This is a genomic window from Clostridium sp. CMCC3677 (assembly GCF_023845585.1).
In the GTDB taxonomy this organism is placed as follows: domain Bacteria; phylum Bacillota; class Clostridia; order Clostridiales; family Clostridiaceae; genus Clostridium; species Clostridium aquiflavi.
The window spans coordinates 1-57,671 of sequence record NZ_JAMQHS010000013.1 but is presented as its reverse complement, the minus strand read 5'-3'; the positions used below and the strand labels follow the sequence as shown (position 1 = coordinate 57,671).

Below are 57,671 nucleotides of genomic sequence, written 5' to 3'. Positions count from 1 at the left end.
GAAGTAACTAAAAATCCAAAAAGAGTAGTAGTATTTGATTATGGTGTACTAGATTCTTTAGATGCATTAGGAATTAATGTGGTAGGAGTACCTAAAGATGGAATACCTTCTTATTTAGACAAATATAGTTCTGATCAGTATATAAGTGTTGGTGGAATAAAAGAGCCAAATTTTGAAAAAGTACATGAAGCAAAGCCTGATTTAATTATAATATCAGGTAGACAAGAAGAAAGTTATGATGAATTTAGTAAGATAGCTCCAACAATATACTTAGGAATAGAAAATGAAAGTTATATGGAGTCATTTACTAACAATATGAATACTTTAGGTCAAATATTTGATAAAGAAGGTGAAATTAATAAAAAACTTCAAGGAATAAATTCTAAAATTGCAGAATTAAATAAAAAGACAAGTGAAAGTCAAAAGAATGGATTAATAATATTAGCTAATGATGGAAGCTTTAGTGTATATGGTAAAGAATCAAGGTTTGGAATAATTCATCAAAACTTTGGTGTTGCGCCAGTAGATAGTGATATTGAATCATCTACTCATGGACAAAAGGCTTCGTTTGAATATCTTGTTGAAAAGAATCCAGATTATCTTTTCGTAGTAGATAGAAGTGCAGTAACTGGAGGACAAATATCTGCTAAAGCCCTTTTAGATAATGAATTAGTAAAAAGTACGAATGCATACAAAAATAATAATATAGTATATTTAGATGCTAATGTATGGTATATAGCAACTGGTGGAATAAATACAACATTAACAATGATAGAAGAAATTGAACAAGCATTTAAGTAAATATTTATATAATTTTCAATGTAAATTAAAAATCATGTGTAGAATAATGTCTACATATGATTTTTTTCTTTTAATAAGATAATAGAATAGGCATAGTTATAAAGAACTTTTTTGTTATCAAAAAATGTAGAGAATAATTTAAATCATAATTTTAGTATTCCACAAGGAAATTTTAAATATAACTGGAAAGTTAAATTCCAGTTATATTTAAAATCAAATACTTAATTTACATAAATTATTTGATATTTTTAATTGATTTGATAGATTTTGTGTTTATTCAAAAGTTTTTATTAAATCAACTAAACTTTGCTTTATATCATCAATTTTATTAAAATCAATTGTATTAATATATATCTTTTCTAAATCATCATGATAAGATTTAGCTTTTGCAAGATATAGGGTAGCTTTTGAAATTGCTTCTTTATATTTTGATTGAATAACAGATAAGTTATTAGCATATTTTTCATCAGTACCTGGAGTTATTAGTTCTGTATACATATCTATTACAAAATCATTTTCTTTAGTTGGAAAATATTCATGTGGAGCAGTTGAATCAAAGATGCATACGTCTAATTCTCTCATTATAACCATATCTAGGCTATCTGGATCAAATCCACAATGATATACTTCAGCATCAATTCCTCTTAACTTACATTCTTTTACTAATTTTTTTAATAGTGTAGATTTTCCAGACCCAGGTCTTCCTTTTACAAAATATCTATTAGAAACGTTCTCAGTTAAGTTTTCAACAAAATTAACGGGGCCTTTAGGTGTAGATCCACCTAAAAATCTATCTTTTATTACAGCAGTTTTGTTGAATTTAGTATTTCCTATAAGTTTTTTTATAACATCTGCTGTTAGTTCATTTGCTTTTTTAAAATCCATATTTTCAATGTATATTTTTTCCCAATCATCATGTATTACAAGGGCTTTTTCAAATAGTTTATAAGCATTATTATAACAAGATGAAATATGCTTTTTAATTTTTAGTATATCTTTTGTATGTTCTTTTAATTTATTAGTATCCCAAGCAACGCCTAAGTTAACATACTCTTCAATAGCACCAGGAGCAGTAGGTTCTATAACATGAGGAGCAGTTCCATCAACTATTGCTACTTTAATTTTTGGTATTATTACTCCATCAAGAGAATCATTATCAGAAGAACAGTGAATGAATTCTATATCATAACCTTTATTGCACCATTCATCTCCAATAGATTTTATAAGTGTAGATTTTCCACAACCAGGTCCACCTTTTAGAATATATATTTTATCTAAGTTATCTAAATTAGATGAAAATAAGTTACAAAACCCTTTTGAAGTATTAGCAGAAGCAAAATAATTTAAAATTTTTCCAGCCAAGTTCATCAACTCCTAAATAAAAATAATTTTAACACTAAATATTATATGACTAGAATTTTTATATGTGTAAATTTGATAAAATATACATTAATTAAGTATTAAGATTTTTGTATGTAATTTAAAACAGAATTAAATTTTTGAATTTAATAAAAGTATAAAAAAACATATAAAGCACATACTATTCTTGTAACAAATTATAGGGAGTGAAGAATATGAATAAAAATCCAAGTATAAAATGTTCAGTTGCATCATGCAAATATCATAATGAGTCACAAAATTATTGTACGTTAGATCAAATTAATGTAGGTACACATGAATCACATCCAAAACAAGTAGAATGTACAGATTGTGAATCTTTTCAACTAAGATAATTTAGTTTATAATTAACCCAAGTAATGAAAGAGATTTAAAGAAAATTTTTCTTTAAATCTCTTTTTCTATTATAATTAAATTTAGTACGGTGATTTTAAAATTTAATTTAAATAAAGTCTATGTTTTAGCTGAGTATTAAAGGGATAAGTAAAGCTGGACTGAACAATTGAACTTAAGAATATGGAGGAAACTTTATGGAATATAATTGGGAGAGGTCGTTACCTTTTTTTTATATAGATTTGGATATAGCCAATAAGCTTTTTAAGAAAACTTTATTAAATGAAGAGGTAGAGAGTATAGATCCTATTAACGAAGGGTGTAGAAGCAGTAATTATGTATTAGAAACTAACAATAGGAATAAATATGTACTTAAAATATTTCCTGAGTGTGATTGCTATTATGAAAGGGAAAATAATTTATTAAATCTACTTAAAAATGATACTTTAGTACAAAGAGTTTATTTAATATCTAGTAGTAATATTATAAAAAATAAGATTTTTGGTATTTATGAATATATAGAGGGGGTTAATTTAGGTAAGGCAATTAGAGGTGGATCTAAAATTGATAAAAATTTAATAGAAGAATTAGCTATGACATTAGCAAAGATACATAAATTTAAATATAAAGAATGTGGAAAACTAGATAAAAACTTAAATATAATCCACAAGTTATCCCCGCTATATACATGGTATGAAGAAAATATGGGGATAAATTTTAAAAATAGATTAGGTGATAATATAGTTAAGAAAATAAATTATATAGTAAATTATAATAAAGAAATGCTATTAGAATTAGATAAAAAGATATCTTTAATTCATGGCGATTTTCAAGGAACTAATATACTTGTAAAAGATAATAAAATATCTGCAATAATAGATTGGGAATTTTCTATGGCAGGAAATCCATTGATAGATATAGGTGAATTATTTAGATATGAGGAGTATTTTGATAATGATTTAATTAAAATATTTGAAAAACAGTATAATAAATATTCAGATGATAAATTAATTGATGAATGGTATAAAATATCCAAGCTAGTTGATTTAATTAGTTTAATTAAATTAATTAATACTAAAGATGATATGCCTAATAAACATAAAGAAATAAAGAAACTTATAATAAATACATTAGAACTGTTTTAATAGAGTGTTGATATTATAGTATAAAGCTTGTGGACGAAATGTAAAAAGGAAACTCGACTTCTGATAGTCGCTGAGTAAGTTCGAGGAGCGAAATATAAAATTCCGACTCTCACTTAAGAATACTAAAAATAAAAAATCATAATAAAGATGTTTTTTAGGAATACTAACTTTATTAAAGATTCTTAGTAGAACCATACGTATAGGAGAGAATAATAAAATGGAAGAGAAAAAGATATTTTTAGAGATAGAGAATCATTTACTTAATGATGAAAAACCATCTTTATTTTTAAATGAAGCATTGCATAAAGGTAGTTTTGATAAATATCCACTATCAATGATTAAAGATTTAAAAGAAGTACCTCAAAATCCAAAGTATCATCCAGAAGGGAATGTATTTATACATACAATGATGGTAGTTGATGAAGGTGCTAAAAGACGTGAAATAAGTAATGATAACAGAATATTTATGTGGGCTTTATTATTACATGATATAGGAAAAAAGCCTACTACTAAAATGAGAAAAGGAAGATTGACTTCATATGATCATGATAAAGTTGGAGCAGAAATGGCAGAAGAATTTTTAAATTATTTTAATGAGAGTCAGGAATTTATAACATATGTTAGAAAATTAATAAGATGGCATATGCAGAGTTTATTTGTTATTAAAAATACCAAATTTCAAGATGTTGAAGGTATTCTAAAAGATGTCAGTGTAGATGATATAGCATTAGTATCATTATGCGATAGATTAGGTAGAGGTGGATTAGATAATTCATTAAGAGAACAAACCTTAAACGATATAGAATTTTTTAAGAAGACATTGAATAGCAAGAAATAAAATTTAACATTTAAAATTATTTTTAATAATATGAATTAGAGTAATTATTAAGGAGTATATAGATGTTTAGAATGTTTCCATTTAAATTTGGGGGAACTATAAATATAGGAAATTTGGGAAATATGATAGGATCTTTTTTTGATGATATAGACTTATCAGGTTTAATAAATGAATTAGATCAAGAATATGAAGAAGAATATTCTCAAGAATCAGAAGATTTACAAAATGAAGATGTAGCTGAATTTATAAAATTAGAAGAATATAATGATATGTATATATTGACTATTGAGTTGAATGGAGTAGATTTAAGACAAACCAGTATACAATATAATCCCGGAAAGTTATCAATAAATTTAAATAAGATGGAAAAAGTATCACAACATATAGGGATGCTTTCATCAAATTATATGGTAAAGAAAAATTATAGAAAAGAATTTGATAAGATAGAATCTATAGACGAAAGTAAAATTATGAAAATATTAGAAAATGGAGTACTTAAAATATCTATGCCTAAAAAATATGCATTAAATGAAGACTCTAAAATAATAGATGTTAAAAACTATATAGAAAATTAAAATTAGGGAAGATTAAATCTTCCCTAATTTTATAAAAGTTCTAAATATTATTTTCTTTTATTAGCTACTTCAACATTAACTTTTTTTCTATTTATTTTACCGCCGATACATTTCTCTAATACTTTAGAAGAAACATCTTCATCTATAGTCACAAATGAGAAATTATCCATAAGATCTATTTTACCAATAGCAGCAGGTCTTACTCTACTTTGATCTTTTATGTAGTTTATTAAGATTTTTGGAGTTAAGCCATCTTTCTTTCCAACAGAGAAGAATAAACGTACATCATTTTTTGAAGCACTAGGTGCATCTAATGTATCAGTATTATATTCAAAACTGCTTTCATTTTCGAATTTTATTTTCATTAAAGATGCTATTATAGAAATTGGATCATAAGCTTCATTTAATTCTATAGCACTTGGAACAAATGTGCTAAAATCACCACTATCAATAGTTTCTTTAATTTCATTAACTATATTAGTGAATTTTCTACTATGTATTTCATTAGCTGTTGGAACTGATTTTTCTGTTATTGTACTTTTAGTTACTCTTTGAATTTGTTTAAGCATACCTAATTCTTTTGGAGTTACTAAAGAATATGCAGTACCAGTTCTATTTGCTCTACCAGTTCTTCCTATTCTATGAACATATGATTCTACATCTTGTGGTAAATCATAATTTATTACATGTGTAATACCGTCAACGTCAATACCTCTAGCAGCTACATCAGTTGCGATTAATAAGTTTAATGAACCATCTTTAAATTTCTTTAAAGTAGTTAATCTATGAACTTGAGACATATCTCCATGCATACCCTCAACTACATATCCTTTACCTTGAAGTTCTTCAACTAATTCGTCAACACCTCTCTTAGTTCGACAGAATATTATAGCAGAAGAAGGATTATCTAAATCTAATAATCTACAAAGTGCTTCAAGTCTATGTTTATTGTTAATCATAAAATAGTTTTGTTCTATTTTAGATACTGTAAGTGAACTTCTCTTTATTGCTACGTGCTTAGCATCTGCTTTCATGTAATTCTTAGCTAATTTTGCTATTGGAGCAGGCATAGTAGCAGAGAATAATAAAGTTTGTCTTTCAGCAGGAGTATTACTTATTATAGTTTCAATATCTTCGATGAATCCCATATTAAGCATTTCGTCAGCTTCATCTAATACTAGGAAATCTACTGTATTTAATTTAAGTATTTTTCTGTTTATAAGGTCTAACACTCTTCCAGGAGTTCCAACAACAATATCAATGTTATCTCTTCTTAAGGCTTTGATTTGTCTATCGATAGACTCTCCACCATAAACAGGTAATACATTTGCTTTTTCATATTTTGAAAGCTTTTTAAGTTCATCATTTACTTGTACAGCAAGCTCTCTTGTAGGAGCTAAAATAAGTGCTTTAATTCCGTTCGTGTCATTTAATCTGCTAAGTATAGGACAACCATACGCAGCAGTTTTTCCTGTACCAGTTTGTGCTTGACCAATTAAGTCAAAACCTTCTAGTGTTACAGGTATACTTTCTTCTTGTATTTGAGAAGGGGTATTAAATCCTAAATCCTCTATTGCTTTTACAATTGTGTCTTTAAGACCTAAAGAATAAAATTTGTTATCGTTCATTAAATATCCTCGTTTCTTTTATCTAAAATTGGTTACTTTATATTACTTAATTTACATAAGTCAAATAAAATAAGTTTAACAGAGTAGTTTATATAATGTCAAATCTAAAAAATTTACAAATTTTGAAATTTATAAATCTTGAAATTGCTAATTATCTTTATATTTACTACATACTATTGATCTAACTTTATTTGGAAGTTCATCTTGTTCTTCCTTTGTTAAATCTTTTGTATAAATTGGTGCATGTACTACAAGCTCTACATTTGCAGGCTTTATTCTATTAGTTTGCTCTAATAATTTGTAAGTTCCATTAATAGTAAGAGGAACTATAACGCATTTTGATTTTAAAGCTAATTTAAAACTACCAGCTTTAAAGTCACCAATTTCTTTTCCTTTACTTCTAGTACCTTCTGGAAATATAACCATAGAATAGCCAGTTTTAAGTATGCTAATTCCTTGAACTATTGCTTCAGCAGACTTCCTTAAGTTTTTTCTATCCATGAAAACGCAATTTATGTATTTCATCCATGTACTAATAAATGGAACAGTTTCTAATTCTTTTTTTGCGATAAAGCCTTTTGGGACATCAATAGAACTCAGTAATAATGGAATATCAAAATTACTTTGATGATTAGATACAAATAATATAGTCTCATCTTTAGGTATATTTTCTAATCCTACCACATTAATTCTTGCACCACAAGCTTTCATTACAAATCTTGCCCACTTAGAAGTAACTTTATGAATAAATTCTTTTTTTTCTTCTAAATTCCCCTTATTTTCTAAGGATTTAATTTTAAATTTATTCATAGATACAAATAATAAACTAAAAATTATGGCTATAGAAAATGTTATTGTTCTTATCATGTTTACACATCCTTAATTTTAATTACTACATAAATATAGTATATTATAAAAATGCATTATTTAAAAGATAGCAGCAAATACTTAAAGGATAAGCACACAAATTTAATTCTAGCCCTAAAATAATAATTTTAAAACCAATAATAAGATATATTTAAAATTATTTTAATATAAAATTAAAGGAAAATAATATAAAAAAGGATATAATTATTATAGTAGATAAAATATTGTTAATTATTTAAAAAAATTACGATAAATAAAATGAAGATAAATAAAGCAGAGGAGGATCAAATGGATACAGATGCACTAGAGAAAAACAATGATCTTATAGGCCTTAGTGATAAAGAAGTAACTGAAAGAATTGCTGAAGGAAAAGTTAATTATATTCCGAAAGCTCCATCAAGAACATTATGGCAAATAATTAGAGCTAATTTATTCACTAGTTTTAATACTATAAATTTAATATTAGCAATAGTAGTTATAATAGCTGGATCACCTAAAAATTCAATATTTGCAGGAGTTATATTAGTTAATACTTTAATTGGTATAGCACAAGAACTTAGAGCTAAAAAAACATTAGAAAAATTATCTGTTATAAATGAAGCTTATGCTAATGTTCTAAGAAATGGAGAGGTAAAAAAAATACCTTTAGAAAAAATTGTTTTAGATGATATATTGTATTTGGATACAGGAGCGCAAATACTAGCAGATTGTGAAGTTATTTCATCAGTAGAACTAGAGGTTGACGAATCTATGTTAACTGGAGAATCTGATTCTATTATAAAATATAGTGATGATAAATTATTTTCTGGAAGCTTTGTTGTAGCTGGAGAAGCGTATGCTAAAGTAACTAATGTTGGAAAAGAAACATATGCATCTAGACTTGCAGAAGAGGCTAAGAAATTTAAATTAATAAATTCAGAATTACAAAATGCTATAAATAAAATATTTAGAGTAATAATATGGATAATAATTCCGTTATCAATTTTACTTACAGTAACTCAACTTATGATAAACAATGTAACATGGCAACAAGCATCAATTGGAACTGTAGCTGGAATTATAGGTATGATTCCAGAAGGATTGGTTCTTTTAACAAGTGCTACATTCATAGTTGCAATAGTTAAACTAGCCAAATATGATACACTAGTTCAAGAATTATGTTCAACAGAAGTTTTAGCAAGAGTTGATGTATTATGTTTAGATAAAACAGGAACATTAACAGAAGGAAATTTAAAATTAGTTGACATAAAAAATATTAGTGATATTAAATCAGGAGAAATAGATACAGTATTAGCAGCACTTACATACAATTTACCTAGTAATAATGCAACTCAAAAAGCCATCTTAGAAATATATAAAGATTTTAATAATGATTTAAAATGCACAAATAAGATAGTATTTTCCTCTAAAAGAAAGTGGGGCGGTGCTACCTTTGAAAATTTAGGTACGTGGGTAATAGGAGCACCAGAAATTATATTAAATAAAGAATATAGTAGCATTAAATCATTAGTAGATGAAGAAGCAGCAAAAGGAAGAAGAGTATTACTTTTAGCTAAGGTTAAAAACAATAAACTTAATTATAAATTAAGTGGAGAGATTGAAGCTGTAGCTTTAATATTAATAGAAGACATAATCAGAGAACAAGCACCGGCTGTATTAGATTATTTTAATAAACAAGATGTAGAAGTAAAAATAATATCAGGTGATAATCCACTGACAGTTTCAACTGTTGCTAAAAAAGCAGGAGTAAATGGATGGGAAAATTCAATAGATGCTAGAAATCTTCCGGAAAATGAAGAAAAATTTAATGAAATGATTAAAAATAACACTGTTTTTGGAAGAGTAACGCCTCATCAAAAGAAGAGAATAGTTAAATCACTTCAAAATTCAGGTCATACAGTTGCTATGACTGGTGATGGAGTAAATGATGTACTTGCGTTAAAAGAATCAGATTGTGGAATAGCTATGGCAAATGGATCAGATGCAACTAAAGCAGTGGCACAGTTAGTATTGTTAAAATCAGATTTTTCAGCGTTACCTAAGGTTGTTGAAGAAGGAAGAAAACAAATAAATAATTTAGAAAGAGTTGCTGAACTATTTTTATCAAAAACAGTATACTCTATAATATTAGCTTTAGTTTTTTCATTGTTATTTTTACCATTTCCAGTTTTACCAATACAAATGTCATTAGTGGGAAGTTGTGCAATTGGTATTCCAGCATTTTTCTTGGCGTTACTTCCTAACGAAGGTGGAGTAAAGAAAGGGTTTTTACATAGAATTTTAACTGTGAGTATTCCCAATGGTATATTCTTAGCATTGTTTACAACATTAACATTTATAAGTTCATTTTATATAGGAGCTTCCATAGAGTACAGTAGAACTTTAGCATTACTTATGTTTTCAGGTGTTAGTATGATTATTTTACTTAAAGTATCAAGACCTTTAACAACATTTAAATTTTGTTTAGTAGTTTTGATGTTTGGAATAGTTATACTTGCGTTTATTACTCCAATAGGAAGAATTATTTTCACATTAGAAAAATTAAAATTAAGACATTGGATAATATCTTTAGTAGTAATAATATTATCAGCTCCATTAATTACTAAAATAGTAGACTTAGTAAGGAAGAAAGTTAATAAGGTATTTAAATTCGAATATTAGTTATTGGGAAGTGAGAGATTAATGTTTAAAAATGATTATATGAAAGAGATGGAAAATAGCTTAGATTTAATAAAAGAAGAAGTAAATAAAAATTTAATAAATGAGGAAATAACAAAGGCTAAAATTGCAGTAAATAATCAGCTTAGAAATTTAGTAGGATTAGATATTAATGCTATTGATACTTTATCATTTAATAGTGTTAGGGAAATAATTAGTAAAGATGCTTCTTATAATTTAGGAAAATATATTGCACTGGGAGAATTATTACAATTACAAGGAAAGATTTGCTTAAAAGACAACGATGAATCAATGATGTTAAATTATTATTTAAAATCACTACAAGCTTTTTATGAAATATATGATGAAGAAGAGATTAATAGTGATAAGTATATTAAAGATATAGAATGTTTAATAAATGAATTAAGAGAATATGATGTTCCATTAGAAAGTGATATGCAAATTTTTAAGTTTTACGAATTAATGAATAAGTTAGATAAAGCAGAAGATATGTTGTTTTATATTATAGATAAAAGTAATAATGATAAAAATAATATAGAAATGGGATTAGAATTCTATAATAAATTAAAACAAAAGCCAGAAGAAGAATTAATTAAAGGAAACTTACCATTAGAAGAAGTAGAAGATAGCTATTTAGAACTTAGTAAAAAACTTAAGTAAGCATGTTGAATATTTTAATATAAAGCTCACTGAGCTAAGGAATTTAATTTAAGAATACTAAAATAAAGCTTAGTCTAATTAATGCGTGTTCCCAATGAAACATTGTACTGTGTGAAAGTTCATGTTACCAAATATAAAATTTGGACATTTACTTTTGACAAGCAATTAATTCAAATTTTAAAAGGAAACTCGATTTTGCTGAGTAAGTTCGAAAATCCAAATGTAAAATTTGGTTTCTCACTTAAGGATTCTAAAAAGTAAATTCCAATGTCAGATTAGCCTTTATATTAAAATAGCAACATTAATATAAAGTAATGTTTTTAGTAATTTAACTTGGTTGGAATGTTAAAATGAGTATAGTGAAATTACAATGCTATTTTACATAGTGTATATATCAATATTTTAATTGCTTTAGTGAAGAGATATTGTATAAATAGCATTACTTGACAATGGATAATAACTATAATAAAATTTAATATATAATTTCATAATTCAAGTCCTCATAGTTAAATGGATAGAACAGTCCCCTCCTAAGGGACAGATGTAGGTTCGATTCCTACTGGGGATACCATAATTATATGGAGAAAGGCTTAACTGTAATGGTTAAGCCTTTTTTATTTTTTAGGAAATTATATGGACTAAAAATCTGTGGATAACTTATAGAATACTGTATTTTAGATGTGCAGAATATAAGTGTAAGCATGAGCTTATATTATATGGAGCAAAAGAAAAATGTTCTATTAGATTTTATGGTGATAGAAAGAATATTACAGTCTGAAAAAATTTAAATCATGAAGGTTTCCAGATTGAAAGAGTTGATGATAAGAAGGTAATCAAGGTAAATGCTGAAGGCAGAGATTATTATATAAAAGAAAATGAAAATAATTTAAAAATTATAAAAGTATCAATTAATAAGCTTTTAAAGGAATTGTCTGAAGAAAACATAAAGATTGATGATGTTGCAGACTTTGAGAAGTTGGTAAAGCTTGATACACACCTTAAAAAATAGGATATGAAGTATAGAAACTTTCTGAGATATAAGTAATGGCTAAATGTAAAGGATGTCTTAGATGTAAAAGAAAGATGCCTTTAGAAGTTAAATGGCAATGTGAAGAATGTAAGAGAAGTAGATACAAATATTTAAAGACATTACCTAGTATTAAAAGAGATAGAGTTCAAGGTGTTTATAACAATCCACAGTGGTCTAGAATAAGGTTTGAAGCAAAAGGTTTATGTGAAATTTGTAAAGCACAGGGACGACTTAGAGCAGGTAATGAAGTACATCATATAGTTAAAGTTGCTAATGTAGATGGCTCTACTCATTATGATTTAGATAATTTGATTTATGTTTGTCCTAGATGTCATAGAAAAGTTAAAGGAATGAATATAGCAGAAATTTTAAGGATATTAGAAAATAATACCAATTATGATATAATACCTTATATAGGAGGTTGATATTATGGGAAAAATGAGAGAATATTTTGGGCGAGGTTTTATAGGTGCAATAGATGATTCACTAAAAATAACAATAGTTAATGATGAATATTATGAAGGTGGTATGTTAAAAAAACTCGTATGTCAAGGAAGTGAAGACGACTATAACAAGATTAAAGAATATAGACATAGAATAGTAAAACTAAAAATAACTGGTGCTAAAACAATGAGAAGAAAAGAAGAATTTAATTTTGAAGAATATATAAATATAGATAAAATAGTACCTGAAATTAATAATATGAATAGCAAGATAAGATTTTCGATACAAATATTGAATAAGTGATTTGATATAAATAGGGGGAAGATATATTTTTTTAGTCCCCATTTCATAGAATATAAGGCAGGGAATAAATTATAAAAAGTCCTGAAATGAGATTTTATATAAATTGTTAGGCTATAGAGTGCCATCATATTAAAAGTATGAATGATAACTGTTGAAAATTGAATAGCTTCGTAAAAAATTAAGGTTATACAAGAGATGTTTATGAACTAGTGAAAAGTGGAGTACTAAGGGAATTTAGTTTTGAATTTAAACCAAAGTCAAAAGAGACTTTTAGAAAAGATGGTATCGAAGAAAGGTCACTAGTTGATTTTGATATTCATGAAATTTCTATAGTTAGAGTTGGAGCATATAATGAAACACAGACTTATGCTAGGGCATTTTGATGAAATATATATTAATAATGAGAAAAATATATACAAATATAATAAAAATAAAATGATATTGTTACATAAAAATATAGATTGATTATAATTGTAATTTTATGTATAATAACATAAAAAAGGAAAGTATTCATGTTGAAAAAGGAAAAGAAAATATTAATTTATAAAGATCAATTATACAGAAATAAATTATGCATTGCAAAAGGAAATTTTTATTATATTAATACATTTAAGAATTTTTATATAAATCAGATTAAAGATTTAATAAAAAATAGAAATATGTTAGAAGCAGCTAATAGGTTAGAAATTTTATATGTTGAAAAATTTTTTAATGTTTCAATTAACAATTATTATAATAATGAGGAAATTGATGAATATATAAAAAACTTAGATAAGAAGAAAAAACAATTAATAAAGAGTCAACTAATAAATGAAAAAATATTTTTACAAAGTAGATTAGGAGTATTAGGAGGAACAGAATCTACAACAATAATGGGGATTATTTCTAGCATTTTATTAACAATAGCTATGACTATATGTACTTTAGTATTAACTAATGAAATTAATAATATAGGTAATTCAAATATATTAAAAATAGCATATATAATTGGAGATGTAATTATATTTTATTTTGGAATAAAGAAAATAGTTAATTTACTTAATATGTCTGTTCAAAATGAAAAGTTTGAAATTATATGTGTTATGGCAATAGAGAGTATATTAAACAAAATTAATAATTATTAATGAGATTAGAATGTATATCTAGTCTTTTTTTATACCAAATTTTAAATGAAGAAGGAAACAAAAGATGAATAAATTAAAAAAACTACAAGAAAAAAGAGCTGTTATTATAACAGAAATGGAAGAAGCAAATGAAAATAGAGCATTTGATGTATTTGAAACAAAAGAACTTGGATTACAGAAAATAGATAAAGAGATCAATGCTCAAAAAAGAATGCTAGAAATTAAGAAGAACAAAAATATTAATACAGATCATATTGAAGGTGAGGAAAATGAAGTTGATGAGATAAGAAATGCAATTGAAAATAATGATGAATTGGATTTAAGAGAACTAGAAGTAATAATAATGACTATTGGTTAATCAACATAAGGGAATACATCATCAGGAAATATAAAAAAGACAACATATGCTGAGTACAACACTGTTAAAGTTGAAACTAATAAATATGGTACTTTGATTACATTTAAACAGAATTATTTTAATATAACTTACATATATAATTTGGATAATCGTAATAAGTGGCTGAAAATAAAAGGGGTAAAAATAGAATAATGACATTTGAAATACAAGGTTTTGATAAGCTCATAAATAAATTAAATAATATTTCTAATATTTCAGCTAAAGAAGCTATTGAAGATGTGGCAAAAGATGTTGAAACTATAATAGTAAATAAATCAAAGACATTTTCAGATACTGAATATTTATATATAGATAAATGTGATGTAAGGGATTATGGATCAAGCTATTTCGTTGATATTGAACTTAAGAACGATACTGTAGATTTTGAATTATGGAAAGGGTTATGGTATCACAATTGGGGGTATAAACATTGGAAAAGTGGAGAGATGATAACTCCACATGTTATGTGGTTTGATAGCATTACTAAATCAATAGCCAGTGAAATAAAAGTGAAAAATATTGAAAATATATTATATAATAAATATAGAATACTCAAAATTTATTAAGTAGGTACTATTATAAGGGGGAGAATCATGAATAAGTATATGGTTTTTATAGATACCAACATATACGATGCAGCTAATTATAATTTTAATAATGGTGCATTTTCAAAGCTAAAAAAGTTAGTGGATAGTGGAAATGTAGTTTTGCTTATTAATTCAGTTATTGAAATAGAAGTAAAAAATCATATTAAATCTCGTATTTACGATGCGGTTAATATTGTAAATAAAGATTTGAATGACAGAATATTTGTTCCATTTCGTCATGAAGATGAGTATAAAACAAAAGTTGAGCTTTTGGATAAAAAGTTTATGACAAAATTACTTGAAGATAGATTTTATGAATTTCTTTCTATGTGTAAAGCCATACATATCACTTTAAATAATATTAATGTTGAAAAGATAATGAGTGATTATTCTGAAAAAAAATATCCATTTGAAAATTCTAAACCAGAAGAATTTAAAGATGCAATAGCAATTCAATCTCTTATTTTATATAAGAAAAACATGGATGATGAATGTAGGCTATGTGTAGTTTCAAATGATAAGGGATTTAGAAAGAGTATAAATGTAGAAGATGTTGGCTTGTTTGATGATTTGGGAAGTTTTATTGATATGATTACTACACTTGATGATAAAACAAAATGTTTAAAAGAATTTATTGAAGAAGGATATATTTATGATGAGATTATAGATGAAGCGAATATTGCTGTGGAAAGGATTAATTATAGTACTGAGCAGTATGTAGATGATTTAGAAATTGGAGATACAAAAATTAACAATTATGAAATAAGTTATGTTGATATAATTGATATGAATAGTGCAAAAGTAATTGTTGATGTTGATGCGGAGATTGAAATAATATGTAGTTTTGTAGATGAGGAGCAATCATGTTATGATAAAGAAGAAAGGCAATATTTATGGAAAAAAGAGATTGAAACAAAAGAAATTCATAATATAAATTTTGAATTAACCATAGAATTACATATTAGTAAATTTTCTGATAATATATGTTTAGAAGAAGGTAAAGAAATAAAGTATGATGGAGATGAAGTAAGTGTTAGGGGTTATTCTGATGTTACTAATTCTATCTTATTAGATGAATATACACTTGCTTCATCAGAAATAATTTCTTCATCTGATCAATTTTGTAATGACTATGAAGATGAGGATGAAGAGAATGAAATAGACTATGCTTATAGTACTTGCCCAGATTGCGGGTGCCCAATTGGAATAAATAATGATGGAGGTAATGGTTTTTGCATAAATTGTGCTCCTAATCATTAAATATCTTACATAAAAATGTTTTAAATAGGTGATTTGTTGATTAATAAAATATTAATACAAGCATTTGATGAATTAAAATTGCCTGCTTTTTATATATCAAAAGATAATTTTAAAGAATCCTGTGTAGTATTTAACTATATAGAAACACCATCATCATTTGCAGATAATGAAGAAGATACAACATCATATGATATTATATTGAATTTGTATGATAAATAAAATATGAAAAAACAAGTAAAAAGATAATAAAAAAATTTAATGAATATTGATTTAAGAAAGTTGCCATACAGTCAGTACTTGATTGTAATGACGGCTTTTTTAATATGCCAATAAAACTAAATATTAAATTAGAAAGTAGGGAAGAATCATGGCAAAGAGAGCAGAAAGATGTAGATTACTGTATTTAGCAAAAAGAACTTCTAGTGGTGGATTAATTACATATGCAAAGTCAGTAGCAGTTGTAGGTTTAGAAGATATTTCATTAACAAATAATTATGCTGAAGGTTCAGCATTTTCAGATAATGTGCAGGATATTAATATAAAAAAGCCTTCATATAGAAAGGAAGTTAGTAATACAACAACTACAGATTCAATATCATTTGATTCTGTAAAAATAGTAATGAAGATTATATCATGACCTTTGATATGAGGAATATCAAAGTATTTAAAGAATTAACATTAAAAGTGATTGTCTAGTGGTATAATTAGGGAAAAAGAAATTGCACTTAATGGATGGTGATGTTATGAGAGATAAGGTCGTTAAAGTTAGATATTCTAATGATAAGAATTGTTGTTATGAAATAGTAGATAGGGAAGATGGAACTTTTCAGGTTTGGATACAAAAGAAGATAGTTAATGAAACAGATGATGAATGTTTTTATTATTGTGATATAAAAGACTATGCACATATAACTGACAGCATTAGTAAAGCAATTGAAATTGGTGATGAAATGTTAAGAAATATTATATAATATATAGTGAATGATTAAAAGTAATCTTAATTCAGGAGATTATTAGGAAAAAAATAAAAAATGTACAAGCCATTATGTTTTTATTAGATTTATTTTAAAAGAAGGCTCTGTTTTAAATTTGTGTTGATATATGCAATAGGTGAAGTGGCATTGTAATTGGACTTTGAGAATCCTTAATGAGTATTGTCACATTTACTGCTTGTCTCAATTTTATATTGGGAGCAAGCTAAAATGGGACTATATCATTTTAGCATTCCTAAGTTCAATTACTCAGTCCACTTTGCTTATGCATATATCAACACGCTACTAAAACAAAAGAAAAGAATGCCCCATCTAATCGCAAAAGATAAGCATTCTTTTCTTTAACCGTTAAAAATCTAATAGCCCTAAAACTAAAAAACGTTCTAGGAGAGTGCCATGTTACCAGCATGGCACTTTTTTATATATTTATTATATCACAATTCAAATAAACATAAAATATGACTAAAAAGCTTCATGTAAAGTACTTATCTTAACGTATTATTAGACTATACTCATTTTGCCATTGCTAAGTCAAATTACTCGGCTTACTTCAACTTATGTACATACAAATACTATATTAAAGCATATAAACACATGTTATTGAAATCTTTTTGTTCATTATAGGGGGAATTATGTATTAAATTTTGTGCAGTTTAACGAAATCAAGGAAATATTAAATTTTATAATGCATTTTTTAGTAAATTCAATTAAAATATATATATGTAAACTAAATTCATGTTATACAAATTAAGTAATTAGTAAAAACACACAAGTCACAACAAAAGAAAGGAAGTATATTGCATGGAGATTTTTGCTGAACAATTTATTCCTTCAGACAAATCACATAAAAGTAGCCAAGTCATGAAAAAGATTTCAATAGTATTATTTATACTATCTTTATTTATATTTTTTTTATCATTAATGATAGCGGTATCATTGATAGTATTATCTGTATTCTTATTTTTAAGTAGTATGTGTATATATGTTGATTATGAGTATGAATTTTTTGATGGAACTTTAACTATAACTAAAATATTTAATATGAGTAAAAGAAAAATTGTTTTAAAAATGGACAAGAGTTCTATAAAGAATTTATATGCTTTAGAATCTAAGAAAGATAATAATTCAAAAATAAAAAAGTTCTATACTACTAATATTGAAGGTCTTAAAAAATATAATTTTGAATTAAATAATGGTGAAATAGTTCAACTAGCTTTAAATACCGAGATAGAAAAGTTGGTTAATATTTTTCTTAAAAATAATATGTAAGATCATCTGTAAAAAAAGTTACATCATTTTTAATGGTGTGACTTTTTTATTCTTTATAAAATTACATCGCCTTAAAAATTAATGAATATGTTGATTTTTTAAGCATGTGTTTTTTATATTAATCCAATATATTACTTTTAATAATATTATGATATAATGTTGAGTAAAATATAATTATTAAATCAATTAGGAGAGTGATTTTTTTTGGACCCTAGTTATACGTGGGAGATAGTAACTTTAATAATATTACTTATGCTGTCAGCATTTTTTTCAATGTCAGAAACAGCATTAATGTCTATAAATAAGATTAGACTAAGACATATGGTGGAAGAAGGCGTACCAGGAGCAAAATTAGTAGAAAAACTTACAGAAGATCCAAATAAATTATTAGGAGCTATATTAATAGGTAATAACATAGCTAATATTGCAGCATCAGGACTTGCTACTGTGCTTGCAACTAATATATTTGGTTCAGGTGGAGTAGGAATAGCTACAGGAATTATGACTGTATTAGTATTAATTTTTGGTGAAATAACGCCTAAATCTATTGCAAAGCAAAGATCAGATTCTGTTGCTTTAAAAGTTGGTAAACCTATAAAGTTAATAGTTACTATATTTAAACCTTTTGTATATATATTTACAGCTATATCATCATTTTTTATAAAAATTTTAGGTGCAGATCCTAAAGCTACTGAACCATTTATTACTGAAGAAGAATTAAAAACAATGGTAGGTGTAAGTGAAGAAGAAGGCGTATTAGAAAATGTTGAAAAAGAAATGATATTTAATGTATTTGATTTCGCTGATCTTCAAGTAAAGGATGTAATGGTTCAAAGAGTTGATGTTACTGCTTTAGATTCAGAATCAACTTATGATGATGTATTAAAGATTATAAAAGAAGAACAATTTTCTAGAATACCGATTTATAATCAAACTATAGATGATGTTATTGGTATATTAAATGTGAAGGATTTATTAATGCTTGAAAATCCTAGAGAAAACTTTAAAATGACGAAATATATAAGAGAACCTTTCTATACGTTTGAATTTAAAAAGATTGTAGAATTATTTAAGGAAATGAAAAAAGAAAGAAATCATATTGCTGTTGTGTTAGATGAATATGGTGGTACTGTTGGAATAATTACTATAGAAGATTTGGTAGAAGAAATTGTTGGTGATATAGAAGATGAATATGATGAAGCTAATACAAGTATTGAAGTCATTAAAGAAAATGAATATATAGTAGATGGTAGTGTGAGACTTCATGATATTGGTGATTTAATAGGTACTGATATGGAATCAGATGAATTTGATTCTATTGGAGGTCTTATAATTGGAGAGCTTGGAAGAATGCCTGAAGAAAAAGAAGAAATTGAGTGCGATAATATGAAATTTATCGTAGAAAATATAGATAAAAATAGAATTAAAAAAGTTAGAATATTTACAGATAACGAATAATCATAAAAGACTGCTGGCAAAAATAATCAGCAGTCTTTTTTTAAAGTAGATTATGTTTTAACAGAGTATTGCATATATCAATACATATTTAAAACAGAGATATAATCAAAAATTAATATATTGATTTTTATGGAGGGAAAAGATATGAATTTTTTAGATATTGCTAAAGAAGAAGCAAAGATAGCAATGTCCAAAGGTGAAATTCCAATAGGTGCAGTTATAGTAAAGGATAACATAGTTATATCAAAGGCTCATAATTTAAAAGAAACATTAAATGATGTAACAGCTCATGCAGAGATATTAGCAATAAGAAAGGCATCAAAAATTTTAAATGACTGGAGATTAAAAGGAACGGAAATGTATGTTACTTTAGAACCATGCTCTATGTGTGCTAGTGCTATAATTCAAAGCAGAATATCAAAATTACATATAGGGACATTTAATAAGGACATGGGAGCTTGTGGTTCTGTAATAAACCTTATAGATAGTAGAAAGTTAGATTCGTTTGTTAATGTTAATTGGTTATATGATGAAGAATGTTCAAAATTACTTATGGAATTCTTTCAGTTAAAAAGGAAACTTAATAAAAATAAATTATTATAGTATATGTTATAATAAAAATTACTCACAATATACATTAAAAATAGTAGTAAAAAATTTATAGTTTGGAGGATATTAATGCAATTTATTCAAATGTTTGATAACAAAATTTTGGAGTTTATACGTATTAACTTACATAGTCCGATGATGGATAAGATTGTTCCTATAATAACTTCTTTAGGAAATATGGGATTAGTATGGATAATTATAGGATTAGCATTTATATCTAATAATAAGTATAGAAAATATGGTTTTATAATGTTATGTACATTATGTATTGGTGTATTAATTGGTGATGGAATCATAAAACCACTAGTTGGAAGAATAAGACCTTTTAATTTTGTTGAAAATATAGAATTACTTATAAAGGCACCTAGTAGTTTTTCATTCCCATCTGGACATACTATGTCTTCATTTGCAGCAGCAACTATTATTTATAAAGCTAATAAAAGAATGGGAATTGGTGCATTTTTATTAGCAGCACTTATAGGATTTTCGAGAATGTATTTATATGTTCACTATCCATCAGATGTGCTAGTTGGGTGTGTATTAGGAATAATTTTAAGTACTTGTATTTATAAAATAATAAGTCCTAAGTACGATAAAAAATTTAATTAAATGGCTATGTTTTAGCAGAGTGTTGATATATGCAATAGGCAAAGTTCAATTACTCAGTCCACTTTGCTTATGCATATATCAACATATATTTAAAACATAGCCAATTAAATAAAATAAGATACAAATGAAGAGGAGTGTGGTATTTATGAATCCAATAGCTTTTAAAGTAGGAAATTTTGATATTAGATGGTATGCCATTATAATTTTAACTGGAGTTCTATTTGGGTTAATATTGGCTTATTATAATTGCAATAAGAAGAATTTAAGCTTTGATATTTTAAGTGATGGATTTCTTGTATCTTTTCCAGTAGCTATTATTGGAGCAAGATTATATTATGTTTTATTTGAATTTGAAAATTATAAAGAAAATGTACTTGATATATTTAATATAAGACAAGGTGGTTTAGCTATACATGGTGGATTAATAGCTGGATTAATAGCTGCATTTGTTTATGCAAGAGTAAGAAAAATAAATTTTTTAGATTATTTAGATGTGGTAGCTCCATCGATAATATTGGCTCAATCTATTGGTAGATGGGGAAATTTTATGAACAGTGAAGCACATGGAGGAGAAGTAACTTATGAATTTATAAGTAAGTTTCCACAGTTTATACAAAAAGGAATGTATATTAATGGAACATATTATCATCCTACATTTTTATATGAATCTATTTGGAATTTAGTAGTATGTATTATTCTAATTAGTATACTTTATAAAAAGAAAAAAAATAATAAGGGAATAGTTATATCTAGTTATATTGTTTTATATTCTGTAGGTAGATTTTTTATTGAGGGACTTAGAACTGATAGTTTAATGTTGGGTGGAGTAAGAGTTGCTCAATTAATAAGTATAATAGGAATAATTTTCGGGCTTTCTTTAATTATTTATATTAGAAAAATTAAAAATAAGATACAAAATATTCAGTTGAATTAGGCATTTTTATATGATATTATAAAAAAGCATTATGCCTTTGGAGAAATGTCCGAGTGGTTGAAGGAGCACGCCTGGAAAGCGTGTATAGGGTTCACGCTCTATCATGGGTTCAAATCCCATTTTCTCCGCCAAGAATTTATTGGTTTTTCTATTTATGACATGTAGATAGATTATAGAGTTTAACAAAATATATACTTAAGAAACACATTTTTTAATGAATTTAGATTATGTGTTTCTTATTTTTTGTTTAAAAATATATAAGTTAAATATGGTGAAATATAAAGAAAAATATTCATGGAAACTTTGGATTTGTTATTTATTTTCATGTGCCTAAATAATATTTAAACAAAAGGTTGAATCAAAAAAATATATATGATATTATGAATTGGCAATAGAAAAATATTAATGTTTTTAATTTAAATAAATATTAATATTAAGGAAAAATTTAAGATAAATTCATAATAATATATATATTTACAAAAGTATATTAATAGTATTATCTTGTATTTATAGATGGTATGTGTTATGATGTAAAAGTATAAAAAATGTATAGTACTTAATATGGTTTGATGCCTAATGGAGGCAGATACTTTTCATTAAGAAAAAGAATTATTGAGGTTCGAATCCTCTTCATACCACCATTCCGTGCTAGATGGGGAGTTAGCGGTGCCCTGTAACCTGCAATCCGCTATAGCAGGATTGAATTCCTCGTAGAGGTATTAATTTTTTATAGTCTGACCTTTGTAAGTGGTGTTGATGACTGGGTCCCACGCAATGAAAGCGTATGAACCTCGTCAGGTCCGGAAGGAAGCAGCGATAAGTGCACACTGCATGTGCCGTGGATCAATCTGGTCTGAGCTAACTGCAAAGGTAACGTATAGGGAATTTTTATCGAAGCGAGGTGCACGGTTTATATACATAAACCTTCACAGAGAATGAAGGATTTTTTTTCGAATTAAATTAGGTTATTCTTCAATAGGATTAACAATATAGGACAAAACAATAGGATAAGAAAATGAGGGAATTTAAATTTTAAATTCCCTCATTTTCTTGTTCTTTTTTAATATATAGGAGAGTGTAAGATTTCAACTAAGAAAGTCTACTTAAATTTATAAAGTTATATTCTAATCCGCTTTTTTCATCAGTTATAACATCTGATTCATAATCTATTTTAAAATCATCATAATTTATTTGCGGAAAATAAGTATCCCCATTAAAATCTTTATTGATTTTTGTTAAGTACAATTTATTAGAATAAGGTAATAGCTGTTTATAAATTTCTCCACCACCAATTATAAAAACTTCATCGTCAGAGTTATTATATTTATTTAATAATTCCTCGAAATCATAAATTATTTCTACACATTCAGAGTTAACTTTAAAATTTTTATCTCTAGTTAAAATCACATGTTTTCTATTAGGTAATACTCCAGGAAGAGATTCAAAAGTTTTTCTTCCCATTACAATAGTTTTTCTGCTTGTAATTTCTTTAAATCTTTTTAAGTCCTCAGAAATGTGCCAAATTAATTTATTATCACTTCCAATAACATTATTTTTAGCAATAGCTACTATTATTGATAACATTTATAAGCCCCCTTTTAATATCTAGTTTAAATCATATAATCATTTTAGTATTTCTAAGTTCAATTACTTTGACCAGTTTTATTTATGCATATATCAACACTCAACTAAATTTTAAACTGAAACTGGCATTTTTATTGATTCATGATGCTTGTAATCTTCAAGTTTAATATCATCAGAAGTAAAATCATAAAAATCTTTAATTTCAGGATTTATCCAAAGCTTTGGAGCATCATAAGCTTGAGCTTTTCTTTCTAATTGAGTTTTCATTCCATCAATTTGGTTTTCGTAAATATGTGCATTATTTATTACATGAGTAAATAGTCCAGGTTTAAGACCTGTTACTTGAGCAATTAAATGAACTAATACAGCATATTGGCTGGTATTAAAAGGAATTCCAAGTGGCCAATCTCCACTTCTTTGTACAAGCATACAATTAAGTCTACCATCAGTTACATCCCACATAGTTAGGAAGCAACAAGGACAAAGAGCTCCACCATCTAAATAAGGTATTTGCCATAAATTAAGCATCATTCTTCTATCTTGAGGATTATTTTTTAAAGAATCTATAAGTTTATCTATTTGGTCAAATTTTTTAACAACCCAACCATAAGATGTTCCGATAGTTCCATCTTCCATTTCCCATTCATCCCAAATATGTACGTTTTGTTCTTGAAGTTTTTTTACGTCATTAGATTGATCCTTAAAAATCCATAAAAGTTCTTTAACAGCTGTTTTAAAAGCAACAAATTTAGTAGTTAATATAGGAAATTCTTTTTCTAAATTAAATTGCATTACTTGATGGGGTATTTTATAAGTAGGCATTCCAGTTCTATTATTATCATAATACCCATTATCTAAAATATTTTTAGCTATTTCTAAATATTTATCATCATATAAACTCATTTTATCTACTACCTCCAAAATTTTTACTAAGTTATGCTTAAGTATTTAGATAATTATAATTTATGTAACTTATTAATATATCAAAATCAGTTTAAAACATAATCTTTTACTAAAATACTAATATTCATTTTAACATATGGACATATTAAAAGACAGTATTGATATTTTAATATAAGGTTCATAGATAAATGAAGTAAATAGAGTATATAATATTAGGAAAATTAAGAAGTTGTATATAGAAGATAAATTAAGTAATTTAAGCTTTATATTATTTATTAAATTATTAGTGTATAATAAATATATGATTTAATGGAAATAGAAAGGTGGAGGAAACCTTTGGCATATACAGCTTTATATAGAGAGTGGAGACCAAGGACATTTAATGATGTAGTAGGTCAGGAACATATAACAACAACATTAAAAAATGAAATTCTAAATGATAGAATTGCACATGCATATCTTTTCTGTGGAACAAGAGGAACAGGTAAAACATCAACAGCTAAAGTTATGGCTAAGGCATTAAATTGTTTTAATCTTCAAAATGGAGAGCCTTGCAATGAATGTGAGATGTGTAAAAAGATAAATGAAGGTTTATCAATGGATGTTACGGAATTAGATGCAGCATCTAACAATGGAATAGATAGAATAAGAGATATAATTGATGATACAAAATATCCTCCACAAGAGGGTAAGTATAAGATTTATATATTAGATGAAGTTCATATGTTATCAGGGGGAGCGGTAAATGCATTTTTAAAGACATTAGAAGAACCGCCAAGTAATGTTATATTTATATTAGCAACTACTGATCCTCAAAAATTACCTATAACTATTTTATCTAGATGTCAAAGGTTTGATTTTAAAAGAATAAATCAAAAAGATATTTCAGATAGATTAAGAAAAATAACTGAATCACAAAATGTTAGTGTTGATGAAAAGAGCTTAGATTTAATTGCTAGAGTGGCTGACGGTGCTATGAGAGACTCTTTAAGTATATTAGATCAAGCAATAGCTATGGGTGATAACAATATAAAATATGATGACTTAATAAGCATATTAGGGTTGGTTACAAACGAATATTTATTTGACATAACTAATTCAATAGTAGAAAGAAATATAGAAAAAGCTATGGTAATAATTGATAAATTAGTTTTTTCAGGTAAGGATATTCATTTATTTATAAAAGATTTAATAGGACATTTTAGAAATTTACTTATGGTTAAAGTTTCTAATACTCCAGAAGAGATTTTAGATATGTCTCTTGAAAATATTGAACTTATAAAAGAGCAAGGTAAAAAAATACGTATTGAAGAAATAATGAGAGGGATTAGAATTCTTCAAGAAGGGGAAGCTAATTCTAAAGTAAGTAAACAAAGCAGATTATATTTAGAGCTTAGTATAATAAAGATGTGTAAAATAGAATATGATACATCAAGTGAAGTCATGCTTGCTAGGATAAATAAGTTAGAAGAAAGCATAAAAAGTGGTAAGATACAAGTAGTATCAAATTCACAAATAAGTGAAAAAGCACATTCAACTGACGTAGTATCAAATAATCAAGTTAAATCTCAAGAAAAACAAGTTAAAAGAGAGCAACCTACTGTATCAGAAGAACATAATGTTAATGTTGAATCTTCTTTAACAATAGATAATATAAAAAGAGCTTGGTCAGAAATATTAGAGGCATTTAAAGCAAAAAGAGCAATGGTTATATATGCATCTATAGTAACTGCAAGACCATATAAATTTGAAAATGGTGTAGCCACATTATTATATGAAGCATCATATGCCTTTAATAAAAATAGATTAGAAAAATTAGAATATAAAAAAATTGTTAATGAAGTATTTTCTGAAGTATTAAAAGATAAAATAATAGTAAGGTATGAAGTTGAAAATAATAAAGATGGTGAATTAAGCAAAGAAGAATTGCTAAAGCAAAAGTTAGATGGAATGCCTTTTGAAATATTAGACGAGTAGAATCAATATTTTAATGTAGTAAACAATAAGAAAATGTTCTATAATAGAGAGTAGAAATTTATTAAGAGGAGGATTTGTATGGCAAAAGGAGGATTCCCTGGAGGTTTCGGGGGAGGAAATATGAATAACCTTATGAAACAAGCGCAAAAGCTTCAAAAGCAAATGGAAGATATGCAAAAGGATCTTGAAACAAAGGAATTTGAAACATCAGTAGGTGGCGGTGCTGTTTCTGTAACAGTAACTGGTAAAAAAGAAGTTAAATCTATTAATATAAAGCCAGAAGTAGTAGATCCAGATGATGTAGAAATGCTTGAGGATTTAGTACTTACAGCAGTTAATGAAGCCTTAAGAAAAGCAGAAGAAGAAACTGCTAGCAAAATGGGAAAATTAACTGGTGGAATGCCAGGAGGATTATTTTAAATAATAAAATAAAATATTATCTAATAAAATCCTAAGTAAAAATAAAGCATACAGAATAGAGGAAATTCCTTAAAGCTGTATGCTTTTAACTATCTAAATTCGAATCTTTAGCTCAATGATTTAGCCAAGCGTTGCTTATGCAGGTATCAACACTCTGCTAAAATATGAGATATATAAAGGAGAAGTGTAATATGGAATTTTATCCAGTAGCCATAGAAAAATTAATTGAAGAGTTTGCAAAATTGCCAAGCATAGGGAAAAAAACAGCACAAAGATTAACTTTACATATATTAAATCTTCCTGATGACGAGGTAAGAGAGTTTGCAACCGCATTAGTTAAAGCGAAGGGAACAATAAAATATTGTTCAACATGTGGAAACTTTACAGATAAAGATCCTTGTGCATTATGCTCAAATCCTAATAGAGATAAGAGTACAATATGTGTTGTAGAACAACCAAAAGATATAATGACAATGGAAAAAGTAAAAGAATTTAATGGAGTGTATCATGTATTGCATGGAAATATATCACCTATGCAGGGAAGAGGCCCACAAGATATAAAGATAAGAGAACTTGTTGCAAGAATGAATGAAGAAGTAAAAGAAGTTATATTAGCAACTAATCCTAATATAGAAGGAGAAGCAACAGCTATGTATATAGCAAAGGTATTAAAGCCATTAGATGTTAAAGTAACTAGAATTGCAGCAGGAATACCAGTTGGTGGAGATCTAGAATATGCAGATGAAGTAACCCTATCTAAAGCACTAGAAGGTAGAAAAGAAATATAGATAGTTTTAAAAAAGCATGGTGATCTTATAGTATAATGCTCATGGACAGAGGAATTTACTTTAACAATACTAAAACAAAGCTTAGTCTAATTAATGCATGCTCCCAATGAGACATTGTGACAAGCAATTAATTCAACAAATCTTTATTAAGTATTGTAGAAAGAAAATTCCAACGCCACTGCGCTCTTATACTATAATATCACTGTCTAATTAAAAACAAATCTATAAAACAAATCATAGAACTAAAAATGGAACCCAATAGATATTGGGTTCCAGAAAAAAAGGTGTTATATAGATGGGAGTTAGAACTTTTTATTTGATATGAGTGAAAAGTTTTTATAGTAATATATTATGAATTCTTTAAAAAAAGTGTTACTATAATTAAAAAAATATATAAAAATTAAGTATATACATTCAAACCTATGGATAAGATTTTAATAGTAGTGTTTGGAGGTATTTATATGAATAAAAAGAGAATAATTGAATATTTAATTAATAGAACAAAAGATATAGATGTAAATAAGGAATTAATAGAGCAATTAGAAGATACTAAGTCTGAAATTGATGCAGCACGAAGTATGTTCGATAATGTGAATGATTCTAAATTAATTGAAGTAGCAATATATGCAGAAGAAATGGCTAAAAAAAGATATGATTATCTATTACTTATAGCTAAATCAAAAGGAATTAAAGTGACTGATGATTATGTTTTACAAAGGAACATTTCTTCAAAATAATAAAAAGGAGTTTGTGTATGAATGAGCAATATATAATATATGGTTTGATTGGATTAGTTTTATTATTTTTAATGATAAAACTTTTAAAATGGCCATTAAAAATTCTTATAAATGGAGTGCTTGGAGTTGTAATATTATATGTAGTAAATTTAGTTGGTGCTAATTTTAATTTTGGCTTAGCAATAAATCCAATTACTGCATTAATTGCAGGCTTTTTAGGTATACCAGGAGTAATACTTTTAGCTATACTACAAGTATTTTTATAAGTATTTAAAGTTAAGATATTTAAAATTTGAAAAACTAAAAGATAAATAGAGCTTGTTGTTTGTTATTTATTTAAATTAAATAATACAAGCTCTATTTTTATTTTTCACAGAAGTTTATTTGAAAATTGCAATGTGAAGTTGGAGAACTCATAGAAAAAATTCAACTAGAATTTTTACAATATATTGTTTTAGAAATCTTGGAACTTTTAATATAAGATAATTTGTAAACATTTTATTACTATTAAGTATTAATTTTAAAAAAATTCAAATATTAAGAGAATAATAAATTTTAAGGTTATATAGACTTTCATATTGAGAGTTTCAAAATATATTTAATAAATATTAAGAAATTATATATATATTTATTAATTTGTTGTACTTATAATTCTAAGTATAGCTCACGTTAAGGAGGAAAATTTATGAATGTTTTAGAAATAGAAAATCTTTATAAAACATTAGGAAAAACTGAGATAATTAAAGGAATAAATCTTTCTATAAAGCAAGGAGAAATATTTGGATTTTTAGGTCCTAATGGTGCAGGAAAAACTACAACTATAAGAATGTTAGTAGGCTTAATACAACCTAGTAATGGTGAAATAAGAATATGTGGTTATGATTTAAATAAAAATAAAGAAAAGGCACTTAAAAACGTAGGAGCTGTAGTTGAAAATCCTGAATTATATAAATATCTTTCTGGAAGAGAAAATTTAATGCAAATAGCAAGAATTAGAAGTGTATCTAAAAAAGAAGTAGAAGAATTAGTAAAGCTTGTAGGTCTTGAAAAACGAATAGATGATAAAGTTTCAAAATATTCTCTTGGAATGAAACAAAGATTAGGACTCGCAGTAGCTTTAATGGGAAATCCTAAACTGCTTATATTAGATGAACCTACTAACGGACTAGATCCAACAGGAATATTAGAATTTAGGGAACTTATTAAAAAAGCATCTAAAGAAAAAGAAATCTCAGTATTTATTTCCTCTCATATATTAAGTGAAATTCAAAATTTATGTGATAAAGTAGCATTCATAAATGAAGGCGTAATTCAGTCTATAGAGAAGATGGGTAACAAAGGAATATATCAAGGAAAAGATGATATAATTTTAAGGACAAAGACTGCTATTGAAAAAGTATTAGATATAGTTAAGACACTACCATATGTTATTAGGAGTAAAACAAATGGAGATGAAATAATATTGCTTATAGAAAAAGACATGACTCCTAAGTTAATAAAAAAATTAGTAAACGAAAATATAGAAATTTGTGAAGTCTATAAAAACAAACAAGAATTAGAAGAAAGATATATGGAACTTATGAATGGAGGATCTATATAAATGATATTTTTGTTAATAAAAAATGAACTTATAAAGATACTAAAAAGGCCTAAAACATGGATTGTATTTGGATTATTTATAATATTCATGCTAGTCGGTATGTATGGCTTACATCATGAAGATAAAAATATGAAAAAATATAATTCTCCACAATATAAATTAGAACAAGTTGAAAAAAGTATTAATTATACAGAAGAAGAAATGAGCAAAATAGAAAATAGTAAAGATAAAGAATATTTAAATACGTTAAAAGAAGATTTGAAACATTATGAAGAAGAAAAAATAAAATATGAAAATCAAATAAACAATCATAGTGATGTTGATCAATGGAAGCTAGATGTGACAGAAGAAATAAAGAGTCATGAGGAAAATTTAAAAAATAAAGACATTGCAGAGGAAGACAAGACATGGATTTCGGAAAGAATAGATAAACTTAAATACTTAGAGCAAAATAATATAAAACCATTATACGGATATGAGTTTAATGCTTATAATTATATAGACAGTGTTATGGCTATATTAGGCATGGTTTTATTAGCAGTAGGGATATCTGTATTTATGAGTGATATAGTTTCAGGGGAATGTACTCCACCAACGTTGAAATTCTTGCTAGTGCAACCTGTATCAAGGGGAAAGATTTTGTTATCTAAATTTATAGCTATAACAATTACTGTATTAACAATGATTATATCAACAGAAATTTTAACATTTTTGGGACTTGGAGCTGTAAAAGGATTTAATGCAGGAACATATCCTAAAACAATGGGAGTAAGGTATTTTTTAGATACTTCAAATATGCCAGCTCAAAGATATCCAGACTTAGTTAGAATCGCTAATACAGGTAGAATAGGAAACTTTAATGAGTTGATAATAAGGTCGTTATTATTACAAATATTTTTTATAATAACTTGTTGTTCAATAATATTTTTAATATCAACATTATTTAAAAGCAGTAATGTAACTACAGCTATATCAATTATAATAACAGCTTCAGGAACTATAGTATTTCAAATGTTTGAATTTTTATCAAAGTTTTCACATCTTGTATTTTTAAGTTATGGTTCTGTAACATCTGTAATAACTGGTGATATAGCATATATGTATAAAAACGTGAATATAACTCCTATTAATGGAGTTATTGTAATGATTTTAACTACAATAATTAGTTATACAATTGCACATATTGTATTTAAAAAGAAAGAAATATTAATTTAAAGCTTTGAATTTACTTTATAAAAATGTATTATAATTTAGTAGTATAATAATTGTAATATTATAAGGCATATGAAAATAAATAACAAGTCAAAGATGCGACGGATATTTTGTGAAATACAATGACTTGGGTTCTGCTAATAGTTATGCTATTAGTAGATTCCAATGAAGAAGTAGTTCTCAAAATAAACTAGCATACTGACTAGTTATTTATTTGAATGTGCCTAATTTCAAAGAAAGGAATTGATGTTATGCCAGCAGGAAATGGAGTTAATTGTGAAGATTGTCCAGAATTAAAAAATGGAAAATGTAATTCGCATGATTTAACATGTTTATGTTATAGATGTCCAAGAAAATTAGCACAATGTATGTGTGTAAAGTATTGTAGAGAAACAGAATCAGTATTATTTTTTGATGAAGAATATGATAGATATTAATAGAAAAAGATTCCTAATAATTTTATAAAAAAATTATTAGGGATCTTTTTTATTTATTTTTATGAATTTAGATTATTATTATGTGAATTAATTAATTTTTGTTAAAAAAAGAGTCTGTGGATAACTCAAATTATAATTTTGTTTAAAGATTAAGAAATGTATCTTAAAGAATTTTTAAAGATTGAAAAATTCATAAACCTTAGGTTCTAGATAAATATTTAGTTGAAAGAGGGAGGGGATAAGAAATATATATATATAATTTAAAGTTAATTAATAATGTGAAAAACATTTTATTTGGTATCAATACATTGATAAAAATACCAAATAATGTTATTATGATGTAATAAATTAATATGTAAAATTTTGTTAATAATAAAACTAACTCTCCATTTTGTTTTATATGTATTTAATAATAAATTTCACAAATGATATAAAGGAAGCATAAATATATTAAAGAGAATATAAAATGCTTATGTTTGAAAAAAATGTACTTATAATTGTTATAATATAGCTAAAATCTATTGTTAATAAATTAACAATAAAAGTGAAGAAAAACACTAAAAATGGTTAAAAATTTAACAATAGCAAAGTAGTACAATTTAAAGCGATAAAGTATTGAGTTAAATGTAAATAAGTAGTAAAATATACAAATAAATCAATGTCAAATAAGCACTAATAAGCAATATAATTTATTAATAAAATGGGGTGGTTTTAAAATGCATAAAAAATTATTTATTCCAGGACCTGTTGAGGTTCGAGAGGATGTCCTAGAAAAAATGGCAACGCCGATGATAGGACATAGAAGTAAGGATGCTTCAATTTTACAAAGAAGAATAAGCGATAATTTAAGAAAGTTATTTTATACAAATAGTGAAATATTACTTTCTACAACTTCTGGTAGTGGACTTATGGAAGGTGCTATAAGATGTTGTACTGCTAAAAGAGCAGCTGTATTTTCCGTGGGGGCTTTCGGAAAAAGATGGTATGACATGGCAGTTAACAACAATGTTCCAGCTGATTTATTTTCAATAGAAATGGGACAAGCAATAGATCTAGCAGAAGTAGAAAAAGCATTAAGTACAGGGAAATACGACTTAATTGCTGTTACTCATAATGAAACATCAACAGGAGTAATGAATCCAGTTGATAAAATAGGAGATATAGTTAAGAAATATCCTGATGTAGTTCTTATTGTTGATACAGTAAGTTCAGCAGCAGGAACGAAAATAGAAGTTGATAAATGGGGGATAGATGTTTGTATTACATCATCTCAAAAAGCTTTAGGTTTGCCTCCAGGATTATCAGTATGTACTTTTTCACAAAAAGCTAAAGAGAGAGCAGAAAAAGTTCCGAGCAGAGGGTATTACTTAGATTTATTAAAATTATATCAATATATTCAAAAGAAAGATTATCAATATCCTTCAACACCATCACTTTCTCACATGTTTGCTCTTGATTATCAATTAGACAATATACTTAATAAAGAAGGACTAGAAAATAGATTTGCAAGACATCTTGAGATGGCTAAAATAGTTAGAGCGTGGGCTAAAAAATATTTTGATATTTTCCCAGATGAAAATCATCTATCAAATACATTAACAACAATTAAAAATACTAGAGGAATAAATGTAGCTGATTTAAATAAAGAGCTTGGTAAAAGAGGATTCCAAATTTCTAATGGATATGGTGATTTAAAAGAAAAGACCTTTAGAATAGCTCATATGGCTGATTGCTCAGTAGAAGATGTAAAGGAATTGCTTAAAAATATAGAAGAAATTTTAGGGTTATGTTGATATATTCATAAGTAAAGTGGACTGAGTAATTAAACTTAGGAATTGAATTGGGGGGATTTTTATGATTAAGGTATTAATAAATGATGGTTTGCAACCTAAAGCTATAGAAGGTTTAAAAAGTTTGGGTATTGAAGTTATAAATGAACATTTTGATCAAGATATTTTAGGTGAAAAATTAAAAGACTTTGATGTATTGGTTATAAGATCAGCTACTAAAGTTACAGCTGATGTTATTGATAAAGAAATCGGCGGTAATTTAAAGTTAATTATTAGAGCAGGGGTAGGGATAGACAATATAGATATACTTTATGCTGTTAAAAATAATTTAAGTGTTACAAATACTCCATCAGCAAGCTCTGATTCAGTTGCAGAACTAGCTTTAGCTCATATGTTTGCAGTTTCAAGATTTGTTGGAATAGCTAATGTAACTATGAGAAATGGTGAATGGAATAAGAAGAAATATCAAGGCTTTGAATTAGCAGGAAAGACACTTGGAATTATAGGAATGGGTAGGATAGGACAATCTTTAGCTAAAAAAGCAACAGCATTAGGCATGAACGTTATATACAATACAATAGAAGGAAAGCATGAAGAGTTAAGCTATCAATTTTTATCATTTGAAGAAGTTTTAAAAGAATCTGATTTTATATCATTACATGTTCCGTATGATAAAGAAAGTGGATCATTAATAGGAAAAGATGAATTAAATTTGATGAAAAAAAATGCATATTTAATTAATTGCGCTAGAGGAAAAGTTGTTGATGAAGCTGCATTATTAGAAGCACTTAATAATGAAGTTATTGCAGGTGCAGGAATTGATGTATTTGAAGAAGAACCAACAAAAAATGAAGCTTTAATTAATCATCCTAAAGTTAGTGTAACTCCTCATATTGGAGCAGCGACTAAAGAAGCTCAAACTAGAATTGGTGATGAGGTAGTTTCAATTATAAAAGACTTTTTTAAATTGTAGGATTTAATTAGAAAAAGTTATGATTTACAATATATATTGATATATGCATAAGTAAAGCTGGATAGAGTAATTGAACTTAGTAATACTAAAATGAGTATAATTTAATTACAACGCCACTTTATTTATTGCATAGATCAAGACATGTTTAAAATAGAGACTAAAAAATGAATAAAGTAGTTTATTAATTGAGTGAAATTGTTTACAATAGAAGTAAAAGAGGCCGTGTTTTAACAGAGTGTTGATATATTTAAAACAGAGCCTAAAATAAAAATACTTTAAATAATTAGGAGGAAGTTTAAATGGCTGTAGTTAGACCTTTTAAAAGTATTAGACCAATTAGAGAATTAGCATCAAAAATAGCAGCTCTGCCATATGATGTTATGAATAGTGAAGAGGCAAGAGATATGGTAAAGGGAAATCAATATTCGTTCCTTCATATTGATAGAGCAGAAATAGATTTAGATCCTTCAATAGATGTACATGATAAAAAGGTTTATGAAAAAGCCAGAGACAATTTAAATAAAATGATTGATGATGGTGAGTATATACAAGATATTAATCCTTGTCTGTACATATATAGACAAATAATGGATGGAAGATCTCAAACAGGAATAGTATTTTGCGCATCTATTGATGATTATCTTAATGGTGTTATAAAAAAACATGAATTTACTAGACAAGATAAAGAAGATGATAGAATAAAGCATGTTGATTGCTGTGATGCAAATACAGGTCCTATATTTTTAACTTATAAAGAAGATCAAATTGCATCAGAAATTATTGAAGCATGGATTGAAAATGAAAGTAAAAGAAAACCGCTATATAATTTTGTGTCAGAAGACGGAATTACTCATATTGTTTGGGCAATTGATAATGAAATCATAATAGATGAAATAGTAGACTTGTTTAAAGAAATAGATTATTTATATATAGCAGATGGACATCATAGATCAGCTTCGGCCGTTCAAGTTGGATTAAAGAGAAGACAAGAAAATCCTGATTACACTGGAGAAGAAGAATTTAATTATTTCTTAGCAGTAGCATTTCCAGATAATGATTTAATGGTAATGGATTATAATAGAGTAGTTAAAGATTTAAATGGATTAACTAAAAATGAGTTACTAGATAAATTAGGAGATAAATTTGATATATCAGATGCTCCAACTAATGAGCCATTTAGACCTTATAAAAAGCACATGTTTGGCATGTACTTAGAAAATAAGTGGTATGTATTAGAAGCAAGAGAAGGAACTTTTAATGAAAAAGATCCAATCTTAAGTCTTGATGTATCAATACTACAGAATAATTTATTAACTCCAATATTAGGTATTGAAGATGTAAGGACATCACCTAGAATAGATTTTATTGGAGGAATAAGAGGTTTAAAAGAATTAGAACGCAGAGCAAATACTGATATGAGAATAGCTTTTTCAATGTATCCAACAGAAGTTAGAGATATAATGAAAGTAGCAGATATTGGAGAAGTAATGCCTCCAAAATCTACTTGGTTTGAACCTAAATTAAGAAGCGGATTATTTGTTCATAAATTAAAATAAATGTCTCTGCAAAATAAAGATTAGCTAAATAAAACAGACTGACTAAGAAGAGAAAAAGGGACAGAAAATACCAGAGGAAATCAAAGGTAATTAATAAAAAGGGCTATTATAGATAAAATAATGGGTTAGAAGGAATAAGGTAAGATATTGATTTTCAACGCTTGCAAGAGTATTGAAGAGAAATATTGAAAAGCCTTATTCCTTTTTATTTTCCTCATTTTTATCAACTTATTCTAGCAGCCATTTAAGTGCAGTTGCTCATTAGAAAATTATATCGGCTGTAAATTATTGTATAAGATAATTTTAACTAAACTATTGAAACTAATTATGAATAATTAAAATATATAATTAGGAACAATATAAATATATATAAATATTTTATATATGGCATTATCATGATTTTTATATTATATAAATTGGGGAGGAATATAATAATGCAACCAGAAGTTGGGTCTGTGAATATAACTTCACAAATAATTTTAATAGTAATTTTAACGTTAGTTAATGCATTTTTTGCGTCAGCAGAAATGGCTATAGTGTCATTAAATAAAAATAAAATAAAACTTCTTGCAGAAGATGGAGATAAGAAAGCAATAATTTTATTAAAACTTATGGATGAGCCCACTAAATTTTTATCTACTATACAAGTGGGTATAACTCTTGCAGGATTTTTCAGTAGTGCTTCTGCTGCTACTGGAGTATCACAAGATTTAGCACGTTATTTAAGTAAACTTAATATACCTTATAGCAATAAAATAGCATTAATAATAGTAACTGTTATTATATCTTATATAACATTAGTATTTGGAGAATTATTTCCAAAGAGAATAGCACTTAAAAAATCTGAAGCTATCGCAATGTTTTCTGTAAGACCTATATTATATGTATCTAAAATAACAGCTCCATTTATAAAACTTCTTTCTGCATCAACTAATATATTAGTTAGATTATCAGGTCTAGATAAAGATGGACTAGATGAAAAAGTGTCTAAGGAAGAAATAAGGTCATTAGTAGAAGTAGGTCAAGAACATGGAGTAATAAATGAAACAGAAAAAGATATGATAAACAGTATATTTGAGTTCGATGATAAATTGGCAGATGAAGTAATGACACCAAGAACAGACGTATACTTAATTAATATAAATAAACCATTAGAAGAATATTTAGATGAATTAATAGAAGAAAAATATTCTAGAGTGCCTGTATATGAAGAGGATATAGATAATATTATAGGTATATTATATATGAAAGATTTTATGCTTGAAGCACGTAAATATGGCTTTGAAAATGTAGATATAAGAAAAATACTACATTCACCATATTTTGTACCTGAAACTAAAAATATTGATGATCTATTTAATGAACTTAAAAGCTCTAAAAAGCATATGGCAATACTAATAGATGAGTATGGAGGATTTTCAGGTATAGTTACAATAGAAGATTTAATAGAAGAAGTTATGGGAAATATAGATGATGAATATGATGAAGAGGAATGTTATATACAAAAGATAGATGGTAACACATTTATAGTTAATGGATTAATGCCTATAAATGATTTAAATGATTATCTTAACATACAGTTAGTTTCAGAAGATTGCGATACTATAAGTGGATTTTTAATCAATTTTATAGGAAGAATACCTGAGGATATAGAAGAAAAAGTTATTGAATATGAAAATGTAATATTTAAAATAGAATCAGTAAAAGAAAAAAGAATAGAAAAAATAAAAATATGTATACAGAGAGATAAGTGAACATAATAATAAACCGCTCTCTAGAAAAAATAGAAAATATAATTTTATCAGAAAAAGACAAGTTATCCCCACACTTTAAAGATTTAAATTTTAGAAGATATCCACAAATTTATAAGAATAAGTCTTATTATTGTTGAGAATAAATTTAAAATTGTGAATAAGTTATTTCTCTTAATAAATTATCAAAAATACTATTAAGATTATAATGTGATTATTAGTAAAGTTTAAATGAAATGATAAAATTGTAAAAATATTATTATAAAAATAACATTTTTACAATTTTTGGAAAGATAATAATTCAATTATGTAAATATATTTTCAATTATTGAAATGCAAATATGTATAATATATACTATTAATTATAAATAATTTACAATTAATGGGAGGGGAAGTAATGTTAAAGAAAAATAAAAAACTACTTGCATTATTAATTTCTATATCAGTTTTAACTACTTCTATTATTTTGCCAGTTGAAAAATCTTTTGCTCTTGATGAGATAATTGATTCAATTTCAAAAGCTAATTCAGAAACTAAAGTTGATGAAAACGCAGCCAAGGAAGAAAAGAATGAAGAAAAAGTTTTAGAAGATAAAGTTGAAGCAGATAAAGAGGAAACTTTAGAGGAAAATACTGATAAAGGCAAAGGAGAAACTTCAGAGGGGGAAGTAGATAAGGATAAATCAGAAGAGAATTTAGAGAGTAATTCAAAAGATGAACTTGATTCCATAAAAAATGTAACCGATAACATTGAGCCGGAAAAAGAGGGAGTACAGAGTGCAGAAAAAGTAAATGAAGATAATGAAAAAGATAAAAATGAAGAAAATACTGAGAGTGATAGTGAAGTAAAAGATATAATAAGCATTGAAGATGCTTTAAAAATAGAAAAGAATCAAGAAGCAACTGTAGAAGGTGTAGTTTCTTTCAATGATTCAAGTAAAACATTATATATAGAAGATGATACAGGCGCTATATCAATATCTAATTTTGGAACTCAATTTAAGTTTGATAAAGTAAAAAAAGGAAACAAGGTTAAAGTAACAGGTAAAAAAGGTGAGTTTCATAAATTAGCACAACTTCAAGTAAAAGAAATTAAAGTTACTGAAGAAAATTCTGATTTAAAACCAGAAACTGTAACAATCTCAGAACTAAAATCAGGCAAATATGATTCAAAATATGTAAGTATAGAAAATGCAATTGTTGATGAAGGCAAGGATAGTAAAGGTAAAAAAATTTTTTTATTAAAACAAAATGATGAAACTATAGATATTTTTAGTAATCCATCTGGTATAAAGGTTGGTGATAGAGTAAATGTTGAAGGTACTATGGGGAGATTTGATGATGCTATTCAAATTTATGGAAAATCATGTACTTTTATTAAAACAGATGTAGGTATAACTCATAAGAATATTGAAATCGCTGATATAAATGAAGATTTAAATGTAGAAGCAGATTTAACTGGAATTGAAATTAGTAATGTAGATTTTTATTATAAAGTTACTGGAGCTGAAAAGTTTGAAAAATTAGAAATGGTAAAAGGCGAAAATAATAAATATAGTATTACTTTACCAAAAGAAAAATTAGATTTAAAAGGTATGGAATATTATATATATGCTAAAGACAAGAATGACGAAACTAAGACAGATATTTATTCTATGAAAGTTACAAATGGTACTGCACCTGAAATATATGATATGCTCCCAGGAGAAAATTCTAGAGTAAGTATGGAAGCGTTTTCTGAAATAAAAGCTTCAATTAAGTCTGATAAAGGAATAGATATAAATTCTGTTAAAGTTTATTTAGATGATAAAGATGTTACGGCAAATAGCACAATAAAAAATGATTCAATACAATATGTACCTAATGAAAAACCTACATTTGGATCACATAAGGTAAAAGTGGAAGTTAAGGATATTGTTAATAATGTTACTACTAAAGAATGGACATTTAGAGTATTTGACTCTGATGCTAAATTAAAACATTTATTTGGACAACTTCATGCACATACTAATATTTCAGATGGAAGCGGTTCACTAGATGAAGCTTATAAATGGGTAAAGGAAAACGGAGCGGATTATTATGCAGTAACAGACCATTCAAACTGGTTTGATAATGATAAAGATGCAAATTTAGCAGATGGATCAGTTAGCCAAAAGTGGACACAAGCTCATAAAATAGCTGATGAATATAATAAACCTGGAGATTTTACAGCTATTTATGGATATGAAATGACATGGTCAGGTTCTACTGGCGGATGGGGTCATATAAATACATTCAATACACCAGGATTTGAGACAAGAAATAATAAAGCCATGGATTTACAAAATTACTACAAGACTATTCAAACTCAGCCTCAATCAATATCTCAATTAAACCACCCAGGCAAGACTTTTGGTGATTTTGCTGACTTTGGATTTTATAGTGAAGGTGCTGACAAATATGTAAACTTAATTGAAGTAGGTAATGGTGAAGGTTCAATAAGAGGATCAGGATATTTCCCAAGTTACGAGTATTATACAAGAGCTTTAGATAAAGGATGGCATGTTGCTCCAACTAACAGCCAAGATAACCATAAAGGAAATTGGTTTACATCTAATAATGCTAGAACAATAGTACTTGCAGATGATAATTCAAGAGAATCTATATATGATGCTCTTAGAGAAAAGAGAGTATATGCTTCAGAAGATACTGATATGACAATAGATTATACAGTAAATGATGAAGTGATGGGAAGTTCTTTAGGAGATGAGGATAAGCTTAAGTTTAAGATAAATGCAAATGATCCTACTGATAAGATAAAGAAAGTTTCAATAATTGCTAATGGTGGAGTTGAAGTTGAATCTAAAACTTTCAATTCTAATGATGCTAACTGGGAATTAACTTTAGATCCAGAATATAGTTACTATTATGTTAAGGTCGTGCAAGAAGACAAGGATATATCAGTAACTTCTCCTGTTTGGGTTGGAGATGCTTTAAATGTTGGGTTATCAAATGCATCTGTTGATACTGATATGACATTACCAGGTGAAAATGTAGAACTTAATGTTGGATTCTTCAATAATGGTGAAAATGAAGTTAAGGATGTTAAGTTTGAATTCTTTAAGGATAAGATAAATTCTGATAATAAAATAGGTGAAAAAGTAGTTGAAAAGGTAGGAAGTACTCAAACAGAGAATGTTAAGTTTAATTGGAAAGCAGATAAAGAAGGAGAATATACTTTATACGCAAAAGCAACTGTTAAATTAGATAAGGGAGAAAAAACATTTACTACTAGTGCTAAAGTAAAGATTGTAAATCCAGAGAATGTTAAAAAGATATTAGTTGATGGAGCTCACTATAATCAATATGTAACAGGTGATTATGCTGGAAAATATACTGCATTTAAGAGTTTATTAACAGAAAAAGATGGGCTAACAGTAATAAATAAAGAGAAGATAACTGATGAAACTTTAAAAGATGTTAAGATATTAGTTCTTACAAATCCACAAAGCACTGATAATGGAGATTTAAAAGCAAGTAAATTTCAGGATAGTGAAATACAAGCCATAAAGAGATATGTAGAAAATGGAGGAAATGTAATAGTATCAACTAGAGCAGACTATAAAGATGGAAAAGGTGAATATAGCAATGGAAGTCAAATGAATTCTGTTTTAGAAGCTATAGGAACTAAGTTAAGAGTAAATGATGATGAAGTAATTGATAATACTACTGGCGGAAAAGAAAAATATAGATTATATTTAAAAAATTATGATTCACCAAACTACAATTTACTTAATGGAGTTAAGAATGGTGAAGATGAATATAGTTTTTATAATGGTGCATCAGTAATTTTAGCAGATGGGGCAAATGATGAGGGCGTTGATTTCTTAGTTAAAGGATTTGAGACTACTGAAACAAAGGATGCTGATGGTGATAAAGATAATGTAGAAGTTCCTAAAGGAAGCGTAAATACAATGGGGGTTGAACAGTTAAGTAATGGTGCAAAAATAGTAGTTTCAGGAAATACTTTCTTCTCTGATTTTGAGATTGATGGTACTAATGGAGAAAAATATTCTAATATAAAAATTACAGATAATATTGTAAATTGGATGATGCCGTCTAAGGAAACTAAAACAATTAAGTTAGGTGACATCAGAAAAGATAGTAATAATGATGGAACACCAGATTTATATGGTAAAAAGGTTACTGTTGAAGGATATGTTACTTCACAATCTGAAGCTGTAGAACCTATGAATTCATTCTTTGAAGTTGTATATATTTCAGATGAAACTGGTGGAGCATGTATATTTGGAGTATCTAGTACTAAGCTAAAAGTTGGTCAAAAAGTTAGAATTACAGGTGTAGTTGATGCTTATCAAGGTGAACTTGAAATTTCATTAGCAGATAGAAATGCTGGACCTGTATCAGGAAATATTGAATCTAAAAATGTTAAATTAATAGATGAAAATATAGTTGATGTAGAACCTATAGATCTTTCAACAGGTGATAGTATGTTACCTATTAATGGTGGAAAACTTGTTAAAGTACAAGGAAAAGTTATAAGAACGGACAAGCAAAACCTATATATTGATGATGGATCAGGTATATCAAGAGTATATGTTGAAGGATATATTTGGGACGGAATAAATAAAGAAGAATCTTTAGGTAAATGGGATAAGAACATTGAAGTTGGTGATAAAGTTTCAGCAATTGGGTTAGCATCATGGGATCCTGAAGGTGGTAGATTAAGAGTAAGAAATACTGGTGAAATTAAATTTCAAGAAAATGTTGTGAGCAAACATTGGGAAAACAAAAACTTAACAAGAAATAGAGTTAATTAATTTTTAAACTTAAGAAGTAAAAGATAATTAATATTAGAAGAAGTAAATCATTATTATAGAAGGCATTTAGTTTTGAGCTATGTTTATATAAAGAAAGTTTTGTGAAAAATAAATTATATATTTAGTTAAAGAGATAGTTATATTAAACACTCATTAACAATGTCCTTCTGTATAGTGAAATAAGGGGAGCGTTTTTCTGTGGAGATAAAAAAATATAAAATAGATATTATATTCATAATAGTAACTTTGGTTTTAGGCTTAGCTATTATATATTCATCAAAATTTATATTTACTGGTGGATTTATAGACGATAAGGCAAACCGAGGTGTTGAATATTATAAAGCACAAGTAATTCAAGTTAACAAGGAAAATCTTAAAGAGGACAAGTATATCGATGATATAGAATTAGGTTATCAGGAAGTTAAATTAAAAATTCTAGATGGACCATATAAAGATAGTGAATACAATGTACTTAATAATATAAGTAGGCTTTATAACACTAAGGTAAAGACTGGTAGCAAAGTTATAGCTGCGTTGTATATTAAAGATGGAAATATAAATGATATTATGATTTCAAGCTTTACAAGAAGTCATGTATTAATAACTATGGGAATGTTATTTTTAGTTTCAATATTATTAATAGGTGGATTTAAGGGAATTAAGGCAATTGTATCGTTAATATTTACAATAGTTTGCGTTATATATTTGATGTTACCATTAATGCTTAAAGGGGTAAGTCCTATATTATCATCACTTATAGTTGCAGTTGTAAGTATAACTATAACTCTTATATTGATATCAGGAATAAATAGAAAGAGTACAGCAGCGATACTTGGAACTTTATCGGGGGTTATTATTGCAGGTATATTTGCTTATGTATTTGGACTATGGGCTAATCTTTCAGGAGTAAATTTGACTGATGCAGAAAGCATTATGTATATATCTGAAACTACAGGTCTTAAAATAAGAGGAATAATGTTTGCAGGAATATTAATATCTGCTTTAGGCGCTGTAATGGACGTAGCTATGTCAATATCTTCATCTATATTTGAAATTCATTCTATAAACAAAGATATGTCAATAAGTAATCTATTTAAAAGTGGGATGAATATAGGGAGAGATATAATAGGTACAATGGCTAATACTTTAATTTTAGCTTTTGCAGGAGGCTCTTTAAATCTACTTATTTTAATATATTCTTCTAATATGACTTTTAATAGATTAATGAATCTAGATGTAATAGGGACAGAAGTAATTCAAGGACTTGCAGGAAGTATTGGAATAATATTAACGGTTCCAATAACAGCAATAGTTACTTCATATTTATGTAGATACAAAAAACAAATATGATTTTTAATTTGTTAATGAATTGAATTCAAATAAGGTTTAAGTAAGTTTTTTTATTAAATAAATTATTAATCAGTTTTAAACTTAATGGTAGGTTAAGGACGTTATTTTTATTAAATCTAAAAGTTCAGTGGATTTAAAAATAATATGAGTTGAAATTATGGAAGGGGTAAAATTTTATGAAAAGTGCTAGATTAAAAAAGATTATAGCAGCGGTAATGGCACTATCAATTGTGGCTTCTGTATCTCCAGTTGGAGCATCAGCAGCATGGAAGCAAGATAGTAATGGATGGTGGAATGATAAGGGAAGCTCTTATTCTGTTAGCTGGGAAAATATAAATAACACATGGTATTACTTTGGACAAGATGGTTATATGAAAACAGGATGGGTAAATAATAATGGAGCATGGTATTATACAGATGCTTCAGGTGCAATGAAGACAGGCTGGGTTAATGATGGTAGAAATTGGTATTATACTTCTCAAAGTGGAGCAATGCAAATTGGTTGGATCAATGATAATGGAACATGGTATTATGCTGATAGTTCAGGCATAATGAAGACAGGTTGGGTAAGTGATAATGGAAAATGGTATTATACCTCATCAACTGGAGCAATGCAAACTGGTGTAGTTAAGGTTGATAATAAGGTTTATTCATTAAGTGAAACTGGAGCTATGCAAAAAGGTAATGTTGTTATTGAAGGAAAAACATATATCTTCTCTGAGAGTGGAGAATGTGTAAGTGGTGAAGTTCCTAAGATAGCTAAAGAATTTGCTCAAGGAAATATAGATGTAACGACAAACCAAAATGCAAATAACACTAATTATGGAACTGAACAAAAAAATGATACGGAAAAAGTTAATGATAATACAGAAAAAAAGTCAGGCGGTTCTAAAAAGCATCATAGTAGTTCAAATTCAAATTATTCAGATTTATCTAAGTTAAATATAGATAAACAAGACGTATCTTTTAATTATGAAATTAAAAATAACGCTGAATATGATGTGAAATGTGAAATGTATAATTCAAATAATAAGATTGTAGATACTATAAAATGGGATAAGCCGGATAAAATAAATGGTTCAAAAGCTACTATTTTTATAACAGATATATTAGGAGAAATGAATCAAAATGATTATATAGTATCACAAATTAAAAATAATAAAGGGACAAGTCTTAAATCATCTAAGATGCAAGTTGTAAGTAAAGATAAATTAACTAATGAAATAACTAATGCATGTACTAAAAAAGAAGATAGTAAATTTAATTGTACAGTTCAAGGTAAGGGAAACTTTGAAGAAGGAACTTATGTATTATATGGATTTGAATCTGATAATAGTGCATATGTAAAAACTGTTTACTGTGATGGTAATACTAATACATTGGAATTTAAAAATGTAGGATATAACTGGATTAAAAGTGGAGCAGCTAAGATGAAGCTTGCAAGAATTTATGATACTCAAAAAATAAGTGATAACTTGGGAAACTGTAAGGTTCAAGTTTCTGATTATTTTACTATGAAGTAAGTTTACTCTCAACTAAAAAAGGTCCCAGCTGGTGACTGTCACCAGCTGGGACCTTTTGTTCTTATAGTTTTTCTAACATATTTTTAAGTATATTAGTTGAGTTTTTAACTGCAATTGGAGTGAATTTTTCGTAATCCATATGAGCTCCGTTATTTGCATTATCCGAAATTGATCTAATAACTACGAATGGAATTGAATTCAAGTAACAAACTTGAGCTATGCTAGCGCCTTCCATTTCGCAAGAAATAGCGCCAAATTCTTTTTCAAGCCATTGAATTTTTTCTAAGTTAGCAACGAATTGATCTCCAGAAACTATCCTTCCTGTAAAGCTGTTTAGTTCAGATATTTCTTCACAAGATTTTTTTGCAGCAGAAACCATGTCTTTGTCACATTTAAAATCAAATGTATCAAGTCTTGGAATTTGCCCAATCTTATCTCCAAATGCTGAAGTATCCATATCGTGTTGTACTAAATTTTCAGCTACAACTATGTCGCCTGGGTAAATATCTTTTCCAATACCACCAGCAACACCAACATTAATAACTTTATCAACATTGTATTCAGATATTAATATTTGAGTACATACAGCTGAATTTACTTTACCTATTCCGCAAACAACAGCAACAACATTTTTACCTTTTATAGTTCCTTTGTGAAAAATCATGTTTGCTTTTTCTTTCTTTTCTTCAAGATTTAAATCTTTTAATAATATTTCTAATTCTTCTGCCATAGCAGCTATTATTCCAATTGTCATAAAAATCCTCCTAAAAATAAATTACATTCTGTTAAGTTATAATTTATATTATAAACATTAAAAGAAAAACTTAATAGTAATTTTAATATTAATTAATGTTAAAATTATATCCAAGTTAGTTGAGTAGAATACTCTTATTTTATGATATAATATGAGCGAAAGATTTCATAGTATAATTTATCTTTTTATATAAGAAACTAAATTTATATAATGTAGAAATTTTATAATATGATTTATTTAATAGGGGAATTTTAAACAATATAAATTAAAATTATAAGGAGAGAAGAAAATGTTAGCACAACATTCTTTATCAAGAACAGAATTGTTAATAGGAAAAGATGGTTTAGATAAATTAAAAAATAGTAAGGTAATGGTCTTTGGAATCGGTGGAGTAGGAAGTTACACTGTTGAATCACTTGCAAGAGCCGGAGTTGGAGAGTTAATATTAGTTGATGATGACACTATTTGTTTAACAAACTTAAATAGACAAATACATGCTACATATAATACTATAAGTAAGTCTAAAGTTGAAGTTATGAAAGAAAGGATTCTTTCTATAAATAAGAGTTGTAATGTTATAACTCATCAAATGTTTGTCACTCAAGACAATATATCTGAGATAATTCCAGAAAATATTGATTATATAGTAGATGCAATAGATACAGTTTCAGCAAAACTTGGATTAGCAGAGTATTGTTATAAAAATGATATAAAAATAATGAGTTCTATGGGTACAGGAAATAAATTGGATCCTACTCAATTTAAAGTTACAGATGTTTTTAAAACAAGCGTTTGTCCATTAGCAAAAGTAATGAGACATGAATTAAGAAAAAGAGGAGTACAAAAGTTAAAGGTAGTATATTCGGAAGAAATTCCTTTAAAACCTAAAGTAGAAGATGTTGTTACTTGTAAAACAGGATGTGTTTGTACAGGGGGAACTAAAAAATGTGCCATTAGGAGACAAATACCTGGAAGTATATCTTTTGTGCCACCAGTTGCAGGAATGATAATTGCAGGAGAAGTTATAAAAGATATTTTAGGAATTAAGTAATTAAGTAAAAAAATTATTTTATCCACAATAAAAGTAGGATTAAATGTTTTATAAATTAAATAACTGAAATAAGTGTATAATATCTAATGATTCTACTTATGTTTAGTGAATAGTATACAAATATACACTAGTTTTTATTTTTAAATAATATAAAACGTCTATAAATGTAAAAATAAGAATAATGTATATTTTATTTTTCTGTTTTTTAAGTATGCTTTAAGAAAAGACTTGAAAGAATATATGATTAGAAAACTAATTTTGTGCTTCTATCATATAGGCCAGTATATGACAAAAATGTGTAATAAATAACGAGCTTAATTTTAACTGGAATTTACATACTACACAATATGTTGAGTATTTTAACAAAAGTTATCAACAACATATTGTGGATAGTGTTGATAACTTTATAAAAAACATAAAAATATCATGCGATAATAAAATATTGTATGATATTTTATTTTATGGTAAAATGCTTTTTAACTCTTAAAAATCAAAAGAAAAAAGGTGATTAAATGAAAAAGAAAATAGTATCACAAACGATATTATTTATATTTATAATGGTATTTGTAATAACTTTTAAAACTATATTCGGAGATGACAATATATTAATAGGAGTTACTACCATAACGGGCATGCTATTATTCTTGACAAAAGATTTAACATTAAATCCTGTAAAAAATACAGTAGGACTAATGGTTTTCAATGTTTTAATGGGGATAATTACGTATTTAGCATCAAGCAATATGTTCTTAGCCATACCGCTTAATTTTATAAGTCTATTTATAATAGCATATAGACTATGCTATAACTTAAATTCTCCTAGCTATATTCCATTTACACTTCAGTATTTATTTATGTTTTCTTTTCCAGTTACAGCTGATAAATTACCATTAAGATTATTATCATTAGCGTTTGGAGCTGTATCTATTATGGCAATTCAATTAATAGCAAACAGAAACAGAGTTTATAAAAAAGGTAATAAGCTTTTAGCAAAAAGTTGTACTAGTATGTTACAAAAGATTAGAGCTATTAGAAATAATGAGTCATTTGAAGAAATAGATAATGAAATAAAATCTTCTATAAATGAATTCAGAAAAATTATTTATGATAAAAGAGCAGAGCATTTTTATATAACAGAAGAAAGTAGAATAAAACTAAATATTTCCCTATCATTAGATAAATTAAATGCTCTCTTAGATGATATTGAAAGAGTTAAAAGAGGCGATGATATTGAACAAATCAATGAAATAAAAGAAATAGAAGACGATATAATAATATCAATTGATAATGTGAAAATATGTTTTGAAGATGAAAATAACTTAGAAAATTTAGATGCATTATTTAATGAACTATTAGAAAAATATAATGTAAAAAATTCTAATAACATTATTATAGCAAGAATGCTTAATTCTTTACATTTATTAAAAACTAGCTTATATGAACTAAAAGGTTTAGATAAGAAAAAATATAATCTTATTAATAAAGGTGATGAAATACCAAACCAATTTAAAGCAATGTATATTTTTAAAAAACATTTTGCACTAGATTCTCTAAGATTTTCTTATGCATTTAGATTAGGACTTGGTGTTGCTATTGGTGGATTTATAATGGATTATTTTAATTTATCAGAGGGAAGATGGATTATATTCACTATACATTCATTGGTTCAACCACATTATGAAGTATCTAAAGAAAAATTTAAGTATAGAATATTATCAACATTTGTAGGTACAGCTATAATTGCAACTTTATTTTACATTTTTAAAGATTTAACTATGAGAACTATGATTATTATGATGGCTGGATATATAAGTGGATATATAAAGGAATATAAATATAATATGATATGCGTTACAATATCAGCAATAGGTTCTGCAGCACTTATGGGTGGAACAGCTGTTTTAAGTATCAATAGAATTGTGTATGTTATAATAGGATCTATTATTGGACTATTATTAAGTAGATTTGTATTACAATATAAAGCTATGGATGCTAAAAAAGATCTTATAGAAATGAATGAAGGCGTAACGATAGAATTATTAAGAACTATGGAAGAATTAATAGATGGAATGAAGCCAAACTATGATTTAATAAGAAATAATATTCTTATATCAACAATGATTGAAGAAAAGTTAAAATCTAATAATTTTGATGAAGATAATGAAGAATTAATAAATTATATAAATTCTAATAGATTATTAGTTACTAATATATATGATTTATACACTTGGTTAGACAATAATAATCATTATAAAATACGTGAAGATATAAGAACTATAATTAAAAATAAGAAAATTAATATTAAAGATAAAATATCATATTTAGAAGATAAATTAGATAAAATTAAAGAGTTAAATATAAAGGTGGCTCTTGTTGATTATATTGAAATTTTAAATGGCATAAATAATTTAGATGATATTAGCGTTATATAATGTAGAGATTATTTAATATTTGTTAAAAATACCACTTAATTTTATTAATTGAGTGGTATTTTTTTATTTGTTTTAAATAGAGATATGTAAAAATAGAATTTTATTGAAAAAAATCATATATATGCTATAATTAGAATGAGCGAGTTACATAATATATAATTTACCATAAAAGTTATTTATGCTCTTAGAAAAAAATTTTAAAATAAGTATAAAGTGGATAATAAATCTTACGATAATATAAATATAAGATAATTCAGGATGAATTTAAATGTCTCAGGAAGAGGCTTGTCTTATAAAATAACAAGAAGTTATTTTACTTTAAATTTAAAAATTGTTCTCATTGCAAGATGCAATGAGAGTACTCAGGAGGAGCATATAACCCTATTATAGTTAGCAGGAAGCTAATGAAATTAGGGTATGCTCCCATTTTTTTATTTATACGACAAGCGTTAGGGGGACTGTATTGAATGTTAGTTTTAGGTCGTAAACCAGGTGAATATATAGTAATAGATGACAAAATAAAGGTTGCAGTAATAAGAAGTGAAGAAGGCAATTTAAGACTTGCAATTGATGCACCAAGAGAAATTAAAATCGTAAGAGGCGAAGTATACGAAAGTATGAGTAAATAATATTTTCATATTTTATGTAAAATTTAATAATAGTACAAGCTCAGGAAGAGTGATTTTCATTAAATATTAGCAGGAAGCTAAGTTTTAATGAAGATCGCTCTTTTTTTATTTCGATTTTGTCCCACAACGCAGGGAGTTGAGAGTGGAGAATGGAGAGTTAAGGAAGTTTTCTTCACTTCGTTGCAGAAAAACTTATATTAATAAATTCAAAATTTTTCATAGAAAAATTATCAACACACTTTCAACTCTCCGCTCTCAATTCTCAACTCAAAACTGTTAGTTATCCCGTAAGGGTTTCTATAAATATAAAAAAATAAATTATGGTGGAAAAGGATGTCCACTTCAAAATTCAAGGAGGTATTTTATTATGATAATCAATCACAATATGAACGCAATGAACGCACACAGAAACCTAGGAATGAACACTGTTAACAGTGGAAAATCAATGGAAAAATTAAGCTCAGGTTTAAGAATAAATAGAGCTGGAGATGACGCAGCAGGTCTTGCAATCTCTGAAAAAATGAGAGGTCAAATCAGAGGATTAGATCAAGCTACAAGAAACTCACAAGATGGTATCTCAATGATCCAAACTGCAGAAGGTGCTTTAAATGAAACTCACTCAATTCTTCAAAGAATGAGAGAATTATCAGTTCAAGCATCAAATGATACTAACAATGATGCAGATAGAGGACAAATACAAAAAGAAATCAACCAATTAACTTCAGAAATTGACAGAATCGGAAATACTACAGAATTCAATACTAAGAAGTTATTAAATGGAGAAACTGATGTAAAGGCTACTTTAGGAGATGATCTTAAAGATGTAGTTAAAGTTACTGGATCTTCAGATAAAACTAAGGTTGATACAGAATTTGCAATAACAAAAACAGTAGTAGGAACAGGAGAAGAATCAACAACAGCTATAGCTACTAATGCAGATATTGGTGCTGCTGATGTAACTTTAAAAATTGGTGATAAAAAACTTGTGTTAGCAGCAAAGACTAAGACAGCAGATATACTTGGTAAGGTTAATGACTTCTTAAAGAAAGAAGGAATAGATGCAACTGCAACAGCGTCAGCAGGTAATAAATTAGTTATAACAGCAAATCAAGCTGGATCAGCTGTCAGCTTAGGAAAAATAACAGATGATGTTGCTGCAACAGGAAAAGATGTAGCTGCTACAGTAAACAATGGAACAGATGCAAAAATCACAGTTGGTGGAAAAGATATTACAGGTAAAGGTAATTCTATAGAAATTAAAGATGAAATTGCAGGTGCTGAAGGATTAAAAATCGATGTCTTAAAAGCAGCAGGTACTGTTACTAAAGGAAATGTTAAAATTGATTCAGTAGGAGCAAACTTACAAATAGGTGCTAACGAAGGTCAAAATATAGCATTATCAATAGGAGATATGAGAGCTAAATCTTTAGGTGTTGATGGTATAGATGTAAGTAATGCTAAATCAGCAGACAAATCAGTTACAATAATACAAAAAGCTATAGACCAAGTATCAACTGAAAGATCAAAACTTGGTGCATACCAAAATAGATTAGAACATACAATCAATAACTTAGGAACTTCAAGTGAAAACTTACAAGCTGCAGAATCAAGAGTTAGAGACGTTGATATGGCTAAAGAAATGATGAACTTCTCAAAGAATAACATTCTTAGCCAAGCTTCACAAGCAATGCTTGCTCAAGCTAAGTCACAACCAGAAGCAGTTCTTCAATTATTAAGATAATTAGGAATTATGTGAGTTAACATTTATTCAATAAAGTTAAATCAATTTTTAACACATTAAAAAGTCAGGGCGAAAGTTCTGGCTTTTTTTAGTTGAAAGTTGATAATGGAGAGTAGTATATAAAATCATTTAGAGGATTTTATATGGATTTATAGAATATGTAGCACAATTAATATAGCTTTAAAAGAAGATTCTAAAGAATGTGATTTTGAAGTTCAATTTAACATAAAAGGTTTTAAATTAAGTTTAAAAAATAAACATATAATTTTTTATTCACCCCTGGGGTGTAAATTTTTACAGGTACAAGTTTAAAGATCTTTAGTTGTTTTAAGGATATGAAATTTAGGTTATATACTCATTAAATAAATTAACTAATTTCACCAACACCTATGGTATACGCAGGTTAAAAATATTATAATATATATAAGGTAGCACTTTCATTAATAAATGTAAGTGCTATTTCAATTAAATGCAGTGGGAGAATTTTGATGGAATCTAATTTGAAGGTTAAAATAGAAGTAAGTAAGTTATCAAAGAAAGAATATATAATAAAAGATAAAAGCGATATAATTATTGGTAGATTTTATATAATAGAGTTTGCTGATTCAAGCAAAAAATGTGATATTAAACTTAATTTTTATAAAGCTTGTAAATGTGAATTATTAAAAGAGACATTAAAACTGATTCTTAGGGCTGTATTTAAGGATTTAAATATATTTAAAATTAATATTAAAACTGTAGAGGGAATAGAGATTAGTTCCTTTTTAGATTTAGGGTTTACTTTAGAGGGGATATTTAGTGAAAATCAATATCATGAGGGTGAATTTTTAGATGAATTATCATTTGGAATAACTCGTACAGAGTATAATCATAAAATAAAATCTTTATTTATAGAATTAAAAGGCAAAAATATAGTATTAAGAAATTTAACACCTGGAAATGCAAATGACTTATTGGAATATTACATAAGAAACAAGGAGTATCTAGCTCCATTTGAACCTAATAGAGATAATAATTTTTATACATTGGATGGGCAAAGAGATATATTAAATGAAAGTTATAGACAATTTTTAAATGGAAGTTCTATTGAAGTAGGTATATTTAAAAATGATAATTTCATTGGAAAAATAAAAGTATCTAGTTTAGTTTTTGGAAGTTTTAAAAATGGTATCTTAGGATATTCTATAGATAAGCTAGAGCAAGGACATGGATATATGAAAGAAGCTGTTAATCTTTTTATAGATTATCTTTTTACTGAAGAAGATCTGCATAGAGTAGAAGCGTCAGCACTATTAGAAAATGAAAAATCAAAAGGTGTATTAAAAGGCTGCAGATTTAATGAATTAGGTATAAATAAGAAATATTTATTTATTAATGGTCAGTGGAAAGATCATGTTACTTATTATATTACCAAAGAGGAATTTTATAGAAAACAATCTAAATAAAATATATATTTTTAGAAAGTATGTACGCTTTTTATTGAAACTTTCAATTTTTTTAACTAATAAAGCGTGATACAGTTACTTTGTTAAAAAAATACGAATTATGATTAAATTTAATGATATAATTAATTATGAGTTATTATAAATAATAAATTTTGTATATAGAAAGGATAGTAAAATGACAATAATACTTAATAAAAGCGAAGTAGTGTCAAAGGTTTTTAATAATAATATAGTTTTAGTTGATTCATCTGATAAAGAAAAAATACTTTTTGCTAAAGGTATAGGATTTGGTAAAAAGCCGGGTCATGTCATACCTGAAAATACAGAAATAGAAAAAATATTTACCATAGAAAACAAGGAAAATATAAAAAGCCTTCAAGGTATGATAGAAAAAATTGATGATGAATTCTTTGCAGTTTGTGAAGAAGCTATATATGAAATATCTAAACAATTGAATGAAGAATTAAATGAACATATACACATTGGTCTAATAGATCATTTATTTTTTGCAGTTAAAAGAATGAAAAATGATGAACAAATAGAGAATCCTTTTTTAGTTGAGACAGAAACTTTATATTCAGAAGAATTCAGATTAGCTAAAATAGTGGCAGAAAGAGTTGGGAGCTATTCAAATGTAATGATACCTGATGGAGAAGTTGCATTTATAGCGCTTCATATACATTCTTCATTAAATAATGGTAAACTTTCTAATACAATAAAAAATACTTATTTAAGTAGCACTATAGCTGAATATGTTGAAGATAGATTAGGAATAAAAATAAACAAAAAATCTTTAGATTATGCAAGATTTTGTACGCATATTAAATTTGCACTTCAAAGAATAATGGATAATACATGTGTTCATAATGATTTATCTAGAATTATAAAGAAGACATATAAGAAATCATATTCAATATCAGAAGGAATTGCTAAGATTATTGAAGATGAACTTAAAGTGAAGGTTACAAAGGATGAAGTTGCATTTTTAACTATTCATGTTGAAAGATTCAAAGTATCTAAAAATAATTAAACCTTTACAAATGGGAAATAATATGATATTATGTTTATATAATTAAGGTGTAACTGGTAAAGCAGGCAAGACTTAATATAAGTAAAGAAAAATTTATTACAATACTGTTTTTGATTGAATAAATTTTTCTGGGCTTATATTTAAGTCTTTTTTATTTGCATAATTTTTAGCTGGTCAGCTAAAAATAGCAATATATACTTACATAACATTTAATTTTATTTTATTTAATTAGTTTAGGAGGAATTATTATGCTTCAATATTTACAAAGAATAGGTAAAGCTATAATGCTACCAATCGCAGGTATATTATTAGGAGTTGGTGGAGCTTTACTTGGAATTGCAGGATTAAATAACCCACCAGCAGTTTATGAACCACTTATAGCATTTGTTAGTATTCCAGCAGTTACTGCTATATTAACAGTAATGAAAAATATAGGTGATATTATTTTTGGAAACTTGCCAATACTATTTGCAGTTGGTGTTGCAGTAGGTCTTGCTAAAAAAGACAAAGGTACAGCAGCATTAGCATCAGTATTTGGATTTATAGTAATGAATCAAGTTATTTCAACATTACTTGCTTTAGGAGTTACTCAATTAGGAGTCCTTACTCCAGATAGCATTGGTAAATACGCAACATATATTACAACTAACTTAGGTATATTTACATTAAACATGTCAGTGTTTGGTGGTATTATCACAGGTATTATTACAGCAATATTACATAATAGATTCCATGAAATCCAATTACCACAAATATTAGGATTTTTCTCAGGATCAAGATTTGTTCCAATAATAACAGCAGTTACTATGGCAGTTGTAGGAGCTATATTAGCATTCTTATGGCCAATAGTTCAAGATGGTATTGGAGTTATAGCTAATGCAGTTAGAAATGCAGGATTTATAGGAACATTCTTCTATGGAGTTATTGAAAGAGCATTAATTCCATTTGGATTACATCATGTATTCTATACTCCATTCTGGTTTGGATCATTTGTTGATGGTCAAATATTAGTTAATGGAACTTGGCAAACAGTAGCAGGTGCTAACACAGCATACTTTGCTCAATTATCAAGCATGACTGATTTAGTAGGTGCATCAGCTGACACTATGTCAACAATAGTTGGTGGAACTACAAGATTTATGGCAGGTAAATTCCCATTCATGATGTTTGGATTACCAGCAGCGGCTTTTGCTATGTATAGAGCAGCAGCTCCAAGCAAGAGAAAAACGGTTGGATCATTATTATTAGCAGCAGCTATTACTTCATTATTAACAGGTATTACTGAACCATTAGAATTTACATTCATATTCGTTGCTCCAGTATTATACGGAGTACACTGTATATTAGCAGGTTTATCATTCATGTTAATGGATATATTCAATGTATTTATAGGAATGACATTCTCAGGTGGATTAATTGACTTTAGTTTATTTGGATTACTTCCAGCAGGAGCAGGAGTTCCAACTAAATGGTTTATGGTTCTATTAATAGGAGCAATTTATGCAGTAGTTTACTATTTCTTATTCTTATTCATGATCAAGAAGTTTAACTTAAAAACTCCTGGTAGAGATGAAAATGAAGAAGAAACTAAATTATACACTAAAGCTGATTTCCAAGGCAAAAATGGAAGTGCTAAGAGTGAAATAGTTGAAAAAGCACCAGCTGTATTAGCAGCATTAGGTGGAGAAGAAAATATTGTAAGTGTTGATGCTTGTATAACAAGACTTAGAGTTGAAGTTAAAGATAAAGCTAAAGTTGATAAAGCTGAATTAAAAACTTTAGGTGCAGCAGGTGTTATGGAAGTGGGTAATGGAATCCAAGCTATATTTGGAGCTAAAGCTGACGGATATAAAAACGCTATTAATGATATATTAGGTATTAGTTAGTAATTAGTTTATACAATTAGTTTATAAAAATTTTGCCCTAGTAGATAAATATTAAGTTATCTACTAGGGCATTTAAATTTTGTGAATCTTTTAAAAAAATTATAGAGTATATTCTATTATTGAAGTTTCACCAGCTACAGTATCTACATTTTCAGTAGCTTTTATTGATTTTAATGTATCAACATTAGTTATTAAAACAGGAGTTGTTAATGGAAGTCCTTTTGATTTGATAAATTCTCTATCAAATTTTATTATAGGAGTTCCAGCTTTAACTTTAGTTCCTTGTTCTACTAATTGTTCAAATCCTTCTCCATTTAAAGATACAGTTTCGATACCAATATGAACTAAAAGTTCTATACCATTTGCTAATGTCATTGCAAATGCATGCTTAGTATTAAATACTAAAGTTAATTCACCATCTGCAGGAGCAACAGCTACATTGTCAGAAGGTTCTATTGCTAAACCGTCTCCAGCCATTTTTTGAGCAAAAACTGGATCTGGAACTTCTGATAAAGGAATTGATTTACCTGTAATAGGTGCTACTAATTTTAAATTGCTATCTTCTTTTTTATTCTTTTTAAATAATCCAAACATAAATTATATCCTGACTAACCAGGATAATTCACATCCTTTCTCTACATTATGTACTTGTATATTGTATTTTTACCTACATATTAAAAAATATAAGCATATTACTATTAATGTTTAATAAAAAAAGGCATAAGATTTCTCTATCTAAGAAAACTTATGCCTGATTTAACAGTAACACGTCTAGATAATTATATAATCTTATATTAAGGATGTCAATAAACTTTAATTACGTTTACAATTATAATTTTAGTGTCTATTTATATAGTATATAATGTTAAAATATAGGTTGATAATAAATAATATAGATGAAACTATATGAAATAAAGGATAATAATGTAATAGAATGGGGAATACTAAACCACGTGTATCAATAGTAGAAAAATAAAAAAAATAGCAGAATAATGAATAATTAGGGACTTAAACCCTGAAAATACGAGAAATAAGTCTAAATAGCTAAAAAATATATGGTAAGATAAAACACGTCCTTGAGACAAGTTAACAAATTTAAAAAAATGATTTAATTTCTCTTTAAGCAGAGCTTGAGAGTAAAAATAAAGAAAGTTTTTTAAAAGAAAAATGTTGACAGAAAAGTAACAAAATGTTATACTGATGAAGTCGCTTAAGGGTGACACAATAAAACAAAAGTTGACAAGAAAGTCAACAATGAAAATTTGGTCTTTGAAAATTGAACAGAAATCAAGAAACATTAAAATAAACCAGCAATTCTTTATTTGAGTAAGTCAAGATTAAAC

The 57,671-nt window shown here is 26.9% G+C and carries 50 protein-coding genes, 2 tRNA genes, 1 other RNA gene and 1 pseudogene (1 of these 54 running past the window's edge); 47 read left to right on the top strand and 7 right to left on the bottom strand.

The features are described from left to right. Positions 1-801, top strand: the 3' portion of a protein-coding gene (locus tag NG901_RS14745) for a siderophore ABC transporter substrate-binding protein (RefSeq protein WP_252216172.1). 147 nt of this gene lie to the left of the window's left edge; the window shows 801 of its 948 coding nt (coding positions 148-948); its start codon lies beyond the left edge, outside the window; its stop codon occupies positions 799-801. Positions 802-1,074: 273 nt separating this feature from the next. Here the strand turns inward: NG901_RS14745 and NG901_RS14740 are convergent, their stop codons facing one another. Further along, positions 1,075-2,163 carry a PRK06851 family protein gene (locus tag NG901_RS14740; RefSeq protein WP_353735867.1) on the bottom strand — a complete coding sequence of 363 codons (1,089 nt, stop codon included), beginning with the start codon at positions 2,161-2,163 and terminating at the stop codon, positions 1,075-1,077. Positions 2,164-2,375: 212 nt separating this feature from the next. Here NG901_RS14740 and NG901_RS14735 point away from each other — a divergent pair, with 212 nt between their 5' ends. The 4 genes from NG901_RS14735 (at position 2,376) to NG901_RS14720 (ending at position 5,090) form a co-directional block, all read left to right on the top strand. Beyond that, entirely contained in the window at positions 2,376-2,534 is a 159-nt protein-coding gene (locus NG901_RS14735; RefSeq protein WP_252216166.1) for a DUF1540 domain-containing protein, read from the top strand. 195 nt (positions 2,535-2,729) lie between these two features. After that, positions 2,730-3,677, top strand: coding sequence for a phosphotransferase family protein (locus tag NG901_RS14730; RefSeq protein WP_252216163.1), 948 nt, complete (start codon positions 2,730-2,732; stop codon positions 3,675-3,677). Positions 3,678-3,894: 217 nt separating this feature from the next. Continuing rightward, the gene (locus tag NG901_RS14725) at positions 3,895-4,515 is read left to right on the top strand and encodes an HDIG domain-containing metalloprotein (RefSeq protein ID WP_252216161.1); all 621 of its coding nucleotides are present in this window, start codon (positions 3,895-3,897) and stop codon (positions 4,513-4,515) included. Positions 4,516-4,577: 62 nt separating this feature from the next. Further along, on the top strand, positions 4,578-5,090 hold the full coding sequence (locus NG901_RS14720; RefSeq protein ID WP_252216157.1) for an Hsp20/alpha crystallin family protein: 513 nt from the start codon (positions 4,578-4,580) through the stop codon (positions 5,088-5,090). Positions 5,091-5,137: 47 nt separating this feature from the next. On the opposite strand, the gene NG901_RS14715 is transcribed toward NG901_RS14720, so the two are convergent. Then, on the bottom strand, positions 5,138-6,718 hold the full coding sequence (locus NG901_RS14715) for a DEAD/DEAH box helicase (protein ID WP_252216154.1): 1,581 nt from the start codon (positions 6,716-6,718) through the stop codon (positions 5,138-5,140). Between the two features lie 147 nt (positions 6,719-6,865). Next, positions 6,866-7,585 carry a lysophospholipid acyltransferase family protein gene (locus NG901_RS14710; protein ID WP_252216151.1) on the bottom strand — a complete coding sequence of 240 codons (720 nt, stop codon included), beginning with the start codon at positions 7,583-7,585 and terminating at the stop codon, positions 6,866-6,868. A gap of 288 nt (positions 7,586-7,873) precedes the next feature. Between NG901_RS14710 and NG901_RS14705 the strand changes: the two genes are divergently transcribed. From NG901_RS14705 to ffs, 20 genes and pseudogenes are all read left to right on the top strand, one after another. After that, the gene (locus tag NG901_RS14705; protein ID WP_252216148.1) at positions 7,874-10,246 is read left to right on the top strand and encodes an HAD-IC family P-type ATPase; all 2,373 of its coding nucleotides are present in this window, start codon (positions 7,874-7,876) and stop codon (positions 10,244-10,246) included. 21 nt (positions 10,247-10,267) lie between these two features. Beyond that, positions 10,268-10,924 (top strand): DUF6483 family protein, encoded by a 657-nt coding sequence (locus tag NG901_RS14700; protein ID WP_252216145.1) that lies wholly within the window; start codon positions 10,268-10,270, stop codon positions 10,922-10,924. Between the two features lie 496 nt (positions 10,925-11,420). Continuing rightward, a tRNA-Arg gene (locus NG901_RS14695) sits at positions 11,421-11,495 on the top strand. Positions 11,496-11,968: 473 nt separating this feature from the next. After that, positions 11,969-12,379 carry an HNH endonuclease signature motif containing protein gene (locus NG901_RS14690; protein ID WP_252216142.1) on the top strand — a complete coding sequence of 137 codons (411 nt, stop codon included), beginning with the start codon at positions 11,969-11,971 and terminating at the stop codon, positions 12,377-12,379. 4 nt (positions 12,380-12,383) lie between these two features. Further along, entirely contained in the window at positions 12,384-12,701 is a 318-nt protein-coding gene (locus tag NG901_RS14685; protein WP_252216139.1) for a hypothetical protein, read from the top strand. 197 nt (positions 12,702-12,898) lie between these two features. Beyond that, a pseudogene (locus NG901_RS14680) lies at positions 12,899-13,084 on the top strand (HK97 family phage prohead protease); the annotation flags it as partial. Between the two features lie 129 nt (positions 13,085-13,213). After that, a complete protein-coding gene (locus tag NG901_RS14675; protein ID WP_252216133.1) occupies positions 13,214-13,825 on the top strand; it encodes a hypothetical protein in 612 nt (203 codons plus the stop codon). Positions 13,826-13,889: 64 nt separating this feature from the next. Then, positions 13,890-14,183, top strand: a complete 294-nt coding sequence (locus tag NG901_RS14670; RefSeq protein ID WP_252216130.1) for a hypothetical protein — start codon at positions 13,890-13,892, stop codon at positions 14,181-14,183. Positions 14,184-14,374: 191 nt separating this feature from the next. Next, a complete protein-coding gene (locus tag NG901_RS14665) occupies positions 14,375-14,788 on the top strand; it encodes a hypothetical protein (protein WP_252216127.1) in 414 nt (137 codons plus the stop codon). Positions 14,789-14,815: 27 nt separating this feature from the next. Then, on the top strand, positions 14,816-16,069 hold the full coding sequence (locus NG901_RS14660) for a PIN domain-containing protein (protein WP_252216125.1): 1,254 nt from the start codon (positions 14,816-14,818) through the stop codon (positions 16,067-16,069). Between the two features lie 36 nt (positions 16,070-16,105). Then, entirely contained in the window at positions 16,106-16,288 is a 183-nt protein-coding gene (locus NG901_RS14655; protein ID WP_252216123.1) for a hypothetical protein, read from the top strand. A gap of 148 nt (positions 16,289-16,436) precedes the next feature. Further along, positions 16,437-16,706: a hypothetical protein gene (locus tag NG901_RS14650; protein WP_252216121.1), complete on the top strand. Its 270-nt coding sequence runs from the start codon at positions 16,437-16,439 to the stop codon at positions 16,704-16,706. 106 nt (positions 16,707-16,812) lie between these two features. Next, positions 16,813-17,040 carry a hypothetical protein gene (locus NG901_RS14645; protein WP_252216119.1) on the top strand — a complete coding sequence of 76 codons (228 nt, stop codon included), beginning with the start codon at positions 16,813-16,815 and terminating at the stop codon, positions 17,038-17,040. A gap of 822 nt (positions 17,041-17,862) precedes the next feature. Then, positions 17,863-18,330, top strand: coding sequence for a DUF6106 family protein (locus tag NG901_RS14640; protein ID WP_252216117.1), 468 nt, complete (start codon positions 17,863-17,865; stop codon positions 18,328-18,330). A 204-nt stretch (positions 18,331-18,534) separates the two neighbouring features. Continuing rightward, positions 18,535-19,788, top strand: coding sequence for an HlyC/CorC family transporter (locus tag NG901_RS14635; RefSeq protein WP_252216114.1), 1,254 nt, complete (start codon positions 18,535-18,537; stop codon positions 19,786-19,788). Between the two features lie 144 nt (positions 19,789-19,932). Continuing rightward, complete coding sequence (locus tag NG901_RS14630; protein WP_252216111.1) at positions 19,933-20,391, top strand: nucleoside deaminase; 459 nt, start codon at positions 19,933-19,935, stop codon at positions 20,389-20,391. Between the two features lie 75 nt (positions 20,392-20,466). Next, complete coding sequence (locus NG901_RS14625; protein WP_252216108.1) at positions 20,467-21,006, top strand: phosphatase PAP2 family protein; 540 nt, start codon at positions 20,467-20,469, stop codon at positions 21,004-21,006. Positions 21,007-21,151: 145 nt separating this feature from the next. Beyond that, a complete protein-coding gene (gene lgt, locus NG901_RS14620) occupies positions 21,152-21,940 on the top strand; it encodes a prolipoprotein diacylglyceryl transferase (RefSeq protein WP_252216105.1) in 789 nt (262 codons plus the stop codon). A gap of 39 nt (positions 21,941-21,979) precedes the next feature. Continuing rightward, positions 21,980-22,071, top strand: a tRNA-Ser gene (locus tag NG901_RS14615). 512 nt (positions 22,072-22,583) lie between these two features. Further along, an RNA gene (gene ffs / locus NG901_RS14610) (signal recognition particle sRNA large type) lies at positions 22,584-22,849 on the top strand. A 180-nt stretch (positions 22,850-23,029) separates the two neighbouring features. Here ffs and NG901_RS14605 read toward each other — a convergent pair. Then, on the bottom strand, positions 23,030-23,524 hold the full coding sequence (locus tag NG901_RS14605; protein ID WP_252216103.1) for a dihydrofolate reductase: 495 nt from the start codon (positions 23,522-23,524) through the stop codon (positions 23,030-23,032). 111 nt (positions 23,525-23,635) lie between these two features. Continuing rightward, positions 23,636-24,427, bottom strand: coding sequence for a thymidylate synthase (locus tag NG901_RS14600; RefSeq protein WP_252216100.1), 792 nt, complete (start codon positions 24,425-24,427; stop codon positions 23,636-23,638). A gap of 336 nt (positions 24,428-24,763) precedes the next feature. Between NG901_RS14600 and dnaX the strand changes: the two genes are divergently transcribed. From dnaX to NG901_RS14525, 15 genes are all read left to right on the top strand, one after another. After that, positions 24,764-26,404: a DNA polymerase III subunit gamma/tau gene (gene dnaX / locus NG901_RS14595; protein ID WP_252216098.1), complete on the top strand. Its 1,641-nt coding sequence runs from the start codon at positions 24,764-24,766 to the stop codon at positions 26,402-26,404. Positions 26,405-26,482: 78 nt separating this feature from the next. Further along, the gene (locus NG901_RS14590; protein ID WP_004443240.1) at positions 26,483-26,824 is read left to right on the top strand and encodes a YbaB/EbfC family nucleoid-associated protein; all 342 of its coding nucleotides are present in this window, start codon (positions 26,483-26,485) and stop codon (positions 26,822-26,824) included. Positions 26,825-27,015: 191 nt separating this feature from the next. Beyond that, positions 27,016-27,612 (top strand): recombination mediator RecR, encoded by a 597-nt coding sequence (recR, locus tag NG901_RS14585; RefSeq protein ID WP_252216095.1) that lies wholly within the window; start codon positions 27,016-27,018, stop codon positions 27,610-27,612. A 461-nt stretch (positions 27,613-28,073) separates the two neighbouring features. Then, a complete protein-coding gene (locus tag NG901_RS14580; protein ID WP_252216092.1) occupies positions 28,074-28,349 on the top strand; it encodes a YaaL family protein in 276 nt (91 codons plus the stop codon). A gap of 17 nt (positions 28,350-28,366) precedes the next feature. Then, positions 28,367-28,615 (top strand): pro-sigmaK processing inhibitor BofA family protein, encoded by a 249-nt coding sequence (locus tag NG901_RS14575; protein ID WP_252216089.1) that lies wholly within the window; start codon positions 28,367-28,369, stop codon positions 28,613-28,615. 419 nt (positions 28,616-29,034) lie between these two features. Beyond that, a complete protein-coding gene (locus tag NG901_RS14570) occupies positions 29,035-29,949 on the top strand; it encodes an ABC transporter ATP-binding protein (protein WP_252216086.1) in 915 nt (304 codons plus the stop codon). Beyond that, the gene (locus NG901_RS14565) at positions 29,950-31,164 is read left to right on the top strand and encodes a DUF2705 family protein (RefSeq protein ID WP_252216083.1); all 1,215 of its coding nucleotides are present in this window, start codon (positions 29,950-29,952) and stop codon (positions 31,162-31,164) included. A 248-nt stretch (positions 31,165-31,412) separates the two neighbouring features. Next, positions 31,413-31,598, top strand: coding sequence for a hypothetical protein (locus NG901_RS14560; protein WP_252216207.1), 186 nt, complete (start codon positions 31,413-31,415; stop codon positions 31,596-31,598). 716 nt (positions 31,599-32,314) lie between these two features. Beyond that, entirely contained in the window at positions 32,315-33,391 is a 1,077-nt protein-coding gene (locus NG901_RS14555; RefSeq protein ID WP_252216080.1) for a pyridoxal-phosphate-dependent aminotransferase family protein, read from the top strand. A 61-nt stretch (positions 33,392-33,452) separates the two neighbouring features. Further along, a complete protein-coding gene (locus tag NG901_RS14550) occupies positions 33,453-34,361 on the top strand; it encodes a D-2-hydroxyacid dehydrogenase (RefSeq protein WP_252216078.1) in 909 nt (302 codons plus the stop codon). Between the two features lie 299 nt (positions 34,362-34,660). After that, positions 34,661-35,917, top strand: a complete 1,257-nt coding sequence (locus NG901_RS14545) for a DUF1015 domain-containing protein (protein WP_252216076.1) — start codon at positions 34,661-34,663, stop codon at positions 35,915-35,917. 434 nt (positions 35,918-36,351) lie between these two features. Continuing rightward, positions 36,352-37,671 (top strand): hemolysin family protein, encoded by a 1,320-nt coding sequence (locus NG901_RS14540; protein ID WP_252216074.1) that lies wholly within the window; start codon positions 36,352-36,354, stop codon positions 37,669-37,671. A gap of 394 nt (positions 37,672-38,065) precedes the next feature. After that, positions 38,066-42,487: a CehA/McbA family metallohydrolase gene (locus NG901_RS14535; protein WP_252216072.1), complete on the top strand. Its 4,422-nt coding sequence runs from the start codon at positions 38,066-38,068 to the stop codon at positions 42,485-42,487. Positions 42,488-42,685: 198 nt separating this feature from the next. Next, entirely contained in the window at positions 42,686-43,837 is a 1,152-nt protein-coding gene (locus tag NG901_RS14530; RefSeq protein ID WP_252216071.1) for a YibE/F family protein, read from the top strand. A 176-nt stretch (positions 43,838-44,013) separates the two neighbouring features. After that, the gene (locus NG901_RS14525; protein WP_252216069.1) at positions 44,014-45,360 is read left to right on the top strand and encodes a cell wall-binding repeat-containing protein; all 1,347 of its coding nucleotides are present in this window, start codon (positions 44,014-44,016) and stop codon (positions 45,358-45,360) included. A 61-nt stretch (positions 45,361-45,421) separates the two neighbouring features. Here the strand turns inward: NG901_RS14525 and NG901_RS14520 are convergent, their stop codons facing one another. Continuing rightward, entirely contained in the window at positions 45,422-46,114 is a 693-nt protein-coding gene (locus tag NG901_RS14520; RefSeq protein ID WP_252216067.1) for a 5'-methylthioadenosine/adenosylhomocysteine nucleosidase, read from the bottom strand. A 289-nt stretch (positions 46,115-46,403) separates the two neighbouring features. Here NG901_RS14520 and NG901_RS14515 point away from each other — a divergent pair, with 289 nt between their 5' ends. The 7 genes from NG901_RS14515 to NG901_RS14485 all read left to right on the top strand — a co-directional run bounded on the left by NG901_RS14515 (position 46,404) and on the right by NG901_RS14485 (position 56,328). Continuing rightward, positions 46,404-47,165: a tRNA threonylcarbamoyladenosine dehydratase gene (locus tag NG901_RS14515; RefSeq protein WP_252216063.1), complete on the top strand. Its 762-nt coding sequence runs from the start codon at positions 46,404-46,406 to the stop codon at positions 47,163-47,165. Between the two features lie 512 nt (positions 47,166-47,677). Then, the gene (locus tag NG901_RS14510; RefSeq protein ID WP_252216060.1) at positions 47,678-49,597 is read left to right on the top strand and encodes an FUSC family protein; all 1,920 of its coding nucleotides are present in this window, start codon (positions 47,678-47,680) and stop codon (positions 49,595-49,597) included. A gap of 467 nt (positions 49,598-50,064) precedes the next feature. Then, a complete protein-coding gene (locus NG901_RS14505; protein ID WP_252216056.1) occupies positions 50,065-50,226 on the top strand; it encodes a carbon storage regulator in 162 nt (53 codons plus the stop codon). Positions 50,227-50,593: 367 nt separating this feature from the next. Beyond that, positions 50,594-51,967, top strand: a complete 1,374-nt coding sequence (locus tag NG901_RS14500; RefSeq protein WP_252216053.1) for a flagellin N-terminal helical domain-containing protein — start codon at positions 50,594-50,596, stop codon at positions 51,965-51,967. Positions 51,968-52,455: 488 nt separating this feature from the next. Continuing rightward, positions 52,456-53,412: a GNAT family N-acetyltransferase gene (locus NG901_RS14495; RefSeq protein WP_252216051.1), complete on the top strand. Its 957-nt coding sequence runs from the start codon at positions 52,456-52,458 to the stop codon at positions 53,410-53,412. A gap of 175 nt (positions 53,413-53,587) precedes the next feature. Continuing rightward, a complete protein-coding gene (glcT, locus tag NG901_RS14490; RefSeq protein WP_252216041.1) occupies positions 53,588-54,442 on the top strand; it encodes a glucose PTS transporter transcription antiterminator GlcT in 855 nt (284 codons plus the stop codon). A 248-nt stretch (positions 54,443-54,690) separates the two neighbouring features. After that, positions 54,691-56,328, top strand: a complete 1,638-nt coding sequence (locus tag NG901_RS14485) for a PTS transporter subunit EIIC (RefSeq protein WP_252216038.1) — start codon at positions 54,691-54,693, stop codon at positions 56,326-56,328. A gap of 99 nt (positions 56,329-56,427) precedes the next feature. On the opposite strand, the gene NG901_RS14480 is transcribed toward NG901_RS14485, so the two are convergent. After that, positions 56,428-56,922, bottom strand: a complete 495-nt coding sequence (locus tag NG901_RS14480) for a PTS sugar transporter subunit IIA (RefSeq protein WP_252216035.1) — start codon at positions 56,920-56,922, stop codon at positions 56,428-56,430. Positions 56,923-57,671 lie beyond the last annotated feature (749 nt).

Coding starts and splice junctions, on each gene's coding strand:
- NG901_RS14735 (WP_252216166.1), top strand. CDS start 2,376: ATGAATAAAAATCCAAGTATAAAATGTTCAGTTGCATCATGCAAATAT.
- NG901_RS14730 (WP_252216163.1), top strand. CDS start 2,730: ATGGAATATAATTGGGAGAGGTCGTTACCTTTTTTTTATATAGATTTG.
- NG901_RS14725 (WP_252216161.1), top strand. CDS start 3,895: ATGGAAGAGAAAAAGATATTTTTAGAGATAGAGAATCATTTACTTAAT.
- NG901_RS14720 (WP_252216157.1), top strand. CDS start 4,578: ATGTTTAGAATGTTTCCATTTAAATTTGGGGGAACTATAAATATAGGA.
- NG901_RS14715 (WP_252216154.1), bottom strand. CDS start 6,718: ATGAACGATAACAAATTTTATTCTTTAGGTCTTAAAGACACAATTGTA.
- NG901_RS14710 (WP_252216151.1), bottom strand. CDS start 7,585: ATGATAAGAACAATAACATTTTCTATAGCCATAATTTTTAGTTTATTA.
- NG901_RS14705 (WP_252216148.1), top strand. CDS start 7,874: ATGGATACAGATGCACTAGAGAAAAACAATGATCTTATAGGCCTTAGT.
- NG901_RS14700 (WP_252216145.1), top strand. CDS start 10,268: ATGTTTAAAAATGATTATATGAAAGAGATGGAAAATAGCTTAGATTTA.
- NG901_RS14690 (WP_252216142.1), top strand. CDS start 11,969: ATGGCTAAATGTAAAGGATGTCTTAGATGTAAAAGAAAGATGCCTTTA.
- NG901_RS14685 (WP_252216139.1), top strand. CDS start 12,384: ATGGGAAAAATGAGAGAATATTTTGGGCGAGGTTTTATAGGTGCAATA.
- NG901_RS14675 (WP_252216133.1), top strand. CDS start 13,214: ATGTTGAAAAAGGAAAAGAAAATATTAATTTATAAAGATCAATTATAC.
- NG901_RS14670 (WP_252216130.1), top strand. CDS start 13,890: ATGAATAAATTAAAAAAACTACAAGAAAAAAGAGCTGTTATTATAACA.
- NG901_RS14665 (WP_252216127.1), top strand. CDS start 14,375: ATGACATTTGAAATACAAGGTTTTGATAAGCTCATAAATAAATTAAAT.
- NG901_RS14660 (WP_252216125.1), top strand. CDS start 14,816: ATGAATAAGTATATGGTTTTTATAGATACCAACATATACGATGCAGCT.
- NG901_RS14650 (WP_252216121.1), top strand. CDS start 16,437: ATGGCAAAGAGAGCAGAAAGATGTAGATTACTGTATTTAGCAAAAAGA.
- NG901_RS14645 (WP_252216119.1), top strand. CDS start 16,813: ATGAGAGATAAGGTCGTTAAAGTTAGATATTCTAATGATAAGAATTGT.
- NG901_RS14640 (WP_252216117.1), top strand. CDS start 17,863: ATGGAGATTTTTGCTGAACAATTTATTCCTTCAGACAAATCACATAAA.
- NG901_RS14630 (WP_252216111.1), top strand. CDS start 19,933: ATGAATTTTTTAGATATTGCTAAAGAAGAAGCAAAGATAGCAATGTCC.
- NG901_RS14625 (WP_252216108.1), top strand. CDS start 20,467: ATGCAATTTATTCAAATGTTTGATAACAAAATTTTGGAGTTTATACGT.
- lgt (WP_252216105.1), top strand. CDS start 21,152: ATGAATCCAATAGCTTTTAAAGTAGGAAATTTTGATATTAGATGGTAT.
- NG901_RS14605 (WP_252216103.1), bottom strand. CDS start 23,524: ATGTTATCAATAATAGTAGCTATTGCTAAAAATAATGTTATTGGAAGT.
- NG901_RS14600 (WP_252216100.1), bottom strand. CDS start 24,427: ATGAGTTTATATGATGATAAATATTTAGAAATAGCTAAAAATATTTTA.
- NG901_RS14590 (WP_004443240.1), top strand. CDS start 26,483: ATGGCAAAAGGAGGATTCCCTGGAGGTTTCGGGGGAGGAAATATGAAT.
- recR (WP_252216095.1), top strand. CDS start 27,016: ATGGAATTTTATCCAGTAGCCATAGAAAAATTAATTGAAGAGTTTGCA.
- NG901_RS14580 (WP_252216092.1), top strand. CDS start 28,074: ATGAATAAAAAGAGAATAATTGAATATTTAATTAATAGAACAAAAGAT.
- NG901_RS14575 (WP_252216089.1), top strand. CDS start 28,367: ATGAATGAGCAATATATAATATATGGTTTGATTGGATTAGTTTTATTA.
- NG901_RS14570 (WP_252216086.1), top strand. CDS start 29,035: ATGAATGTTTTAGAAATAGAAAATCTTTATAAAACATTAGGAAAAACT.
- NG901_RS14565 (WP_252216083.1), top strand. CDS start 29,950: ATGATATTTTTGTTAATAAAAAATGAACTTATAAAGATACTAAAAAGG.
- NG901_RS14560 (WP_252216207.1), top strand. CDS start 31,413: ATGCCAGCAGGAAATGGAGTTAATTGTGAAGATTGTCCAGAATTAAAA.
- NG901_RS14555 (WP_252216080.1), top strand. CDS start 32,315: ATGCATAAAAAATTATTTATTCCAGGACCTGTTGAGGTTCGAGAGGAT.
- NG901_RS14550 (WP_252216078.1), top strand. CDS start 33,453: ATGATTAAGGTATTAATAAATGATGGTTTGCAACCTAAAGCTATAGAA.
- NG901_RS14545 (WP_252216076.1), top strand. CDS start 34,661: ATGGCTGTAGTTAGACCTTTTAAAAGTATTAGACCAATTAGAGAATTA.
- NG901_RS14540 (WP_252216074.1), top strand. CDS start 36,352: ATGCAACCAGAAGTTGGGTCTGTGAATATAACTTCACAAATAATTTTA.
- NG901_RS14535 (WP_252216072.1), top strand. CDS start 38,066: ATGTTAAAGAAAAATAAAAAACTACTTGCATTATTAATTTCTATATCA.
- NG901_RS14525 (WP_252216069.1), top strand. CDS start 44,014: ATGAAAAGTGCTAGATTAAAAAAGATTATAGCAGCGGTAATGGCACTA.
- NG901_RS14520 (WP_252216067.1), bottom strand. CDS start 46,114: ATGACAATTGGAATAATAGCTGCTATGGCAGAAGAATTAGAAATATTA.
- NG901_RS14515 (WP_252216063.1), top strand. CDS start 46,404: ATGTTAGCACAACATTCTTTATCAAGAACAGAATTGTTAATAGGAAAA.
- NG901_RS14510 (WP_252216060.1), top strand. CDS start 47,678: ATGAAAAAGAAAATAGTATCACAAACGATATTATTTATATTTATAATG.
- NG901_RS14505 (WP_252216056.1), top strand. CDS start 50,065: ATGTTAGTTTTAGGTCGTAAACCAGGTGAATATATAGTAATAGATGAC.
- NG901_RS14500 (WP_252216053.1), top strand. CDS start 50,594: ATGATAATCAATCACAATATGAACGCAATGAACGCACACAGAAACCTA.
- NG901_RS14495 (WP_252216051.1), top strand. CDS start 52,456: ATGGAATCTAATTTGAAGGTTAAAATAGAAGTAAGTAAGTTATCAAAG.
- glcT (WP_252216041.1), top strand. CDS start 53,588: ATGACAATAATACTTAATAAAAGCGAAGTAGTGTCAAAGGTTTTTAAT.
- NG901_RS14485 (WP_252216038.1), top strand. CDS start 54,691: ATGCTTCAATATTTACAAAGAATAGGTAAAGCTATAATGCTACCAATC.
- NG901_RS14480 (WP_252216035.1), bottom strand. CDS start 56,922: ATGTTTGGATTATTTAAAAAGAATAAAAAAGAAGATAGCAATTTAAAA.